The sequence below is a fragment of the Marinobacter sp. W-8 genome, assembly GCF_044342215.1.
Taxonomy (GTDB): Bacteria; Pseudomonadota; Gammaproteobacteria; order Pseudomonadales; family Oleiphilaceae; genus Marinobacter; species Marinobacter nauticus.
This window is the reverse complement of record NZ_CP172297.1, coordinates 2,006,385-2,061,842: the sequence shown is the minus strand read 5'-3', so window position 1 is coordinate 2,061,842 and position 55,458 is coordinate 2,006,385. Positions and strand designations below refer to the sequence as shown.

Below are 55,458 nucleotides of genomic sequence, written 5' to 3'. Positions count from 1 at the left end.
CCGGATTCGCGAGAATTCCGGGGGTTTTGCGTTATAGGGCTCCGGTTTTGTGCCGCATTGCTTAACGCCGGCGAGTGTAAAGACTATAATGCCCGGTCAGCCTGATTTCAGCGGCCGGTTTAGGCGCTGATCTCCGGCGCTCTATAAACAGAAAGAAGGAGTTCGTGCTTTGAGTTCTGTCGATTCCCAGCAAAGAGTGTTGTCCGGCATGCGTCCGACCGGCAAGCTGCACCTCGGCCACTACCATGGTGTGCTGAAAAACTGGGTCAAGCTCCAGCACGAGTATGAGTGCTTCTTCTTTGTGGCGGACTGGCACGCCCTGACCACGCAATACGATGATCCTTCAGGCATTGAGCAAAGCGTATGGGATATGGTCATCGACTGGCTGGCGGCCGGAGTTAATCCGGGCTCGTCCACCATGTTTATCCAGTCCCAGGTACCGGAACACGCCGAGCTGCACCTGTTGTTGTCTATGATCACGCCCCTGGGCTGGCTGGAACGCATTCCCACCTACAAGGATCAGCAGGAAAAGCTGCGGGAAAAGGATCTGGCCACCTACGGTTTTCTCGGTTACCCGTTGCTCCAGACTGCGGATATCCTGATGTATCGTGCCGGCAAGGTGCCGGTTGGTGCTGATCAGGTATCCCACGTTGAGATTACCCGTGAAATCGCCCGCCGGTTTAACCACATCTATGGTCGCGAGCCCGGTTTTGAAGAGCAGGCCGAGGCCGCTATCGTCAAGATGGGCAAAAAGAACGCGAAACTCTATCGCAACCTGAAAAAACGGTATCAGGAAGAAGGCGATTTTGAGGCGCTTGAGACCGCACGGGCCCTGCTGAAAGAACAGCAGAACATTTCGCTGGGTGACCGGGAGCGGTTATACGGTTTTATTGAAGGCGGCGGCAAGGTGATACTGCCGGAGCCGCAGCCGTTGCTGACGCCGGAATCCAAGATGCCGGGGCTGGACGGACAGAAGATGTCCAAGTCCTACAACAATTACATTGGCTTGCGTGAAGATCCGGACAGTGTTGCGCAAAAGATCCGGACCATGCAAACCGATCCGCAGCGGGTGCGACGGACAGACCCGGGCGAGCCGGAGAAGTGCCCGGTCTGGGGTATGCACAAAGTCTACTCGGACGAGCAGACCTGCCAGTGGGTACAGGAAGGCTGCCGCAGCGCCGGTATTGGCTGCCTGGACTGCAAAAAGCCGCTGATCGATGCCATCATCGAGGAACAGAAGCCGTTGCATGAGCGTGCCCGGGAATACGAGAGCAATCCGGATCTGGTGCATTCCATTCTGCAGGAAGGGCGAGAGCATGCGCGCGATGCCGCCCGTGATACCCTGGAAGAAGTCCGCGCAGCGATGGGGCTCAGCTACCGCTGATTCCTGTCCGCCAATAACGTCAAAGGCTGGCAAAAGCATGACCGAGGACACCAGGGAGCCGGAAGAGGCGCAGACAACGACACCGGAACAGATGCCGCTGGCGCTGGTATCCGGCAAACCCCTGGTGGACCTTCCCAAGGACCTTTACATCCCGCCGGATGCGCTCGCGGTTTTTCTGGAGGCCTTCGAGGGGCCGCTGGATTTGCTGCTCTACCTTATTCGCCGCCAGAACATGAATATCCTCGATATTGATGTCAGTGAAATCACACGCCAGTACATGGATTACATTGGTGCGGTGGAAGCGATGCGGTTTGAGCTGGCAGCTGAATATCTGGTGATGGCTGCGACCCTGGCGGAGATTAAATCCCGTATGTTGCTACCCCGCCAGGAGAGTGACGATGAAGAGGATATTGACCCCCGGGCAGAGCTGATTCGCCGGCTGCAGCAGTACGAACGCTTCAAGAAGGCTGCGGAGGATATCGATGAAATCCCGCGCATGGAACGGGATACCTATCCGGCGTCCGCTGCTTTACCCAAGCTTCCGTCATCGCAACCCCATCCGGACGTTGATATGAAGGAGCTGTTATTGGCGTTGCAGGGTGTTTTGCAGAGGGCGGATCTTTTTACCAGCCACCATGTCGAGAAAGAGCGGTTATCGACAAGGGAGCGGATGTCCCACATTCTCTCTGTGCTGCAGGGCGACCGGTTCGTAACATTCGAGAGCCTGTTTACCCTTGAAGAGGGCCGGCTTGGCGTGGTGGTGACCTTTCTTGCCACACTGGAACTGGTGAAAGAACAGCTGATTGAAATCGTTCAGGCGGAAGTGCTCGGCCCCATTCATGTCAGGGCGCGGGCGGCAAGCTGAAGGATCGAGTGACACTATGAACGAAGAACATCTGGCCCGTATTCAGGCTATTGCGGAGGCGGCACTGTTGGCGGCCGGCAAGCCGTTGTCTCTGGAGCAGCTGCGCGAGCTGTTTGGCGAAGATGAGCGCCCGGCCAGGCAGGTGATGGAGCATGCGCTGATGATGCTGGAGCAATCCTGCGAAGGCCGCGGCTTCGAGCTTCGTAAGGTTGCCAGCGGGTACCGATTGCAGGTCAGGGAAGAGTTTGCGCCATGGGTTGGCCGGCTGTATGAAGAAAAGCCCCAGCGTTATTCCCGGGCGCTTCTGGAAACTCTGGCTCTGATTGCCTATCGTCAACCCATCACCCGTGGCGAGATCGAGGATATTCGTGGGGTTACGGTAAGCAGCAATATCATTCGAACACTGCTTGAGCGAGAGTGGGTGCGCGTGGTCGGTCATCGGGATGTCCCTGGAAGGCCTGCCATGTATGCCACCACACGCCAGTTCCTCGATTATTTCAACCTGACCGGGCTGGATGAACTGCCTCCGCTTTCTGAGGTGCGTGACCTTGAGGAAATCGGTCGGGAAATAGAGCAGAACATGCAGGGAGAGATCAAATTCGACTCTCCTGATGGTTCCGGTGCCAGTCCGGACTCTGACTCGGAGTCCCAGGCGCCTGAATCGGATCAGACACTTCACTGAAACCCAGGTTTCAGCCCCGTATATCAAGGATATCTACCCTTATGGCGGCAAAAGGCCCCGAAAACAAAACAGCCCGTAGCGATCAGTCTCTAAGTGCAGGCCCCGAGCGGGTGCAGAAGCTGCTTGCCCGCGCCGGCGTTGGCTCCCGGCGGGAAGTGGAAGGCTGGATAGAGGCCGGTCGACTGCTGGTCAATGGCGTTCCGGTTCAGCCTGGCCAGAAGGCTTCCACTTCTGATCGTTTTGAGCTTGATGGCAAGCTGCTGGACGTGAGTTCAGCTGCCGAAGTTGTGCGTCGGGTGCTGATTTACAACAAGCCAGAGGGCGAAGTAACCAGCCGGAAAGACCCGGAAGGGCGGCCCACGGTGTTTGACCGCCTGCCGCGGCTCAAGGACCAGCGCTGGATCTCCATTGGGCGCCTGGATATCAACACCACCGGTCTGGTGTTGTTTACCACCGACGGTGAGTTGGCGAATCGCTTGATGCATCCCTCGAGTCAGATTGACCGGGAATACGCGGTTCGGGTATTCGGTGAAGTGGATGACGCCATGATTGAGCGCCTGAAGGAAGGTGTGCTGCTTGAAGACGGCATGGCCAAGTTTACCGATATCAGCCCGGCGGGTGGCAAAGGTATGAACCAGTGGTTCCACGTAACCTTGCTGGAAGGTCGCAACCGGGAGGTGCGCCGTCTTTGGGAATCTCAGGGCGTTCGGGTGAGCCGTCTCAAGCGGGTACGGTATGGACCGATCTTCCTGCCCAGCCGGTTGACCATGGGCCGTTGGGAAGAGCTGGATCAGAAGGGTGTTGATGCGCTGAGCCGTGCCGTCGGGCTCGGCAGCGTTGCTGTACCTCAGAAAACTCCGGGAGAGCAGGCTGCCCATGATCGCAAGCGCCGCAAGAGTCCTGGTAAATCACTGCAACGGACGCGTAAAGGTGGAAGCTGGCAAGTCGCCGATGGTGCGCCGCCAAAAGCCCGGTCAGATTCCCGCGGGAAGCCATCTGCAGGCAAGGGCAGAAAGCCAGCACGCTGAGGCCTCTTTCAGGAAATACTTGCGAATACCCGCGTGCAGTTTCTGCCGGCCGCCTTGGCCCGGTAGAGTGCTTCGTCGGCCCGGGCAAGCCATTGCTCGGGCTGTTCATCCGTTAGATGCATCGCCACACCGCAACTCGCGGTAACCGTCAAAGGTGTTTCACCACCGTCCACTCGAATGCTTTCAATGGCACCCCGAATCCGATCTGCTACGTCACGGGCTTCCTGCTCGTTGGTATGAGGCAGGAGAATGGCAAACTCCTCACCACCAAAGCGATAGACCGTGTCGGAATTACGCAGGGCCTGCTCAAGCTTTTCTGCGGTGCGAGCGAGAATGTGGTCGCCAACCACGTGGCCGTGGTTGTCGTTAATCAGTTTGAAGTGATCCAGATCGCACAGGATCAAGCTCCAGGGGGCGCCGTGTCTGTCCGCCATGGCGCTGGCGCGCTGGAGCGCCTCGTCCAGTGCCCGTTTGTTGCCAATGCCAGTCAGGGAATCCGTCAGTGCGGTCTGTTCGATGGCAATGAACTGGCAGGCATTGCGAATATGGCAGATCGCACCGGAGAGCATCATCTCGATACCCGTCAGTTCCTCATCGCTGAATCGCTGGCGACGGTGTAACGTCAGAGTGCCATACTGGTGACCTTCCAGAGAGAGACGGTATTCGCAGCGATGGGGTCCGCCCATGCCAGTGGAAAAAACAAAGTCCTGACGGGCGATGCGGTGCCGGTAATTGAGTGAGTCGAAAGGCACCATGTCTGTCATCTCCTCCGCCAGAATCGACAGTTGCGCCTCGAGGGAGAGAGTGGTGCTCAGGCGTCTGGCCAGCCGGGCCATGACATCGGAGGTGTTGTTCCAGTCCTGGAACGACTGCTTCAAAGCGGCAAGCCGCGCGGGGCGGGAAGTGTTTGGCCGGATCGATGTCAGGTTTTTCACAGTAGGACGCTCTGCTGGTGACAAAGTGATTTGCTGTACCAATAAGCAGAAAAAATGCCATAAGATAAAAAGCCAATAAAAACAACAGAAAAGTGCCTCCTATTAAAGTCGATTCCATAAACTGGCAGATAATATTTGCCTGGTTGTCAAAATTCCGGCAGCGGGTTGCCGGTTCTGAAGACGTGCAATCGAAATGTCGGACAAAGGGGTGGGGCTGCCAAAAGCCTGTGATAAACTCCTGCGCTTGAATGTACCAAGCGAGCTGTCGATTTATGAGATTTCAGGCACCGGAAAGCCTATCCGAACAGATTGCCCAGCATCTGGGGCAGCGCATTGTTGTTCGCGATCTCAAGCCGGGAGAGCGAATTCAGGAGCTCAAGGTCGCCGGCGATCTGAATGTCAGCCGCGGCTCCGTGCGTGAGGCTCTGCTGATTCTGGAGCGGCGTCATCTGGTTGAGATCTATCCCCGGCGCGGGGCGGTGGTGTCGGAGCTGACGATAGACTCGGTGAATGCCCTTTACGATATTTACATCGATCTGTTGTGCATGTTGGCTCGCAAGGTGCTGGAGCGTTGGCCAGGTGAACAGCTCGGCGGCATGATGGGGCAGGTTAATGAAATGCAGGCGGTTATTGATGCCCTGAACTCGAATGCGCCCGATGCCGCAGAGCGGGTCATTGAAGCGGGGTTCGGGGTCATGCAGTATGCCTACCGTCTGGTTGACAATCCCTTTCTTGAGGAAACCCTCGAAAACTTCCGTCCCGCCATCAGCCGGACCTACTATGTGGCGCTGGAACATTTCCGGAGTGAGATCGCAGAAACCGGTACCTTCTTCCGTCGTCTGGCCGATGCTGCCGTTGAGGGTGATTCCGAGCGTCTGCAACGGGTTATTCAGGACTTTGGCGAGCATCAGCGCCACCAGGTTCTGAGTATTCTCACGGAGGAGACCGCCTGATATGCGGCTGAAGTCCATCAAGCTCGCGGGATTCAAATCCTTCGTTGATCCCACTACGGTGCCTTTCCCCTCCAACATGACCGCGGTGGTGGGCCCTAACGGCTGTGGCAAGTCCAATATTATCGATGCCGTTCGCTGGGTAATGGGTGAAAGTTCCGCGAAGTACCTGCGTGGCGAATCGATGACCGACGTTATCTTCAACGGTTCCAGTGCCCGCAAGCCGGTGGGACAGGCGTCGATTGAACTTGTTTTTGACAACAGTGACGGATCGGCGCCCGGCGAGTTTGTGAAGTTCAACGAGATTTCGGTAAAACGCCGGGTATCCCGGGAAGGGCAATCCGAGTATTTCCTGAATGGCTCCAAATGCCGTCGTCGTGACATTACCGATCTGTTCCTTGGCACCGGTCTCGGGCCGCGCAGTTACGCCATTATCGAGCAGGGCATGATTTCCCGGCTGATTGAAGCGAAACCCGAGGAATTGCGGGTATACATCGAGGAAGCTGCGGGCATTTCCAAGTACAAGGAACGGAGGCGGGAAACGGAGAACCGTATTCGCCGCACCCAGGAGAACCTGGAGCGGCTGACAGACCTCCGCGAAGAGCTTGGACGTCAACTGCAGCACCTGGAACGTCAGGCTGCAGCCGCGGAAAAATACAAAGCCTATAAACAGGAAGAGCGCGAAAAGAAAGCCGAGCTAACGGTGTTGCGCTGGAAAGCCCTTGATGACGATCTTCAGACCTGGCGCGGAAAAATCCGCGATACCGAGCTGGAACTTGAGAAGTTCCTGACCGAAAGGGTGAACCTGGAAACTTCGCTGGAATCGCTCCGGGAAGACCACCATGAACGGACCGAGCACTTTAACCGGGCTCAGGCCCGGTACTATGAGGCCGGGGCCGACATTGCCCGTATTGAGCAAAGTCTGGAGCACCAGCGCGAGCGCAGCCGACAGACTGCGGCAGAGCTGGATCAGGCCATGGCCAACGAGCGCGAATTAGGCCGCGAACTGGAACAGGATGAAGAAAAGCTGGCCACGCTACGGGAAGAGCTCGACATGATCGAGCCTGAGCAGGAGGTATTGGCGATACGTTCAGAGGAGTCGGCCGAGAAGCTCCAGCAGGCAGAAGAGGCCATGAGTGACTGGCAGCACCGCTGGGATGAGTTCAGTACCCGTTCATCGGATGCCCGCCGGCAGGCCGAACTGGCGCAATCCCGAATTCGCTCTCTTGAAGACGCCATCGAACAGCTGAAAACCCGACAACAGAAATTGCGCGATGAGCAGGTGCTGCTGGACGGACAATTGGATCGCTCGGAGCTCGAGCAGCTTCTGGAAGAACAGGAAACCCTGGAACTGAAAAGGGAAGAAACCGCGGAGCGTATTCAGCAACTGCAGGATCAGGTGTATTCGAGCCGACAGGCTTTGCGCGAAGCCGAACAGAGTTCATCTGAATATCGCCAGACGGTGCAGAGCCTCAAAGCCACGATGGAGTCCCAGCAGGCACTTCTGGACGAACAAATGGGGGCCGGCGACGATGCCCTGCAATCGTGGCTGGCCGATCAGGGGCTGACCGACGCGCCGCGACTTGCTGCGAAATTGTCGATTGAGGACGGCTGGGAGTTTGCCGTCGAGCAGGTCATCGGCCGCTTCACTCAGGGCCTGACATTGCCGGAATTCGATCAACTGGCTACGGCGCTGGAATCGGCCCCCAAAGGTTTCGCGGCGGTCAGTGACCGTGCCGTTGCCTCCGAAACCCGTGGCCTGGCGGCCAAGGTGAGTGGTGTCGGGGCGATCAGCCAGCTGCTTTCTTCGGTTCAGGCTGCCGATACCCTTTCTGAAGCCATGGCCAACCGATCTGGTCTGGCGCCTGGCGAGAGCATCATCACCCGGGACGGTGTCTGGCTTTCTCGTGACTGGTTGCTGATGCCTGACTCCGATGCCGCTCAGGTGGGTGTGATTGAGCGTCAGAAAAAGGTAACGGAATTGCAGGCAAAGCTGGCGGACGCAGAAACCAGGCTGGAGCAGGCAACCGAGCAGCTTGAGCATCTCCAGGAGAAGGCGGAGCGTGCCGAAACTGAACGGGACGAGGCTCAAGCCCGCCACAGCGACGTTGAGCGGGAGCTTGGGGCTCTGGCTTCCCGTGCCAGTGGTCTGAAAGCCAGGGCAGAGCAGATTGACGCCCGGCTGACGCGGATCAGGGAAGACATTGCGGATGTGGGTCTGGCGTTGGAAGAGCAGCAGGCCAACCTCCAGGAAGCCCGTGAAGAGTGGGATATTGCACTCGCATCCAGCGAGGACAGTGAGGAAGAGAAAGAGCAGTTGCTGGAGCAACGGGATTCCCTGAGGGAAACACTGGACCGCCTGCGCCAGGAAGCCCGGCATGACCGTGATCACGCTCATCAACTGCAACTACAGTTGCAGACCCTCCAGAGCCAGCGCGACGGACTGCAGCAAACCATCGACCGGATGCAGATGCAGAAAGAGCGTCTGGAAGAGCGGCTGGATGTACTCAGGGAATCCCGCGAAAGTGCCGAGGAGCCTATTGAGGATCTCCAGTTGCAACTTGAAGGGTTGCTGGAACGACGACTGGCCGAAGAAGAAAAGCTCAGTGCCGCCCGGGATGCCCTGGAAGAGATTGATCGACAGGTTCGTGATCGCGAACAGGGGCGGAGCCGAACCGAGCATCAGGTTCAGGAAATCCGGGCTCGGCTGGAAAAACTGAAGATGGAATCCCAGGCCCTGGAAATTCGCTCCGGCAACCATATTGAGCAGCTCAAGGAACTCGACGTTAAGCTCCAGGAAGTGCTCGAACAGCTGCCAGAGGATGCTGAAGAAAAGGTCTGGGCCGAAGAGCTGGAGAAAATCGGTAACCGTATCCAGCGTCTGGGAGCAATTAACCTCGCGGCCATTGAAGAGTATCAGGTACAAAGCGAACGAAAGACCTACCTGGACGAGCAGCACAACGACCTGATGGAAGCGCTGGAAACCCTGGACAATGCTATCCGGAAGATTGATCGGGAAACCCGGCAGCGCTTCAAAGAGACGTTTGATCAGGTGAATGGCGGCCTGCAGGCCCTTTTCCCGAAAGTATTCGGTGGTGGCAATGCCTATCTCGAGTTGACCGGGGAAGACTTGCTGGAGACTGGCGTGGCCATCATGGCCAGGCCGCCGGGCAAGAAGAACAGCACCATCCACCTGTTGTCGGGGGGTGAGAAGGCGCTGACAGCCATCGCGCTTGTGTTCTCGATTTTCCAGCTCAATCCCGCTCCGTTCTGTATGCTGGACGAAGTGGACGCGCCGCTGGACGACGCCAACGTGGGTCGCTACGCGAATATGGTTAAGGAGATGTCGAAACAGGTTCAGTTCATCTACATTACCCATAACAAGATCGCCATGGAGATGGCGGATCAGTTAATGGGGGTCACCATGCACGAACCCGGCTGCTCGCGGCTGGTATCTGTTGATGTGGATGAGGCCGCCGCGCTGGCTGAGGCCTGATGCGCGCAAAGGTTGGTGAAATGCTCGCCAACCATGACAATAACGCCATCTGGGCCCGGTGTGCGTTGTATTCATTACGGGCTTTTCTTAGAGTAGCAACGTTCCAAACTGCAAACAGGACAGCAGCATTATGTCACTTAGGGAATGGTTAATTGCCATAGGTACCCTGGTTATTATTGGAATTGTGATTGACGGTGTGCGCCGTATGCGGCGTGCCCGGAAGGAATCCATGGCCATTTCGTCCGGTATGGGGGCTGACGAACTCAAGGATTCCCCGCTGGATGATGACTTCAACCCGGAATTGCCAAACGGTGGTGCTCGCACGGTTTCCCGCTCGACATTGGAAGATCGGGGCTATCTGAAGCGCGATATGTCCGCCCCCGTAAGTGCCGATGAAGAAGACGATGTTACCCCGGAATCCGGCTGGAGCGCCCGAGATGGGGATGAAGATGATGGCATCCTGGGTCCGCCGAGGGTTATGAAACCGGGAATAGAAGAACCCGAGTCCCCGGAGCCCGAGGTGACCAGCACTCCGGAACCAGAAGCGGATAAACCGAAAACCAGGCCCGCCCGGCCTGAAAAGGCCAAAGCCGAACCCAGAGCGGAAGAGCCGCCGGTGGCTACCACCGAAGTTGAGGAAGATACCGCCCGGCGAACGCCTGGGAAACCGCGCAAGAATCAGCCCCTGGCTGGAGCCAATCGCCCGGAGGCCAGGGAAGTGCTGGTGATCAATGTATTGGCTCGCAGCGGTGAGCAGTTCCAGGGCAGCAAGCTCAAGAGCCTTTTTGAGGCCTGCGGCCTGGAGCATGGCGATATGGACATCTACCACCGCCATGAATCCGAGGACACCACCACGCCTGTACAATTCAGCGTGGCCAACGCCGTGGAGCCGGGCACCTTTCGCCCTCAGGACATGGCCGGGCTTAGCACCCCCGGTATCAGTTTCTTCATGAGCCTGCCAGGGCCCACCAATGCCTTGCAGGCCTTCGAGTTCATGCTTGAAACCGCCCAGTGTGTGGTGCGAAACCTCGGTGGTGAACTGAAAGACGAGCGTCGAAGTGTCATGACACCGCAAACCATTGAGCACTGTCGCCAGCGCATTCGTGAGTTTGAACGCAAGCAGCGCTCCCAGCGAGCCTAATAGCCCGTCCGGACCCCAGACCCGATGACTAACGTTCCCGAAACTATCCGGAAGCGCGTGGATTCTCTGCGCGCTACCCTCGAAGACCACAATTACTATTACTACGTTCTGGACGACCCCCGAATTCCCGATGCCGAGTACGATCGGTTGTTTCGGGAATTGCAGAAGCTGGAAGCTGAACACCCGGAACTGGCGACTGAGGATTCACCCACCCGTCGGGTAGGCAGCAGTGCTGAGACCAGTTTCGAGGAAGTCACCCACCGCCTGCCGATGCTGTCGCTGGATAATGCCTTCAGTGAGGATGAACTGCGGGATTTTGATCGTCGGGTTCGAGACCGACTGGGTGAGGACGGCGCCATTGAGTATGTCTGTGAGCCCAAGCTTGATGGTCTTGCCGTCAGTCTGCACTACGAAAACGGCAGCTTAACCCGCGCCGCTACCCGGGGTGACGGCTATACCGGCGAGGATATCACCGCCAATATCCGCACGATTCCGTCGGTACCCCTCAAACTGCGCGGCTCGGGATACCCGGATCTTGTTGAAGTTCGGGGCGAGGTTTACATGCCCCGTGCCGGTTTCGAGAAGCTCAACGAGCGGCTGGCAGAGCAGGGCGAGAAGACCTTTGTGAATCCCCGCAACGCTGCCGCCGGAAGCTTGCGCCAGAAGAAGTCGACCGTAACCGCCAAGCGTCCGTTGGAGCTGTGTGCCTACAGTATGGCGGTGACCGATGAAACTGTACTGCCGGAAACCCATTGGGACAGCCTGCAGCTTGTCCGGGGATGGGGCTTCCGGATTAATCCGGAAATGCGCAAGGCCGAGGGCGTGGAAGCCTGCTTGGATGCCTACAACGAACTAATGGGCAAGCGCGACAGCCTGCCCTACGAAATCGACGGCATTGTGTTCAAGGTAAACCGTCTGGATTTCCAGCAGGAGCTGGGGTTCGTTTCCCGCGCGCCGCGCTGGGCGATCGCCCACAAGTTTCCGGCCCAGGAAGAGCTGACGGTTATTGAAGATGTGGAATTCCAGGTGGGCCGAACCGGAGCGGTAACACCGGTAGCCCGGCTGAAACCGGTGTTTGTCGGCGGCGTCACAGTATCAAATGCGACCCTGCACAACATGGACGAGATCCGGCGCCTGGATGTTCATATCGGCGACACAGTGTTCATTCGCCGGGCCGGAGACGTTATCCCGCAGGTGGTGAAGGTCGTGCCAGAAAAGCGCCCGGCCGAGGCGCCGATGGTTGAAATGCCAGAGCATTGCCCGGTCTGTGGCTCAGATATAGTCCAGATTGAAGGGGAAGCCGTTGCCCGGTGTTCCGGCGGTCTGTACTGCCCGGCTCAGCGCAAGGAAGCAATCCGGCATTATGCCTCCCGGAAGGCCATGGATATTGAGGGCCTTGGGGACCGGCTGATCGAGGTGTTGGTAGACGAGGGCATGGTCAGCACCGTGGCGGATCTTTATCGCCTGACGAAATTCCAGATTGCCAGCCTGGAGCGTATGGGCGACAAATCTGCGGCAAAGCTGATTGCCGCCATCGATCGCTCCCGTGAACCGGTGCTTTGGCGGTTCCTTTATGCACTTGGTATTCGTGAAGTGGGTGAGGCGACCGCCAAGGGGCTGGCAGCTCATTTCGGCACGTTGGAAGCGATTTCCGAAGCGGATGAGGAGACTCTGCAGACGGTACCTGACGTCGGGCCGATTGTGGCCGGTCATATCCGGAGCTTCTTTGATCAGCCCCACAATCAGGAAACACTGGCGGCTCTGAAAGAGGCAGGTGTCACCTGGCAGGAAGAGCAGGTGCTTCCGGCGGATGAACAGCCCCTCAATGGCCAGACCTGGGTATTGACCGGCACTCTCTCAGGCATGACACGGGATCAGGCCAAGGAGAAGCTTGAGCAGCTCGGTGCCAAGGTTGCTGGTAGTGTCTCCAAAAAAACCGCCTGCGTTGTCGCAGGCGAGGCCGCCGGCTCCAAACTGGCCAAGGCTGAGCAGTTGGGGGTGCCGGTGTTGGACGAGGAAGGGCTGGCCAACCTGCTACGGGAGCATGGTCTGGAGGTCTGAGGGCAGCTGGCCAAAGAATCTGAGAACTCGCGCAGATCGCTCCGGATTCAAATTGGCTACCATGGCGTTGATCTGTAACGGTGTGTAAACCGGGTGCCAGGCACCCGGGCACGGCCATAACAATAACGTCATGAAACGGATTTTTGCATGCGCGCCGATTTGTTCTCCCGCTCAACCGCCTCGGGCCGCCTCCTTGGTGTTGCCCTGATTGCCCTGGCAGCGACCGGCTGCAAGACCGAAAAAGATCCTGACCAGCCCACCTTGTTGGGGGCGCCGCCAACCACCGCCTATCTGGGGGTGGAGTATTACTACAACTGGGGCGCCTATGGCGGCGAAAGCATTCTCGATTACTCCCTGACCAATGCACCCTCCTGGCTTGCGCTGGAAGACACCAGCAATAAGGCCCGTCAGGGTATTATCATGCGCGGTGTGCCTGGGCTATCCGGCGGCAACCGGGGTGAAGCTGATCTTGGCCAGACCGAGAATATCGAGATAGTCACCACGGACGGCCGCATGGCGGGTTTTCAGCCGTTTGATATTGAAGTCAAGCGGAACGTAGTTACCCTCGACGGAGCCAACCTGAAAGAAGGTGAAAGTCAGGCGTCTGAAGATGAGTCGGATGAGCGGTGTGCGGTGCCTGAGCTGGATGCCGGCACTTACTCTTATGATCTCCAGAAGTTCGATGATGAAGGCGCGCCGGATGGAACTGAGCCGGTTACCTATCCCACCAAACGTGCCTACGCAAAAATCGCTCTGGATCAACCGTCTGTAACTGAAGTTAAAATCGCCTTTGAGCTCCGTTCGGAGTTTGACCCAACCGCCTGTGACAACCCTGAAAATGATCCTCCCCCTGAACATCAGGATTGCAGATACAGTCGTGCCAACACAGGTACAGTCATCATCGGTGAAGACCTTATTGCGCTGAGTGAGGAACTGAATCATCCGGTTGATAAAGAAGGTAATCCTCTCGAGTACATCGAATACGACATGACTGGTGATACGGTAACCAGTGGTGTTGTGACGCTGAAGCCCGGTATTACCGAGTGCTACATTCCCTTTGAAGTGGTCGACGACCTGATTCCCGAGCCAACAGAAGTCGCGACGATGGTACTGACCGAGGTTCGCCAGGGCATTGCCTCCCTGGGCAACGGCAGTGTTGAGGTCAAGGCCAACATTTCCATCGAGGACAATGAGCCGCTACTCAGCATTGAAACCGTCAATGGCGGCAGCCGCGATACGATCAATACCGAGACGACTCGCGAGTATCGAGCCATTCTTACGGGTGACCGTAAAACCCTATTCAGAGCCAAACTGGCAAGGATTGGTGCACTGACCGGCGTTGCCGAGGACGAAACCTTCGAGATTGTTCAGAAGAATGCACAGGACGACTATGACGAAATAGAAGAGCTGGTATTCCCGCTGGAGCAGGATGAAATCATCTTTGGTGTGCGTGCGCTTGCCTATAACAATCTACAGGATGAATTGGACGACAACGCAGCACCCATCGGCGTAGATGTCAGTTACCAGGCTGGCCGGGCAGGGTATGCCAGGGGCGCTTCTGAAACGCTTATGAGGGTGAACCTGAACCGCCTGATCGCACCGCTGGCCTGGAATGATGGCTTTATGGCAACGGATGTGTCGCTGGGCCATGAGGGCCGGGTGTTTGTTGCTGGTTACCTTCCCGGGAACAATCAGGTCCAGGTCCGCATTTATGACCAGGCGGGTACGGAGCTGCAGATTGTTGAGGTGACAGACCCGGCGATAACGCTGCAACCTTCAGACGTATTCCTGGACGTTGGTGTACGAACGGTCACTGAAAACAATAACCGTGTGAATCGTTATGAAATTGCCGTTGCTTTCAGCTCTGACCAGGCAGAACCGGGTGCTCCCGTTGGCGGGTCTGATGTGGTAACGGCCCTGTTTCATTATGACGGTGCTTCGGGGAACTATCTTCCGAGCTGGATCGGAAACAATATCTTCAGAATTGGCACGCCGGCGGACGATTCGGTGCGATGGGTGGGCATTAACGGCACCACTGGCTATGTGTTGGTGGGCGGCGAAACCCGCGGTGCCTGGAATACCGATGCCTACCAGGGCGGCACCGACAGTTTCCTGGCCCGCATTGATACGGCGGAGAACGCAGGGGCTCTGGAGCCGACCCTGGCCTGGACACGGCAGGTTGGCTCATCAGGTGATGAGACCGTGGTCGGTGGTAGCTCACAAGGCTCGCTGGCTCTGCTGTTCGGGGCGTCGCCAATGACGCTTGATGGCCTCGGAAATGTTGGCCCGTATTTCTTCAATGGCAACACCGGAGAGTCACCGACCGTGTATCAGGTGGGTGAAGACAGCTCTGAATCGCTCGGGGACGGTCTGTATGGTGGTGCCGGGGTGGTGCTGGTCGGCGACGCGCCCTATAGCTACCGATTCCGTGAAGCGCAGCCAGAGGATGCCGGTACCGAAAATGCGGAGGATGAGATTATTCGCACGCGGCTGGATAATCGGGCCGGCTTTGTTTTGGGATTCAATACTTCAGGCGAACCTCTGAGCGCGTACACCGTTGATGATGCGGGTGATCTATCCAACGAATTCCTGACCCGTGGTGTCCGGTTTGACGGTGATATTGTGGTGTCGGGCAACACCAACGGGAGCTTTGTTGAAGGCCAGGCGGCGCCGGTGACGGGCACAGAGAGTATCCTGGCGAGAGTGGATACATCCGAATCTGACATAGCCTTCCGCAACTGGCGTAGGCAACTGGCATTCGAAGGTCTGGACATTCTCGATCTGGAGAATTACCGCGACGATGAAGTGGTGGCGTTGGTGAACCGAAATGGCGAAAGGATGCTGCTTGTTTTCAGCCCGGAAGGTGAGTTACTGACACCGATAACGCCGTAATCCTCCGGGTTGCAGGTCCGGGGTGGGTCAGACCGCCCCTTCCTGTCGGCCCGCATTGGCATAGAGCTTCAGGTAGTCAGTGCTGGTGACCACGCCGGCGGTTTGTCCGGCAGCATTGATGACCAGGGCTGCATTCAACCGGTGAGCAAGCATCAGGCGTGCTAGTTGATGGGCGTCGGTTTCGGGAGATGCAGTCAGAAAAGCCGGTAGTTCAATGTGAATCAGGCTTTGGTTCAAAGCTTCCGAACTGTTCTCGTGAATCCACGAAAGAAGCCATCGCAGGTCGATCAGGCCTGCGACATTGTTATCCGAGAGCACGACCAGATGGTGAACGCCGTGTTCTTCCATGGTCTCCAGCGCCTCTGCGACGGTGGCAGAAGCAGGAACCGAAAACTGCGCTGGCGAGCTGATGTCGGCGACGGGCAGGTAAACCCTTTCCTCCCGACGTTCGCCGGCGGCAGCGGCACCATACTCCTGAAGTGCGCGGAAGCTGCTACCACCGCCGCCGCTGTGCACTGCCTGCTGGAACTCGGCATCGGTAGCCTCGCTATGTTCGGCAGAAATGCCCGCAGACTCCGACAGCTCGGTGACATCGCCCACCCGGCGACTTCGGAACGCTTCGGGTAACCGGGTCCCGATCGGACGTCCGGGTTCACTGACGAAAATGGACATGCTTCCACCTCTCCGGGGGATTTCCCCCTCTACTGCCACCTTATGACGGTTTATCGGCCGCCGGACCGTTCGCTATAGCTCGAGTTTATTACTATACGGTTAGTTGGTTCCGGTAAAGGCGTCCCGTTTCCACACGACGGGCGAGCCGGGTATTCAGGCAGGCCGGTTGCTGGCAGATCCGGTCGGCCAGATATTCCGCCAGCAGCGGAGCCCATACCAGGCCTTTGCTGCCAAAACCGGTGAGCAGATACACGCCGGTCCGGGATATCTCATTGTTGCCGGGGCACGGACCTGCCACCGGCTGATAGTCGTGTGTGGTACAGCGAAATCCCACGCGCCCCTGAAGATGTTCTGCCTGTATGTGCTCTGAGATGTTTAGGGAGGGCAGCAGTTCCCGAAGTTGGTCCAGGTTTTCCTGATGCCCCTTGGGCGTTGGTTCGGGGTTATCGTCGCGAAGATCAAATGTGGCACCGGTTATGGCACTGCCGTCATAAGCGGGGTTCAGGTATTTGGTGCCACAAATGACTACATCTGGAAGCTGGCAGTCGTCTGCGGGTATACGCGTGACCTGTCCGCGAATGGGCTTGAGGCGCAGCGACTGGCCCTCAGGTACAGGCGCGAGGGCAGTGCTTTCATGGCCGGCAGCAACCACAACCTTTGCGGCTCTGAGAGATCTTCCGTCACTGGCCTGAATGACCCAGTGGTTGTCTGCCCAGCTCAGCGTATCGGCCTTGAACCCGAAAATCGTGCGGATGAGCGGGTGTTCAATCAGCGTTTTGCACGCTCGGGCCGGTTGTAGCCACCCGGAACCCGGAAACCATAGCGCTTCGCACTGGACAGGTATGCCGGCAATACGACTAGCTTCTGTGGGTGATACGGCACCCAGCAGGTTTTCGGGGTAGCTGCTGCGTTCCAGAAACCGCTTTTGGCGATCCTGCTCCTGGTCAGTGGCTGCGAGCTGCAGCAACCCGCTTGGGTGCCAGAAGTGGCCCTGCCAGCGTTGGTAGAAGCGTTGACTGAAGGAAAGTGCGGTGGCTGCGAGCTCTGTCTGGTCATTGTACTCGACACCGAGTTTTACATACAAAGCCCCCTGGTCATTGCCGGAGGCGCCCGCGCCGGGGCCATTGGCCTGGTCGATAAGCACTACCGGAACGCCCCGTTCTGCCAGATTGCGGGCTAGAGCGGCACCGGCGATCCCGGCACCAATGATGACGATGGGGTCAGTTCCGACAGTGGGGGCAGAGACCTCTTCCGAGGTTGGCAGTCTGCCGGTCAGCATTTCCCGCTTGCGACCGAAGCCGGGAACTTTCGCCATCTCGAAGCCTTCATCTGCCAGCGCACGACGAACCCTGCCGACCGAGGTGAAGGTGGCCAGGGTGGTGCCTGGTTGGCTGTGAGCCCGAATCTGATGAATGGCTTTTTCGAGCCACATGTCCGGGTTCAGCGACGGCGCAAACCCATCAAGGAACCAGGCGTCGGCCACGAATTCCAGTTCGTTCCAGGCGTCCAGTACATCGCCAAAACAGAGGGTAAGCCTGATAGCGCCGCAGCCAAGTACCAGGCGGTGCGTTCCTTTGATCAGCGGTGGGTAGTTCTCAATCAGCTCCCGAGCCAGGGGCTGCAGCCCCGGCCAGCTCTCCAGGGCCTTTTCCAGATCGGCCAGAGACAGGGGGTAACGTTCCACCGAGATGAAGTGAAGAATTGCGTGGTCTTTATCGTCAGGTCGTTGAGCCAGCCACTCGGCCCAGGTCGCCAGGAAGTTGAGCCCGGTTCCGAAGCCTGCCTCGGCGATCACAAAGTGGCTGTTCCTGTCGAGTTCGGCGAAGCGCCCGGGTAGTCCATTTCTTTCGATGAACACGTAACGGGTTTCGGCCAGACCGTCATCTCTGCTGAAGTAAACGTCGCCAAAGCGCGCTGATTCAGGCACTCCGTCTCGCCATATCAGCTCCGCCGGTTCCATTGCCGGCGGACGAAGGTCGTTGATCATGGGGCTCAGTTGTCTTTTGTGATTTCTTCGGCGGACTCGATGATGACCGGGCTCACGGGAACATCGGCCATTCCGCGATGGTAGCCGGTCTGGACCCCTGCGATACGATCAATCACACCCATGCCATCGGTCACCTTGCCGAAAACCGCATAGCCCGGGCCTCGAACTCCGGCGTTCAGGAAATCATTATTGGCTACATTGATGAAAAACTGGCTGGTGGCAGAATCCGGCGCATTGGTTCGGGCCATGGCGATGGTGCCGCGAAGGTTGGGCAGGGTGCTGGTAGCTTCGTTCACGATGGGAGCTCGGGTCTGTTTACGCCCCAGGTTCTCATCGAATCCGCCGGCCTGAACCATGAAGCCGGGAATCACTCGGTGAAAGATGGTGCCATCGTAAAAACCGCTGTTTACGTAAGCCAGAAAGTTTTCCACGGTTTTGGGCGCAACATCGGGCCGAAGCTGAAGCACGAAAGAGCCCTCCGTCGTGACAAAACGGACCTCAGGAAGTGCCGGTTCCTCGTTCTGGGCCACGGCTGGTGAGGTGGTCAGCAGAGTGGCAACGAAGGCAAACAGGACAGACATCACAATCGGGACGAGTTTTACGGGATTTGTCATTTCAAGGCAGCTCTCTGTTACAGGTGGTGACCAGAATACTGAGATAATCCGGTTATTACGTAGTTTGTGCAGATCTTAACAGATCATTACGCCATTAAGGGTAAATCAGAACAGCACGCTCAGAGGTTGTGGGCTACGCTTCACTTGACTGTTGAATACCGGGCCGGGTTGTACGGTGATCACTGATACTGCAGGAGGAATCTGGTGAGAATCCGTCAGGGTTTTGAAGAGAAATCCCGGCTTGGCCGGCTTTTGATCAATCGTGGCTACCTGTCTGAGGGTCAGCTGGAAGAGGGGCTTCGGGCTCAACGGGAGACCGGGCAGCGCCTCGGTGAGGTGTTAATCGCTGCCGGCTGGATCTCAGAGAGGGAGCTCCACCGCGTACTCAAGCATCAGTCGCGCTACCGGAATGCAGCAGCGCTGGTTACCATGGTCACCTTGCCATTTCAGCCCCTGGTGTCACTGGCGTCCAGCAACACCAACGCAGCGCAGGTAGGCGCCGGAGCGGGCGAACTCTACGAGCGGAGCGGACTCACACCCCTCTCGGAAGAGGAAATGTCAGGGGTGTCTGCACAAAGCGGTATTGGCCTGATGGAGCGCCTGGAGGCCGTGTCTTCCATGCCCGCCAGCGCCCGGGACGATCTCTCAGGAGAATCTCCCGATGTCGATGTGGTGGAAGGGATCAGACTGGCGGCCAATGTATTCGTGCCGGTGCTCAGTTTTCTGGATTCAGACCTTACAATTACGGGTGTGCATTACCGGGACTCAGAGCCTCGCTACTCGCTACAGGAAGACGGAGGCCTGAGGCTGGCATTTCCGGAGCGTATCGAGGAAATCCGGATGGATAATATTCGCGTGATGGGCGGCCAGACTCCACCCATGGGCAATGTCAGCATTCGCGATATCCGCTTTCACCCGGATGCCCAGATGACCATCTATACGCGTTGAAAACCTTGCCCTGAAACGAAAAATGCCCGGAAGATCTCCGGGCATTTCGTTGTCTGTGAGCGATGGGCGTATCAGGCGCTGGCCAGAATATTGGTGCTTGAGACGTTGGTCTGCTGGCCTTTGGCACCATAGAGCTTCTGCTGGGCGGAAGCACCTCGGAAGATGTCGGTAAGGCGTGACAGGCGCTTTTGCAGGTGCCCGAGAATTCGGCCGTTGTTCTGATTCACGGCCTGGCATTCGCGCAAACGAGTGTCGGCTTCTTTCCAGAGTTGGTGGAGCTCATCCATACCAGCGGCGCGAATGAAGCGTGATGGCTCTCCGGCATTGGGCTTGTAGCCCATATTCACCAGCAGGTGAATCTTCTTTTTGGCGCGTTCGCGTATGCCCTCAAGAATCTGGTTTTTCCGGCTGGTCATTTCTTGGAGGGGTTGGATATCCGCAGAGGAGAGCACGGATTTTTCCTGGTGGAGTACTTCCGCCAGCAACTCAAGCTGGCGGATATCTTCCTGAAGAATCGCTTTCAACTGTTCATGTGCAGTCATGCTTTACTCACCCGAAAATGCTTTTATCCATCTCAAGCATTTTCTGGGCCAGTTTCTGGGCATCTACCTTGTAGGTGCCGTTCTCAAGAGCAGAACGAATCTGTTCGATGCGATCATCGTCCATTTCGGGGTAGTCCCCCAGCTTCTGCTCGAGTTGCTTCAGGTTTTTCGCCTGATTGCTCAGGTTCACGTTTTCGCCACGGGCAGCGGGGCTCTGGGCCTTGGCTTGCTCGCCTGTGGGCGCCTGTGACGTTTGATTGCCTGAGGCTTTGTCGGCCGTGGTGCGCGTGGTGTTGACCTGGCCGGGGCCAATTCCATTTAAGTCAACTGACATATCAATACCTGCTTGCCTGGGGCCACACGAAAGTGGCGTATTCGGGTTTATATCTGCTTAACGGCAAATCCGCGCCATACTTTAGTTACAAAACGGAAAACATTTGCCGCTCTTGCTGTTTGCCGCCTTACATCGGAATTTCGACCCGCCCGGGTCCAACGGCACGAGCTTTGACTGTCCGGGACGAGCGGAGATTTTCCACCAGTACCTGTTCTCCAACGCCCGCGCTCGCCAGTGCCTTACCGCGAGATGATACCGAAAATGAGCCTGAGCGCGCGGTGATAATAACATGGTCACCCCGCTCAATCGCGTTGGGAGCTTCAAGGAGATCCGGGGTCATTACCGTGCCGGCGTTCACCGGGCGGCGCATCATCATGCCTGAAACAGATTCCTTCCGGGTGAGTACGCCGCGGCGACTGGCGTTGATCTGAACCGAATTTACGGTTACCAGATCCTGTGTCAAACGCTCCCCGCGCGCCAGGGGTCGAGCCGCTACCAGGGCAGGGCCATGAACCTCAACGCTGGTGGTCACGTACATTTTCCAGGGGCGTTCACCACTACACGATACCAGTACAGACGGGCTGGTGGTTTGCAGCGGATCGCCCGCAAATTCGGTGTTCAGATCCTGATTGCAGGCGGCAAGGGCGATGCGGCTATCAATGGCGCCGACTTCATAGCTGCTTTCATAGCCCTCGGCTGCAAGGGTTTCGGACCACCTGGCCAGAAACATCTGGGCGGCGTTGCGGATGGTTTCAGCAGTGGTACGTTCTGAAGACTGAGTGACCGGGCTCAGTAAAAGGCACAATGCAGCCAAAAAGATGATTCGCATACGCACCGGTTTGTCCTATGCTGTCTTTATCTGTGTGTTTTGTCGAAATTCGTTAAGGATTCGGGTTCTTGGGCCGTTAACCCTTAACAGGTCTTCAGGCGTCAAAGAATTGTCTTGGACAGGCCTGAAACCACCTTACAAAGATTGAAGCAATATTGATGCCGGTATAGGCACGCCAGGAGTAAAGCATCATGGCAGGGGTATTAGACAGCGTTAACCAGCGCACCCAGCTGGTCGGTCAGAACCGGCTCGAACTGTTGCTGTTCCGTTTACGGGGGCAGCAGATGTACGGCATCAACGTATTCAAGGTCAAAGAGGTGCTTCAGTGCCCCAAGCTGTCATCGATTCCCAACAGCCGGAGCGTGGTTCGAGGGGTTTCCCACATCCGCGGTGAAACCATTCCGATTATCGATCTGAGCATGTCGATTGGCTTGCCGGGTATACCGCAGGAGCAGCTGTCCACCAGTTTCGTGATCATCACGGAATACAACCGTAAAACTCAGGGCTTTCTGGTAACGGGCGTAGACCGGATTATGAATATGAACTGGGAAGACATTCTGCCTCCACCGAAGGGTGCCGGAAAGGATGTCTACCTCACGGCGGTTACCAAGATTGACGATAAACTTGTAGAAATCATAGATGTAGAAAAGATTCTTGCAGAAGTTTCTCCGCTCAGGGAAGATGTGACGGAAGAGCTGGTCAGCCGAAGTGCGGAACGGGTTCCCGGCCATTTGCCCGTGCTGGTTGTGGATGATTCTTCCGTGGCTCGCAGGCAGATTGAGCGCTGTTTGACCGCTATCGGAATGGAAGTAGTTACGAAAAACGACGGCAAGCAGGCGTTACAGTATCTCAAGGAGATTACTCAGGACGGGTCGAAAGCGAACGACCACCTGTCTTTGATTATCTCTGATGTTGAGATGCCAGAAATGGACGGCTACACCCTGGTTACCAGAATCAAGGAAGATCCGGCGCTGAAAGAAATGTATGTCATGCTGCATACCTCGCTGAGCGGTGTCTTCAACCGGGCGATGGTGCAGAAGGTGGGCGCAGACGATTTCATGGCGAAATTCAGCCCGGATGAGCTGGCCGAGCGAGTAATGGAGATTATTGATCAGCACTGATGCTCGGCTGACGGTTTCACCCACGAAGAGATCCAATGAAAGCGGACATAACGCCCCAGGAATACGAAGCCTTTAAAAAGTTCCTGCAGGATGCGTGCGGCATTCTGCTGGGTGATAACAAGCAGTACCTTGTGAAGAGCAGGCTTCGGCGGATACTCGAAGAAAACAGCCTGAACTCCCTTGGAGAGCTTCTCGAACGATTGCAGAGGCCTGGTCGGGCGGGTTTGCGCGAAGTGGTCATCGATGCGATGACCACCAACGAGACGCTGTGGTTTCGGGATAATCATCCGTTCCGGATTCTGCAGGAAAAGCTCTTGCCGGAGTTCGCCGAGCGAAATTCACTCCAGCCCCTGAGAATCTGGTCTGCCGCCTGTTCTACTGGCCAGGAGCCGTACTCTGTAGCCATGGTGGTGGACGAATTCCGCCGTACCCGGCCAGGTAAGCTACGGGATGTAAAAATCACCGCAACGGATATCTCCAAAAGCGTGCTGGAAGTTGCCCGCCGTGGCGAATACGAAATGATCGCCATCGGCCGGGGGCTATCCCCGGAGCGCCAGAAACACTTTTTTACCCCCTCGGCCAACGGTGGGTGGCAGATTCGACCGCAAATCAAGTCCATGGTGGAATTCAAGGAATTGAACCTGCTGGATCGATACATGCTTGGCAAGTTCGACATCATCATGTGCCGGAATGTGCTGATCTATTTCTCAGCGGAACTGAAAAAGGACATTCTTACCCGGCTGCATGGGGCTCTGAACCCCGGAGGCTATCTGATTCTTGGTGCTTCTGAGTCTTTGAACGGGCTTCCCAATCTCTACGAAATGGTCCAGTGTCACCCTGGCATCATCTATCGCAAAAAATAGCCCGGAACTGTTCAATGCGGAGTAGGGGGCCGATGTGGAGAATCTGAACCTCCGACATCTCTATTATTTCTGGGTAATCAGTCGCGAAGGCTCTATTGCCCGGGCGAGCGAGGTGCTCGACCTGGCACCCCAGACCCTCAGTGGCCAGCTTGCGACCTTTGAAGGCGCGGTGGGCGGCCGGTTATTCAGCCGCGAGCGTCGGCAATTGGTGCTCACAGAACTCGGCCATATGGTTCGCAGTTATGCCGATGAGATCTTCGAGCTGACCGGTCAGTTGTCTGAAACCCTGAGGGCGGGGCCTGAACATCGGCCGCTTTCCTTGTCTGCGGGCATATCGGCGTCTATCCACAAACTGATCGCCTATTACCTCCTTCACCCGGCGATGAAGCTGAACCGGTCCGTGCAACTGGAATGCCGGACCGGCCGGACGGAAGACCTTCTTCTCAGCCTCAAGCGGAAGGAGCTGGACGTGGTACTGACCGATAGAATGCCCCAGGCAGAATCTCCTGAGCGTTTTGCGGTTCATCCATTATCCCGGTCTACCATCAGCCTGTTTGCTGCACCCGAACTGGCGGAGCAACTCAAGACCGGCTTTCCTCACTCGCTCAATCACCAGCCGTTACTGGCGAACGCTACCGATGCGCCGTATTTCGAGAAACTGATGCACTGGTTCAACCTCAATAATGTGCGAATGAACCTGGTTGCCCGAGTCGATGACAGCGCCCTTATCAAGGTGTTTGGTCGCGAGGGAGTCGGTGTATTCGCAGCCCCTACGATGATTCAGGATGAGGTGTGCCGGCAGTATCAGGTGGCTTTGATTGCTTCGCTCGATGAAGTGACAGACCAGCTGTTTGCAGTCACCCGAAGCCGCAAGCTGGCCCACGAGGGTGTGCGCGCAATCTGTGAGGCTCGTCAGGGGATCTTTGAGCGCTAGGCGCCAAGCTGTTAAATCCTCGAAAAAGCCGATGTTTTTTGCTTAAGAAAACTTATTTTATCGAAGCTTGCGCTGCCCCATTATGGAATCGTATTCCGCAGTATCCAGAGGAGCGCAGCTATGAAAACGATTCACAAGTTCAGACTCGAACCTGGTAAAGAGCCTACCACCCTGACCTTGAGAGAGGGTTATGAAGTGGTACGCTGCGAGTATCTGGTGCCGCATAAGGCGGTTTTCCTTTGGGTACAGCAGCCATTGAATGTAACCACTCCCACGGTGGAACGGCAGTTCCGGGTAGCAATGTCGGGTGAGCCGGTTCCTGATCGGTTCCAATACATCGATACCGCGCTTGATCCCTTCGGTCCTGAGGCCTATCACGTCTTCGCGGTGCCGGCAGGCGAATTACACCTCACTGGTAATGGCCACGAGCGGGCCAGCGATGAAATGCTGGGTGGCGCTGGGTGGCGCTGGGTGGCAAGGGCGTTACGCGTCCTGAATATGATTGCTGGCAAGCAGCGTTGCACGCGCTTTTGGGCCCCATCTGGGGCCCTTTTTACGTTTCAGGGGAGTGGTTTACCGGTAAGTGGCCGGTTTTTACCCAGATGACCGTCTCCTGTTCAACAAACGGATGATGTTCGCTCATATGCGGGCTGCGAATCCAGCTTCCTGCGGGATACCGGCCGTGTTCATCACAGAATTCGCCCGACAGCACAAAGACCTCTTCTCCACCAAAGTGACGATGTGGCTGAAAGGTCTCGTTGGGCGGCCACTTCACCAGGGCAACGTGCTCATGCTCGAATTCGTGCAACGGCATAACCTGTAAACCGCCAATGCCGGGCAGCCAGTGGCCGGCATTGGTATCGATTCGAACCGTCGCGGTATCTCTCGGGTCGAACTGATGGAGTTTGACCAGCAGGGTGCAGCCTTCTTCGCTGAACGGTGCATGACTGCTGCCCGGAGGATTCCGGATGTAGGTGCCGGCCGGATAGTGGCCGTTCTCGTCGGAAAAAACGCCTTCAAGCACCAGAATCTCTTCACCCAGAGGGTGTTCGTGGGTAGAAAAGGAAGAGCCGGGCTTATAGCGTACAACGCTGGTAGCGTGGCCCCGCTCGGCTTCCTCTCGGGCCAGTGGCTTGCGCTCAACGCCTGCGGCGGGGCTGGGGACCCAGCGTTGTCCGTGGGTACGGATAACAACGCGCTGGGAAAAATCCATGTTGAGCATAACGTGTCTACCTTCTGTCATTCACTTTATCAGAGCCTGAATGTCGCGGAAGTGTGGGTGCTTGCAGTGAACCATCCACTCGAAAGCCACCATTTCAGTGGTAACAATGCGAGCGCCGCTCTGGTGCAGTCGATCCAGGGCAACGTCCCGATCGAGTTCGCTACGGGACCCGGTGGCGTCGGCCACCACCCATACCTTGTAGCCGGCATCCAGGAGGCTCAGGGCGGTTTGCAGCATACATACGTGGGTTTCGCAGCCTCCGATGACAATATGTTGCCGGCCTTCTGGTAATTCATCGATGAGCCCGTCCGGGCAGGCGTCGAAATGGGTTTTCGCCAGGGTTGTGGAGCAGAGCTCCTTAACGCCTTCAAGATTCGGCCCAAGCTTTTCAGGTAGCTGCTCGGTTGCAATCGCAGGAACGCCAAGCAGTCCGGCGATGGTTGCCAGCGTAATGCAACGCTCAGCAACCGCATCGCCTTCGCTAATGGCAGGCATCAGCCGTTCCTGGACATCAATGAGCAACAGGGTGGATTGGTCGGCTTTCATCAGCATGGTCATTCTCCTGAACGTGTTGAGCGGGTTTCCTGAAAGGATACGCCATGGACCCCGGGTTTGTTATGCCCGAGGCCGTCGTAAGGTTCTTCTGAAAAAATTTTTGATGAATTCAAAACATGGAGTTGCCAAACGCCGTCAAAACCATTAAAGTTTGCGCCCTCAAATGAGCGACGACATCGCTGATTTGAAACAGTTTATTGGAGAGGTGGCCGAGTGGCTGAAGGCGCACGCCTGGAAAGTGTGTATACGTTAATAGCGTATCGAGGGTTCGAATCCCTCCCTCTCCGCCAATACAAAACCCCAGCAGAAATGCTGGGGTTTTTTATTGGCCGATTGGGTGGGTAGAAGAACCCTCGCGGGTTCGACCGAAGGCTGCGCAGCAGCCGCAGGAACGTCGGAGCAAAGCGACGACGGCCCCGAAGGGGTGAGGGCCGCAGGCCCGAATAATCCCTCCTATTCTTAGGCAACTCCTATCGACTGCAGCACAAACACCCCGGTAGTTACCGTCACACTCGCCAGCAAGGTCGTCAGCGCGATAATGTTTGCTGCCATGCGATCGTTGCCGCCCAGAGCCTTCACCATCACGAAACTGGCCGCTGCCGTTGGGCTGGCGAAGAACAGGAACATGAGCCCGAGTTCGCGCCCTTCAAAGCCGGCCAGCCAGGCTACAAGTGTGCACAGGGCCGGCAAAGACACCATCTTCCAGATGGATGAACCCATGGCCGGGCCACTGTCACTGCGGATGGATTTCAGCGAGACTGTCGCGCCGATACAGAGCAGGGCGAGCGGAAGAGTGAGAGAGGCAAAGTAGTCACCGCTCGTCATTACCCAGCCTGGAAGCTTGATTTCAAAGGCTGCGAACGGGATGGCCAGTACCACCGCGATAATCAGGGGGTTGCGGGTAATGTCTCGAAGGGTGTTGCTCAGGCTCATGGATTTTCCCGGCTGATAAGCCAGCAACACGATCACCGACAACGAGTTGTAGACCACAATCACCAGACCCAGCAGCAGCCCCCCGGCCGAGAGCCCATAGTCGCCATAGAGGTTGGCGGCCAACGCCAGGCCAACGATGCCACAGTTGCCTCGAAACGCCCCCTGGACATAAACGCCGCGATCCTCTTGCCGAACCCGTTTTATTGCCCAGAACCAGACCAGGGCAAAACTGGCCAGGGTCGCCAGGAAGTAGAATGCCAGCATGCTGATGCTGAGGGTGGTATCCAGATCGGCTCTGATGATGCTCAGGAATACCAGGGTGGGGAGTGTGGCCTTGAAAACCAGGGCAGAGGCGGTGGCGATGAACCCCTGATCAATCCAGCCAATGCGGCGAAGACCGATGCCGATAAAGACCATGGCGAATACCGGAAGGGTGGTCTCCAGCGTGTACAGAAAGGTATCAAGAAGACTGCTCAATGTGTGGTCCTGAAGTCAGAAAATTCCTGAGTGGCCGGCAGTTCCTGGGTTGCAACCTGATCGACGACAGCGCGTTCCGGGCCTTTGTGACACCATTCATGCAGTGCCTTGAGCTGAAGTGGATCGCCCTCTGCCATGATTTCGACCCTGCCGTCCGGTAAATTTCGTACCCAGCCTGTCAGGCCCAGTTCCCGGGCTTTCTGTTCGGTGGATGCCCGGTAGTAAACGCCTTGTACTTTGCCGCTTACCAGCAAGTGCCAGCGATTGATGGTCATCGTGTTCCTCCTTGCGTTGATTGCAAGCAAAAAGGCCTCCGCAAGGGAGGCCTGTGATACCGCATTATAACGCCTGTCAGTCGAATGTTCTCGACCTCACTGAGTCTGGCTTCAGGAAAGGCTTGTCTCCGGTGTTGTCGTGGTCACCCAGTAACTTGCCATCGGATTCCCGAACCTGACCATACATGGAATGTTTGTGGAAGGTGGGGCCGAATTTTTCAGCGGTTTCCTTCACATCGCCCGTGTAGCGCGGATCTTGTGGCCGCTCCTGGCTGTCCATGTAGAAGGCGATATCCCAGGCCTCCTGATCGGTCAGGGAGTTGGGCTGCCCCAATGGCATGTTGTTTTTGATAAAGCCAGCTGCGGTATGCAGGCGCACAATTCCGGCACCCCAGTTGTTGGACATATCGCCCCAAGGGGCCGGGAATACTGTGTGGCCGTCGATACGCAGGCCTGTCCCATCTTCAGCGTGGCACACCGCGCAGTTTTCCTGATACAGCTTTTCACCGTTGGTGTAGCTCAGTTCAGCCGGCCGCTCGGGCGCCGGGAAGCCGCGGCCGTAGATGGGCTGTTTGGGGTACATCTCCACACCTGTCGCCAACCACTGATGGTAGGCAGACAGTGCCAGCATATCGTCACTGCCGTACTCCAGCGGCTTGCCGTTCATGGAATAGGTGAAGCAGCCCGCAATCCGTTCCTCCAGATTGTTTACATGGCCGTTCTTGCCGCGATAGCCGGGCAGAGTCACGGCAGCAGGCCAGATAGGCGCGCTGAAAGGCATCCGGCCTTCGCCCAGATGGCAGCTGGAACAGTTCATATTGTTGAACACATTCTTGCCACGCAGTTGCTGGGTGTTGGTGAACAGGTCATAGCCCCTGCGGATAACCTTTTTCAGTTCCGGATGGATGTCGGCTTCTTCCAGGTCTGCCATGGACGGCGGAATGTGTACCAGTTGGTTTTCGTTCGGGGCAGGAAAGCCCATGGCGGTGAGCTGATCGATGTAGGCCTGGGTTCTGTCGTCATTGGCCGCAGCGGTTATCGGAAGTATTACGCAGCCGGAGAGGGCGATGGTTAGCAGTGTGCGCATCATGATCTTTGTCCCTCAGTTGCTGGGGGTGTTCTGGTTGGCAAGCCAGACGGCGACCGCGTGAATGTCGGTATCGCTCATGCGGCGTGCAATGGAGCCCATAAGATCCTGGGGATCGTTCTTGCGGGTCCCTTCCTTCCAGGCTTTCAGTTGTGCCTCGATGTAACCCGCGTGCTGGCCTGCAATGCCGGGAAATATGTCGCCAGCACCCTGGTTCCCGGGGCCGTGGCAGCTCTTGCAGGAAACCACGTATTGGGACCAGTCGCCACGCTGGGCCAGTTGTTCGCCTCTGGTCAGAAGTGCGTCATCGGCTTTCTGGCCGCCTTCACCAGCGGTGGGTTCAAGCTGGCTGTAGTAGGCCGCAACGTCGGCAATCTTCTGATCGTCCAGCATGTTCACGAAAGGCATCATGGTGGGGCTGGTCCGGGAGCCATCTTTGATGTCATGCAACTGTTTGGCCAGATAGGTGGCATTCAGCCCCGCCAGCCTGGGCCAGGATTCTCCACCTTCGATGTGTTTGCCGCTGCCATCGGCCTGGTGGCACGCTACGCAGAGGTTGGCGACCTCCTTGCCGTTTTGTGGGTCGCCAGATAACGCAGCAGATGCAATACCTGCCGTGGTGGCCAGCCCGATTGCGGCCAGTATCACTGGGAGTTTGCTCACGGTCGATTGTCTCTCTCTTGTTCTGAATAAGTACGCTTTAGCACTGATGGTTATGTGCTTATAGCCGTAGTGTGGCCTCAATTCTTGCTTGACGAAGGTCAATAATGCAAGGGAACCCCTCCGAAAGGCGAAGATGGAGATGCACATTTCGGGATTTTCGTTTACTGTCCTATTCAAAGAATGGCATCAAAGAGCCATCCTGCAAACGAATGAACAGGGACAACTATGGCGACCGTCAATCCATCTCAGGAAGAGTTACAGAAGATTCTTGATGAAATCCCCAAAGATCAGCCTGTTGTGATGCTGAATCTGCTTCGGTTCAGGGACAAGGCTGCATACAAGGATGACAGCGAAGACTGTTCCGGAAGGGATGCTTACAAGCGTTATATGACAGAGGCTGCCCGCAGTGTCTCGGAAGTTGGTGCCGAGGTGATCTGGTCTGGCCGTTCCGTCGGTTCGCTGATTGCGCCGCCGGATGAATCCTGGGATCAGGTGCTGCTGGTCCGCTACCCCTCCATTAACGCGTTTCTGGCGATGATTGAAAGCCCGGAATACAAGGGCGTGGTGAAGCACCGCACGGCCGCGCTGGAAGATTCCCGGCTGGTGGCCAATGTTGAGGGCACCCCCTGATTTTCGGGTGCCTTACAGAATGCCTGATTGCTGAATGGCCATGTAGGCTGCAGTGCCGGCCGCGATAGAAAGCAGCGCGTTTCTGCGCCACAGGTGAACGGCAACCACCAGTAATGCGGGTATCAGCGCATCTGCGCCAGGTGCCTGTGCCTGCCAGTCCGCAGACCTCTGCAAAAATACTGTGGCCAGTAATGCCATCACGGCTGCGGGCAGGAAGCGCCCGATGTGTTTGACCAGAGGGTGTTCCGTGTGCTTTTCAAAGAACAGGAAAGGCACCACCCGGGTCGCAAATGTGGCCAGGGCGGAGATGGCAATAAACGCCGCCAGGTAGCTACTTTCACCCACGATTTGCGTCTCCTGCCATGGTGTCTGTTCGATACTTCCGGTAGTGCAGAAGAAGCACTGCAGTAACCAGTACAATGCCTGCTATCAGTTGATGGGTTACCGGCACCAGCATCATGGCAAACGCAGCTGCCGCCGCCCCCGCCCACACCGGAAACGAATCCCCCAATGCTTTCAATTGTTCGATGGTGAGCACAATAAACAGCGCCACGAGTGCAAACTCAATGCCGGTACTGTTGAAGGCGACAGTCTTGCCGAGTACCGCACCCAAGGTGCATCCGACAATCCAGTAGCCCTGGTTCATGGCCGTGATCCGGAAGTCCACATGCTGTTCCTGTTCGCGATTGGCCGAACGGGGGCGGCTGGTGAGCAGGGAATAGGTTTCATCGGTCAAACCGAAAATCAGATACGCCTTACGCCAGCCGGCGCCACGGAATTGCCCCAGCAGCGACAACCCATAGAAGAGATGTCGAGCGTTCAGTACGAACATGGCAACGGCCACCTCAACCAGTCCGGCGTTGGCAGCCAGCAGGGTGACCGCCAGAATCTGGCCGGCACCGGCGTAGATAACAAGGCCCATCAAGGGAGCAATCCACCAGGGATAATCCAGTTGCGTGGTAAACAACACACCAAAGGCCATACCAAGGGGGATGTAGCCAAATAAAATCGGCAGGGTGAGCTTGAAAGCGTGGTGATTCATTAGCATCCGAACGGAAATAAAAGAGCGATGATAGTGATTTAGCAGTTATTTTTGAAGATCGCCAAACGTAGTATCGAAAAAATGACGCAAGCAAATACATAAAAGTGTCATAAAACGGGCATACCCTCCGACCGGGTACACCTGATCGGAGTTTTTATGCTGACCACTGTTCGCGCCAGAATCCTGGCGTTTGCGTTGCTGTCGGTGGCTGCTGTTGCCGGCCTCACGTTCATTGCCTGGATGATCATAGCGAAAGCCGAGCATACCTCGCAGGCACTGGTTGGAGAGAGTCTCGAGCAATCCTGGATGCTGGTTGATCTGGAGCAGGACCATCGACTGCTGCAGGATCTGGCTTACAAGATCAAGGCACAGCTTTTACTGTGGGACGAAATCGATCCTTTGTTCACCGAGTTGGAGCGCTCAATTCCCCGGCACTGGCAGAGGATTCAGCAGAATCCCGGGTTAGGCACCTGGTCACGGGACAATCGCGAGCAATATGACCGGGTCGTGGCGCTGATGGCGGACATGAAACAGGGAATAGGCCAGCGCAGCTACTATGAAGTGGGAAAAATCGTCGATTTTCAACTGTTCCAGGCGTTGGAGCCCATGCTGACGGCGATAACTGAGCGCCAGAGAGCCAGTCGCGATGGCGTTACTGCGAGCGCATCGGAACTGTTGCATTATCTGGCAGACCAGCAGAGGTTCCTGCTTGGTGGCGCCCTGGTCTTTCTTGCGTTGGTCGTGGCGATGACGCTCTGGCTACGGACTTCGGTGATCCTTCGCTTGCAGGCCATGGCCCGGGATGTGTCGGCCATGGAGCAGAACGCTGATCTGACCAAGATCCTGGCGGTAAAAGGTCGTGACGAGGTTGCCGGCGTGGCCGGAGCTATTGAACAACTGGTCCGGCGCTTTGAGGTCTTTGTTGAGGATGTTCGGTCAGCGGCTTCAGGGCTTGATGCACGCTCTGCCAGCCTGGATAACGGAGCGGAAGCACTGCAGCAAACCGCCGAAAGCACTCGCCGCCAGATTTCTGATGTGGCTCAGTCTATGGCTTCCATCGCTGATCAGCCGTCCCAGATCGAACAGGCCACCGAGCACTCTGCAGCAACGGTGATGCATGCTGTCAATGCCAACAGCGAAGTCCGTGAGGGGCTGGCTAACAGTGAGAAAGGCGCTGACCACACGGTTGAGGTGATTGGACGGGTTTCTGAGTCGATCACTGCGTTGATAGACGCAACCGGAAAAATCGAGCAAGTCACCGGCGTGATCGCCGATATTGCCGAGCAGACCAACCTTCTGGCCCTGAACGCGGCCATTGAAGCAGCCAGGGCGGGCGAACACGGCCGGGGATTTGCCGTGGTGGCAGATGAGGTACGCACGCTTTCGCGTCGGACCTCGGAATCCACCGCCAATATTCGCCAGTGGGTGCAGGATCTTGTCGTGGGTGCAAATAACGCAGACTCACTGTTGGAAGATATGGCGGGCGCTGGCGAAATGAATCGCGCTAATCTGTATGCCCTGAGAGCGCACGTGGAAGGTCTGGCGGCTCAGTTCCATGAGCTGCAGCGTCAGAGTGAGAGTGTGCAGGGTGCGGTTTCCTTGCAGCGGGGTGAAATCGCGAGGGTGGGGCGTCGTGCGGAGGCTCTCGGTGAGAGTGCTGAGACCCTGACTCTGAATGTGGAGGATACCCGCCTTGTCAGTGAAGCGCTTAGGCAGGAATCGGTGGGCATGAAGCAGCTCATTGCCCGTTTCCGCACCCGCTCTCCAGAAACGTGATGATGTGTCTTCATCTGCGGGGGTTCTTGTCTGGCTCATAAAACCGTAACATACAGCGACTGACTGGAGGTTCTATGAGTAACGATGCAGTGCAGCCTTCCGATCCGGACCCGCGAGAAGAAAAATTTGTAGTAGACACGGGTTTGCTTACGGCTGATCAGCTCGAGGGCCTGGCCGAGGAATACTGCACCCGTTATCACGGGTTGAATGACACCGAAAGTCCTCTGGCAGAGCGGGAGCGCGTACTTGAAGCTGTGCGTAGGGGAGAACTGGTGGTCTGGTTCGATCCGGTTGAGAACACCGCCGGCCTGGGCTCCCCTTCCGGCAATAGTCTGTGATCAAGGTGCCCATTTTGGCAGTTTTTTTCATGCCGCCTACCGGCTGACGCTGCTAACCGTTACAATCGGCCTGTTTCCTCATACCTGACGGCGAGGTGAGTTTTGATCAGGGTATTGGTTGTTGATGACCACGAGCTCGTACGCTCGGGTATCACTCGCATGCTGGCTGACAATCCCGATATAGACGTCATTGGCCAGGCTTCGTCTGGCGAAGAGGCGATTGACTGTGTGCGTGAAAACCGTCCGGATATTGTCCTGATGGATATTCGCATGCCCGGTATTGGCGGCCTGGAGGCGACCCGGCGCATTCTTCGTATTGATGATTCCATTCGCGTTATCGTGGTTACCGCCTGTGCTGACGACCCCTATCCGGCCCGTGTGATGCAGAGCGGCGCCACCGCGTATGTCACCAAAGGCGCTGACATTCAGGAAATGGTGCGGGCCATTCGTAAAGCCCATTCCGGCCAGCGCTACATCAGCCCCGAAATTGCCCAGAAAATGGCACTGAAACAGCTCGGGGGTGAGCGGGATGAAGACGGCGAGCTGTCGTTGTTCGAGCGCCTGTCTGAGCGCGAAATGCAGATTGCCATGATGGTGGTGGATTGCCAGAAGGTTCAGGATATCTCCGACAAGCTGTGCCTGAGCCCGAAAACCGTAAACAGTTACCGTTACCGGATTTTCGAAAAGCTGGAGATTTCCAGTGATGTGGAACTGGCACTGATGGCAGTAAGGCTTGGATTGCTGGATGCCGACAAGGTCTGACCCCGAGCAATCTCCCGGGAAGTTCGACAGCCAGAATTTCCTGAAACAACTGACAGAACGCCCCGGTGTCTATCGTATGTATGACGATACCGGTGGCATCCTCTACGTGGGTAAAGCCCGCAACCTTCGCAAGCGCGTCAGCAGTTATTTCCGTAAATCAGGCTTGGCCCCTAAAACCGAAGCCCTGGTGGGCAAGATTGCGGCCATTGAAGTCACTATTACCGGCAGTGAAACAGAAGCGTTGCTGCTGGAACAGAATCTGATCAAATCGCTGCGGCCGCCCTACAATATTCTGTTGAGGGACGATAAGTCCTATCCCTATATCTATCTCTCCTCGCATTCGGATTATCCCTCGCTGACCTTTCGGCGGGGCCGCACCAAAAAGGGTGGTGGCACCTGGTTCGGGCCCTTTCCAAGCTCGGGAGCGGTCAAGGAAAGTCTTAATATTCTACAAAAGGTTTTCCGCATAAGGTCCTGTAGTGAAAGCTATTTTAGAAACAGAACCCGGCCATGCCTGCAGTACCAGATCAACCGCTGCACGGCGCCTTGCGTCGGCTTTATCAGCCCTGAGGAATACCAGGAGGATATCCGGCACGCCAGCATGTTTCTGGAGGGCAAGAACCCGGCGATTATTCAGGACCTGATGCAGTCCATGGAGGATGCATCACGGGCGCTGGAGTTTGAGAAAGCCGCGGCGTACAGAGATCAGATCAACAATCTTCGCCATGTTCAGGAACAGCAATCCGTAGACGGTGAGGGAGGGGATGCAGATGTCATCGCCATTGCCCAGGATGCCGGTGTGGTCTGCATCGTTGTGATTATTGTTCGTGGCGGGCGGGTGCTGGGCACCAAGGATTATTTTCCTCGCTATTCCCTGGAACAGACCGAAGGCGAATTGCTGGCCTCGTTTCTGGGCCAGTACTATTTCGGTGGCGACACCCGGCGGGAGATTCCGCGCGACATCCTGGTGCCGGTGGCGGTAGACGGGCAGGAATTGTTATCGCAGGCCCTGTCGGAAGCCGCTCGACGAGAAACCCGCATCCGCGGCAATGTGCGGGGCGAACGCCGGCGTTGGCTGGAGCTGGCGATGACCAATGCCCGGCAAACCCTGCTGACACACCTCGCCAGCAAAGAAACCGTGTATCGTCGATTGCTGGCCCTGCGCGACCTGCTGGAGCTGACGGAAACACCTTCCCGTATGGAATGCTTCGATATCAGCCACAGTCATGGGGAAAATACCGTCGCATCCTGTGTGGTTTTCGACGAGAATGGGCCACTGAAAAGCGATTACCGGTTGTATAACATCCAGGACATAACCGCCGGCGATGACTATGCCGCTATGCGACAGGTACTCACCCGGCGTTACCGGCGGATGGTGAACGGCGAGGGCAAGCGGCCAGATCTGGTGTTTATCGACGGTGGTAAGGGCCAGTTGAATGTTGCTCGTGAAGTGTTTGAAGAGCTTGGAATTTCCGATATCCCTCTGATTGGTGTCGCCAAGGGTGTGACCCGGCGCGCAGGGATGGAGCAGCTGATTGACGCCTTAACTGGGGCCGTATTCCGAGTACCGGCGGATTCTCCGGCACTGCACCTGATACAGCATATTCGGGATGAATCCCACCGCTTTGCCATATCCGGACACCGGGCCGGGCGAGATAAAAAGCGGCGCCAGTCGACCCTGGAAGGTATCGAAGGGGTTGGGCCGAAGCGCCGGCGCGAACTGATTCGCTATTTCGGTGGCATCCAGGAACTCAGAAAAGCCAGTGTTGATGAAATGGCCAAAGTGCAGGGCATCAGCAAATCATTGGCAGAGACCATTTACGCAGCATTGCATGACCAATAGGAACACCATGAATTTACCGAACATACTGACCATGTCCCGTATCGTGATGATTCCGGTATTCGTGGTGATCTTTTACCTGCCCATGCAATGGAGTTACCTGGTCAGCGCCATCATATTTGCTCTGGCAGGCCTGACGGACTGGCTGGACGGGTACCTGGCCCGCAAATTGAACCAGAGCACGCCGTTCGGCGCCTTCCTCGATCCGGTGGCCGATAAACTCATGGTGGCAGTGGCGCTGGCCGTCTTGATCGAAGAGTATTCGGCGGTATTACTGACTATTCCCGCCACCGTGATTATCGGTCGCGAGATCGTGATCTCGGCGTTGCGTGAATGGATGGCCGAAATGGGCAGTCGCGCCAGTGTTGCTGTGTCTTATATCGGCAAGATCAAGACCACCGCTCAGATGGCGGCCATTGTCGGGTTGCTGGCGTTTCCGCCGGGTAATTTCTGGGCTTATGTGGCCATCGGCCTGCTTTACATCGCGGCAGTGCTGACTTTGTGGTCCATGGTGCTTTATCTGAAAGCGGCCTGGGCGGATTTATTTCCTGAGCAGAAAACTGGTCAGCGCTAATTCCATTTCGCGGATCTGCCCGAGCACAGTCGTTCCGGGATAGCTTGCCCAGCCAATAATGGCCTGGTCTGCATTGGTCGACAGCTTTGCGAACGGTGCGATTTTTTCAGTCACTCTGAATGAGCGGTTCAGTGTTCGCTCTATCTGGTACCGTACCACCGGCTCGGGTTCCTGCAAATCAAGAACCCAGGCTCGGGCAATTGTCTGCTGTTTCGTAATGTGTTCGTACTCAATGCCACTGAGTAAACGGCTGCCGTCCCGGGCAAGCTGGAAGCTCGCGTTAAACCTGTAGTCGCCCTGCATCATTTTCCCCAATGACATTACGAACGATGCCGGGTTGTATGGCGCCTCAATCGGGCTTCTGCGCGGAAGGGCAATGTCTTTCCACGGTGTCCATTGCGGTACTTCCTGCGATCGTTTCCAGACTGTGAGGCCGGCCAGTGCGGTCTTCACATTAATGGGGCTGCCAAGGTATGTGTACGTTGTGTTGTCATCCTGGAGATCACGGTAATCACCAATCACCAGTGTGTCCCCATCATCACTGACTTCAACCGACCCGGCGGGTATGGTGCCGCCTGTTGGCCATAACGCGCCGAAGTTGGTGGTCAGGTCGATCTCCGATCCATTAACTGAAAACTCCAGGACATTCGCCTCGTACTCCTGGCCGAAGTTTCGGTGCCGGGATAAGGCGACAAAGAGTTTTGTGCCATCGGGGGTGATGGCCAGATCGGATACGGCCAAATGAGCAACGTCATCGGGATACTCGACCGTGGCGACAGGTTTTTCTGGCGAACCGACTGAATAAATCAGCAATTTTGTCGGCGCTGCGATAATGATACGGCTCTCATCGCGTGTCACTGCAAAGTACCAGGGCGCAATCCCCTTGCGCCTGCCGGAACCATCATTGATCGGCCTTTCTGAAACAGTGATGAGGCTTTCCCTACCGCTACGACTTAGTCGGGCTAACTCGTAGCAGTCCATTTGGAATTGGCATCGGCGCGCATAAAGCGCGGAGCTTGAAGGATGCACAAACCAGTCGTTTAATCTGTAGCTGCGCCCTATCGGGTAATGAATGCCGGTGTCCGAAAATTTGCTGGCTGGTGCACTCAGTTGAACTAGAGAGGCAGGTTTTGCCACGGCCAAATCCGATGTTGGGCCTGACGGGGAGAACGAGAGCATCGGGATACTGTGGTGAGACTCAAACGATCCGATCGCAAAATATGGGACGCTGTGGGGTTCCGGCGGATTTCGTCTACGCTCAGCCGGGCTGAGGAGCGCTTGTGACTTCGGTAAGGTATGTTTGCTCTGATGCACCGAGATTCCCGTTGCACGGGGTCCGAATTCCCTCCATCCATAGGATTTGGGTTCTGGCTTGGGCGCTTTGGGGCTTTCTGGCTTACTTTCGTTTGCCTCGGCCATCCGTTGCTGTTCTTTGATTCGTTCAGCCCGATCAGTATGTTCGCCGTAAAGATGCACCGTGTATCCCACCGCCAGGAATACCGCGAACAGCACGCTGACCACCTTGAAAAATGATGAGTTACCGGCACTCGCCGGCGGGTTATTCTGGGCTTGATAGGCACGTGCAAGGGTCTGGGCCAACTGCTGCTGATAGGGATTGAGTGTTGTTGCCCCTCTCTTGTGGCGCTTCTTCTGTGGCCTTCGCTGAGGTTTCTTTACCTTGATTTCGACGGACTCACGGCGACACAGCGGGCAGTTATCTTTCCAGAAAGCGTGATGGCGATTTTTACGACAGGAACGTAGTGTTTTCTGGGCCTCGTTCAGCGTTTCAACCCAATCTTCCGCCTTGGGGCGATGATTAACAGAGCGGAAACTTTGGTGAAATGCTGTGGCAATGGTTTCCGGAAAGTCTCTGTGCAAGCTCCAGGGCGAAGGCTTGATCTTCCCGGATGACTGGCGCCCATAGGCATAGAGATTCTCGCCGATTCGCCCCTGAATATCGGACGGGATGTGCTGGCGATCGCCCGGTACGCCTTGATAGGGGTGAAGACCCTCGTTAAGCAGCTGAAAGATTATAACGGCAAGCGCAAACCGGTCCTGAGGCTGGCCGAGCTCCTCGGGGCTGGCCCCCCGTTGCCAGGCTTCGGGGGCAATATAGCCAGTGGTGTACTGGTGGCCAGGTATAAACTGCTGGTCCCCCTGGATAGCAAAGCCATCGCAATCCACCACAACCACATCGCCGGTTTGCTTATGCACCAGGAGATTGGCCGGCTTCAGATCGATAATGCAGTGCCCTCGGGCATGGAGCTGAGCTACACGTCTGGCCAGATTAATGGCGGCGGTAATTCTGAGATTTCTGGATTCCGGCAGCCGGGCGAGCTCTCGACCCTTCCGGTTAAGCAGCAGGTCCAGGCTAACGTAGTCACCCATGGGCAGGAGCGGCATAGCGTAGCCGACAAAAGCCCCCTTGCTGTTTGTTAACAAGGCTACAGGCCAGGCAAAGTGGGTCAGACCCTGATCGTCTGGAGGAGACGCGAGCATTTCCTGTATTTTCCCGGGCCGCTCCGGGTCTTTGTCTGGTTCGTGGTAGACCTTTAACGCCAGCGGTTTTCCGGGCATGGCATAGATAAGACCGTCCGCACCGCGGTTCAGAGGTTTTCCACGTAACCGGAAGCGCTCTTTTCTATCATCGGGATAGGTGAGGACCAGTTCAGAGCCGCGTTTTATCATCGATCCATACCAGGGTTTTGTCATCAGCGGTGATGCGGTCGGTGTCCGGCGACTCAAGAGTGCTCATCAGCGCCTGGTTTCTGGCGTGGGTGTCGGGAAGCCCGGTGAGGTAATCGTGAACGGGCTTCATAAAGTTCGGGGTAGGGCGCCAGGGTGATGTCTTGACCGCGAAGCTCGCCGCTCCGTCAGACATCAGGAACCAGGTTCTATAGTGCTTGGGGGCGGTAAAGATCCGCAGGTGATCTTTCCAGCCGGGCAGAGTGAAAAAGTAGGTCGTCTCCGCGAATTCCCCGTTCTCCGGTTCACTGACCACAAAATCATCCCAGTCATCGGAATTGACACCCATGGCAACGCCGTCGCCAAGGTGGAATACCAGGCTCTGTTCTTTATTCATCACCACGCCGCAGAGGGTGGCGTGAAAGTCCGACAGGGGGCCTTCGGTTGATAAGGTTTGGCGCGCCGCTTCGATGGCTTCGACCAGAGCAAGAACACACGTTGGAGAGTGCAGGTGGTCAGCACAGGCAATCACTGCCTGGCAAACGGAAGATGCCAGCAGGTTTGCGCCCCGGGCCGAATGGCTGGCAGATCCGGCGCCATCACAGACGCAGGCGGCAATTGATGTGTCAGTCTCGATGACCTGCCAGGCATCTTCACAGGATGTGCCTTTATCCAGATGGCTGCGCCCTGTGGCAGACGCACCACCGTGCAGAAAGGCCATGTCAGACCTCGATTTCTGCCCAGGAATCCGTGGTTGGCAGGCTCACCCTTTCTCCGGGCACGCTTGCTGAGACGGTCGACATACTGCGGCTCAGCCAGACAAAGAGTTCCCGGAACTGAAGGCCTTTGAGTTTTTTAGGGGTCTTGCTGGAGAAACGACCGAGCGCTTCGAAGTCTGCACCTCGGGTCCCCACGGGAAAAATGATGACCCGCTTGTTTTCTTCCTCAGCACGGGCCTGATCGGCGTAGGACTCCCAGCCGTAATCGTTGGGGCAGCCATCGGACAGCATAATCACCCATGGGCGGGTACTGGAAATGCCATTGGCATCGTAGACCGCCTTCTGGCTGGCAATCTCATCGAGTGCCAGGGCCATGCCTTGACCAAGAGGCGTCAGGCCATTGGCATGGAGATAGGGCGGCTCAAAGTCTACGGCGTCGGTCCAGGGCTGGACGATGCGCACGTCTTCCGGGCCACCAACGGTAATCACCATCACCTGAACCCGTAGCGAGGCAACCGGGTCGGATTTTAGCTCTTCTGCAAAGGCTCGCAGACCCTCGTTCAGCTGGCGAATCGGTTCACCAGACATGGAGGAGGAAATATCCAGAAGCAGTACACAGGGGGTGCGCTGATTGGTGTTATCGACAAACTCAAGGCCGGGGATGGCGGACATGGCACGATCCTTGTGAAGAAGTTGGCGTAAGCGTTCCGTTCCTGGAACCGGGCGAATTCTATCGTTGAAAAACCAATTGAGCAAACAGCTCCATCGTCCTTAGCGACCCACGCCGCAATTATATGCCCATTTCACAGTGGCACCTGCGGCGTCATTGGCGACGGCGCTGAAGGTTTTCATGAGATCATCCAGGGCGGTGCTGGCGGCAACACTGGTCGTTTCGAAATCCCTTACACACAAACTCTGTCGGGTTCGGTTGTCCAACAGTTGCAGGTGCTGCCTGATCACCACCCGGGTGCCATTCTCGCCGTTTTCAGCATGAAATCCAGTCAGCTCGGAGATCAGGGTTAACTCCGACGTGGCCGGGCTGGTGTCAGTCATTACATTCTCGAACGCCCGACTTGCCCGGAAAGTTTCAAGCAGGTGATCGCGAACGACCACGGGAATACTCTCCCGCCATCGGGCGCCTGCGAGTGCCCGGTATTCGTATGCCGACGGTTTGATCAGAATACGAGTGCTGTCCAGTGGGTCAGAAGCCAGTGGCGTATCTACCCGAAGGCTTGCGGGCAGCGCCTGACCAAATGCTGGCAAGTCGCTTGCTGGTGCCAGCTCCATCAAGCGTGGGGATTCGGGTACCGGGAATACCGTGCAGCCAGCCAGAATCAGGCTCAAGGCAAGAGCGAATACTACTTTCATTGTTCGTACTCCTTGATGCCGGCGCCGCCCCACAAGGTTCCGGTCGGGTCCTGTTCCAGTCTGCGCGTAAACGAGTTCAGGTTGCGCAAGGTACTGCGCAGTTCCCGCAGTGCCGGCGTGATTTCTCCCAGACCCTGAAGGCCGGCGTCCAGCGCCAGTTCATTATCGCCGGTCAGGGTGTCCAGCCGGTCCAGGGTAGGTTGCAGGGTGGTTAGCGCTCTGGACATGGCCAGGAGAACCGGTTCTACCCGTTCATCCAGTACCTCTCGGGACCTGTCTGCTGCGGCAGACACCTTGATAGCAGCTTCTTCGGCGCGTATTCCGGCTGCGTCGAATCGGGCCATCAGTGCTTCCAGCTCGTCCCGGCTGGCCAACAGGGATTCACTGGCTTTGCGGGTGTTTTCAAGAATTTCGGCAATGTTGTTCAGGTTGTTCTCGGACATCAGCTGGTTGGCACTCTCCAGCAGCTGTTCTGCCTTACCTAGCATGGCTTCGCCGTTGGTTAGCAGGTTACTGAAGGCGGAAGGTTCGGCGGCAATCAGTGGTGGGTTGTCTTTGTGGCCTTCGAGAATGGGGCTGTCTGTTGTGCCTCCGGTAAACTGTATGCTCATGCTGCCAGTAATGTTCGCCAGTACCAGGCCTGCGCGGGTATTCTCCCGTACCGGAATGTCCTGGTTCACCCGCACCAGTACCCGCACATGGGCAGGGTTGTCCGGCGCCAGGGTGAGATCCAACACGTCGCCCACCGGAACGCCGGTATAGAGCACCGGATTGCCCTTGGCCAGCCCGCCAACCGGGTGATCAAACCCGATCCGGTAATAGGCCCAGTTGGTGTCGGTGGAAGATTTGCCCAGCCATAAGGCAAACAGCAAGGCTGCGCTGACTGCCGCGAGGGTAAAGAATCCGATGATAACGTGATGGGCCTTTGGCTCCATTAACCGGGCTCCTGTTCGGTTAGCCTGTTGTGGGCAGCAATCGCCGCGCGGCCACGGGGGCCGTGGAAGTAATCCTGAATCCAGCGGTCGTCGGTTTGTGCCACCTTTTCCAGGGTATCGGCAACCAGTACCTTGCGTTGAGACAGAACCGCGACACGGTCGCAGGTGGTGTACAGGGTATCCAGATCGTGGGTAACAAGAAACACCGTCAGGCCCAGTGCGTTGCGAAGGGTCACAATCAGTTCGTCAAAGGCGGCCGCACCGATCGGGTCCAGACCGGCGGTTGGCTCGTCCAGAAACAGGATTTCCGGGTCCAGCGCCAGTGCCCTGGCCAATGCCGCCCGCTTGACCATACCGCCGGAGAGTTCGGCCGGGTATTTCGTGGCCGCTTCTGGCGGCAGGCCGGTCAAGGCCAGTTTCATTCGAGCCAGTTCTTCCGCTGCGGCCCGCGACAGCCGGGCATGCTCAATCAGCGGTAGTGCGATGTTCTGCTCAAGGTTCAGCGAGGTGAACAAGGCGCCGCCCTGAAACAGAACCCCGAAACGCTGCTCATAGCGGGAGCGCTCCGTGGCGGATAGTTCCGTAAGATCTTCACCGAACACGGTGATATGTCCGCCGGATGGCGGATTAAGGCCAACAATGCTGCGCAACAGAACTGACTTGCCGGTGCCGGAGCCGCCGACCACCCCAAGGATTTCCCGGGGGTAAAGATCCAGATCGAGTTTCTCATGAACGATGTGGCTGCCGAACCGGTTGTCGAGTGCGCGTACCTGTATGACCGGATGATCTGCCATGCCTTACCAACCCATTTCCATGAAAAACAGCGCTGCCACGGAATCCAGCAGTATCACCATAAAGATAGACTGCACCACGCTTGAGGTGGTGTGTTCACCGACAGACTGTGCGCTGCCCGCCACCTTGAAGCCTTCCAGGCAACCGATGACGGCAATCAGAAACGCGAACACCGGCGCCTTGCCAAGGCCGACCAGGAAGTGCTTCAGGGCAATGTCCCGTTCGACAATGGCAATGAACTGACTGGGTGGAATGTCCAGTGCCAGAGCGCAAACCATGGCCCCGCCAACCATCCCGGAGATCATGCCGATAAAGGTGAGAATGGGAAGGCTGAACATCATCGCCAATACCCGGGGAACCACCAACAGTTCCACCGGATTGAGCCCCAGGGTGCGAATGGCGTCGAGTTCTTCATTGACCTTCATGGCACCAATCTGTGCAGTGAATGCACTGGCGGTTCGGCCGGCCAGCAGGATGGCTGCCAGAAGTACGCCGAACTCCCGAAGGAACGAGAACGCCACCAGATCCACGGTGTAAATAGTCGCGCCAAAGTCCTCAAGAACCGTCGCGCCGAGAAACGCAACCACGGCGCCAACCAGAAAGGTGAGCAAGGCAACAATGGGCAGGGCATTCAGGCCTGTGTCATGCAGTGCCGCTACAAAGGGGGTCATACGCCAGCGATTAGGCCGCGGCAGGATGTAGAACAGGGTGCCCAGCGTCTGGCCAATGAACCCGGCCAACAACCAGATAAGCTGCCCCAGAGAGGTAACCTTTTTTCCTGTTTCTGCCAGGAACGCCACGACCGGGTTAACGGTTGCGACCTCCGCCGACGGCTGGTTCATGGCTTCTGCAACCGCCTGTATCAGGGCACGCTGTTCATCCGGCAATTGGGCTCGTTCCAGAGCGCTGATCAGAGCGTCGCTGCCAAGCAATTTCACCATCAGCGAGGCGCCGGCGGTGTCCAGGCGGCCCAAGCCGGAAAAATCCGGGTTGCAGCCGGCTGCGCGAGCGTTCAGGGCAGTTGTTTGCCGATCCAGGGCTGAATAGTGGGCTAGTATCCAGTCGCCGGAGAACTTCAGCGTATGACCACCGAGTTCGGCATTACCGGGAATGTGGGCGCCAAGTGGCTGAGATAGGCCGGGTTCATTTGCCACGGAGTCACGGAGTCCCTGTTTGAGTTCTCTGAAAGCTTAAAGATTCCAGTGGCTGTCTGCCAGTATTCTGCGCTCTTCTTCATCGTGGCTGGCCAGTAGCATGGTGATGCCTCGGGCTTTCTCTTCCAGCAGCATGGCGTACAGGATCTTCCGGGTCTCGGTGTCCAGGCCAGTCATGGGTTCATCCAGTAGTAGCAATGGTTGGCGCCGCAGGATGGCGCGCAGCAGGGCAACGCGCTGGCGCTGGCCACCGGAAAGCTCGCCGGGCATTCTTGGGCCGAAACCTGCTAACCCGGTGCGTTCCAGCCCGGTTTCAATGGCATGGCGTTGAGATTCATCCAGCTTGAGGCCGGGGTGAATGCCAAGGCCTATATTGGTGAAGATATCCAGGTGTTCGAACAGGTTGTGTTCCTGGAACACGCTCGTGACCGGGCGTTGCCAGGGCTTTAACAACTGAATGGGCCTGTCCATCCAGAGAATCCGGCCGCTGGCTGGCGGGAGAAAACCGGCAACCAGACTGAGCAGGGTTGATTTGCCGGAACCGCTCGGGCCCTGGATGGCCAGACATTCACCAGCAGGCACGGAAAAATCGAATCGCCAGAGATGGCCGTCAGGGCCATACTCGAAGGCCAGATCTTTGATCTCAAGCATGTTCAGGCTCCGGCAGTGGTTGGCTTGCGCCGGAAGTTGTTCTGGACTTAACGCCGGGAACACGGGAGAGCGACACAAAAATCAGTATCAGTAGCCCCAACAGCCAGAGCCCGGTACCCGCGGCTTCCGCTAATCGGTAACTACCCAGTTGCTGGTAAAGCAAAACCGGGAGAGTAGGTTTGCCTGGGCTGCCAAACAGGGCGATAACACCGAAGTCACCCAGAGATAACGCCACACCATACGCCAGGGCCAGAGCAACTGGACGGCGCAGATTCGGCCAATACAGCCATCGCCATCGATACCAACCCAGGATACCGAGCTGGTCTGCCTGTTTGAGTGATCCGGAGTCCAGGCTTGCGAGAGGTCCGCGCAGTATCTGTAGCACAAACGGCACGGCCATCAGCCCGTTGATCAGTGCCACCAGAAACCAGCCCTGCATGGTATTCCCCAATTGCGGCCTTAACAGAATAAAAAGCCCGGTTCCCAGTACCAGAGGCGGAACGATCAAGGGGAGATAGCCGGTGACAGCCGGCACTATGGCCAGCCAGCGCTGACCTGCCCGGTTGGCGGCTGCCAGAGTTAGCAATGCAACGACCACTGAGCCGAGCCCGGCTGGAATAGCGATTAAAAGGCTGCGGGCGGTGGCCGACAATAGCTGCTGGTAAATCGAAGGCGTATCCGCCGTTGGCCATAACGCCGGTAAACCGCGCAGGATAATGGCCAGTAGTGGCGCGACCAGAAAGGCTGTGAAAATCAGCAACAGCAGACCCGCAGAAAACCCTTGCCAGGGCCGTGCAAACAGAGGGACCGGGCGTGATAACCGGCGGTTTGGCAGTACAGCGGTGTCCAGACGCTTCCGGAAAACCAGCCACCAGAGGCTGCCACAGATCAACAGCTGCAGAATGGCAAACAAAGCGGCACGGGCGAAATCAAACTCGAAACGCAGTGCTTGATAGATGGCGACTTCCAGGGTGGTTGTTCCTGGCCCTCCGCCCAGCGTCATGATGATGGCAAAACTGGTGAAGCAGAGCGTGAACACCAGTGCCGCCACGCCGGGCAGTACCGGTTTGATGGCGGGCCAGTGTACCGCACGCCACAGCCACCAGCCGCCGAGCCCAAGCTGAGAGGCGGTCCGCATTCGCGGCGCGGGTATGGAGTCCAGGGCCTGTAGAAGAATTCGGGCCGCCAGTGGTGCATTGAAGAACACGTGGGCGAGCAGGATGCCATTCAGCCCATAAAGATTCCATCCATTTCCAGGAAGCCAGGTGTTAAGTAGGCCGGTGAACCAGCCCTGCCGACCGAACACCGCTATGATGCCGGAGACTGCCACGATGGTGGGCAGTACCAGACTCAGCTCCATCAGCCGCAGAATCAGAGTGCGTCCGGGAAAGCCTGTGTATCGGGCCAGGGCAGTCGCCACCGGGAGCGCCAGGGCCAGGCTCAACACGACGGATAAAAAGGCCTGCCAGAGGGTGAAGCGGACCACACTCTGGAAATAGGAGCTTGCCAGCGTACTCCCCATGTCCAGCTCGCCGGCCTCCTGCAGTATGCTCCCCAGGCCGAGTGCCACCAGCAGCAACAGCCCGGTGCCGAGTAACAGGCCGGGCCAGAGTTGCCAGCCTGGATGGCTGAAGGGGGCGGCTTTCGTGTGTACTGGCATTACATCAGTTGGTCAGTGCGTTGAGCCAATCGTTCACCAACTGTCGACGAATGGAGGCAACCTTGGCCGGGTCCATATACAGGGCCTCGGGTGGTGTGATCAGCTTGTCGAAAACGCTTGGCAATTCATCGCCAAGACCAATCGCTGGATACATCACGTTCTTCAGTGGAATATGACGCTGGAAGTCCGCCGTCAGCATGAAGTCCAGAAACTCTCTGGCCAGGGTCTTGTTGTCGGAGCTTTCCACCAGGGCCGCGACTTCCACCTGCAGGTAATGCCCTTCATTGAAACGGGCGGCCTGATACCGGTCAGTTTTGTCGATGGCCATGTGATAGGCAGGCGAGGTGCTGTACGAGAGGATCATGGGCGCTTCGCCATTCATGAATAGCGAGAAATAACCGTCACTCCAGCTCTGGGTGGTGGCGAGAATCTTGTTGCTGAGCTGCTGCCACTTTGCTGGCGCCTGATCGCCATAGACGGTATGCATCCAGAGCAACAGGCCGAGCCCCGGCGTACTGGTGCGCGGATCCTGAATAATGATCTTGAGATCGTCTGGCGCGTTCACCAGTTCCTCGAGGCTTGAGGGCGGCTCTTGCAGCTGCTCGGTATCGTAGACAAAAGCAAAATATCCCCAGTCGTAGGGCACAAAGGTGTCGTCGTCCCAGTTGACGGGCAGTGCCAGGCGTTCCAGTGATTGACCGTGGCGGCCCAGCAGGCCGGTTTGACGCGCGGTCTCCATGGTGCCGGTATCCAGCCCGAGAACCACATCTGCCGGTGTGGAGCTTCCTTCCAGCCGGAGCCTTTGCAGAATGTCTCCGCCGCTGTCCAGCACGGTGTAATTCAGGGAACAGCCGCATTGTTCTTCAAACGCCTCTTTAACAGCGGGCCCCGGGCCCCACTCGGCGGCAAAGGATGGATGGGTATACACATTCAGGACGGCCGGTTCTTCGGCAGCGGCCATCGCAGGCAGCGATACGGCGAGAAGTGTGGGAATCAAGCGTGAAAACATACAGCGGCACCTTGTTCAGTAGCGGGGGGGCCATGCCGCGAACACCACCAAAGGTGGTGACTCAATCCCTACGCCGGTATTAACCGGGTCAGGTTCCGCGGGTATGGTCTCAGCCCTTCCAGGCACCCCGTTGAGTTACTGCAATGTTATCACGCCGGAGCTACGCCCCGGAATTCGTATGTTTGATTACCGCTTGTTTATTTTTTGTACGGCGATGACGGGTGTCTCATTTTTTATTGGTAGAATGGGGCATTTTTTGTTCTACGGATTAAACAGCTTCGAGTTGAGAGGTAAGGTTGATGCCCAAGCATCACAAACTAAGAAAGATTTCTGCCCTGTTTGCAGGCGTGTTTTTTACACTTGGCTTGTCGGCCGCAGGCCACGCCCAATCCGCTAATGATGATATGTTTGGTCGCCTGGCCTCCGCGGCACCCAAGCTGAGCCCACAGGTTCTCGAAGCCGCATTGAAAGCGACCCGTTGTGCCATCAGCAATGGCACGGCCTTGCCAGAGCGGCTGGCGGTGATCGACTTCTCTTTGCCGTCCTCCAAAGAAAGGCTGTGGTTGTTCGATCTGAACGAAGGCGAGTTGATCCTTCGTGATCTGGTGGCCCACGGTAAAAACTCGGGCAATGCTGAGGCAAGCGCGTTCTCCAATATCGAGGGCAGTCACCAGTCCAGCATAGGCCTGTTCAAGGCTGCCGAATCGTATCGGGGGGCCCACGGCTATTCGTTGCGACTGGACGGACTGGAGCCGGGCTTCAATGACCTGGCTCGCCAGCGGGCAATTGTCATCCATGGTGCCGACTATGTTCAGGACAGCTGGGTCACAAAGTACGGCAGAATCGGCCGCAGTCATGGCTGCCCGGCGGTAGACAACCAGATCATCAAAACCGTGGTAGACGAGCTCAAGGGCGGGCAGCTGGTATTCAAGTACTATCCCGACCAGGAGTGGCTCCAGGCATCCAGTTATCTGAACTGCGATTCCGCCGGGCAGTTGGCGGGTGCGCGTAACGTAACAGCGCAGGCCGGGGATCGATCCTGAGTTATTGCTGGCTAAACTTTGTTCAGATTGTCAGTAAAAACAGAAAGTTGAAAAAAAGGTGTTGACGGCGAAGGCGGAATCCGTAGAATACGCAGCCGTTGACGAGGCAATGCTTCTGAAACATTAGAGCGGGAATAGCTCAGTTGGTAGAGCACAACCTTGCCAAGGTTGGGGTCGCGAGTTCGAATCTCGTTTCCCGCTCCAATTTCTCCAAGTCTCTCAATGCCTCCTGAGAGCAAAAGCCAGAATCCAGGCTTCCCCGGCGCGGTGGCAGAGTGGTTATGCAGCGGACTGCAACTCCGTGTACGCCGGTTCGATTCCGACCCGCGCCTCCATTTTTACCCCCTTATATCAAAGTCTTGTGATCTTGGGCAGTAGTCCTCGGCTGATACTGAAGGCTCATGTCTTCGGGCATATTCATGAGGGCTATGGTGAGTACCTGCAGGGCGAAACCCGTCTCATTAATGCCAGTACCTGCAACGAACGTTATATGCCTGAGAATACTCCGGTGGTGTTAGACCTATCCCTTCAAAGGGGCTGACCTCAAGGACGCCAGGCTAAGTTTGTTGCTCATTAACTGCGCGAAGCCAGGGGCTTCATAAATGCCTCAGCCGCTCTCGCCGGCATCGGTTTGGCGTAAAGAAAGCCCTGCGCGAAATCGCAACCGAGATCCCGTATCAGCTTTGCCTGCTGCTCGGTTTCTACACCTTCCACAAGAATGCTCAACCCAAGGCTCTGGCCGACCGTAACCATGGCTTTCATGATTGCCATGTCGCTTTCATTTTGCATGGCGTAGTGCAGGAAACTTCGATCGATCTTTATGCTGCATACCGGGAGCTTCCGAAGATAAACCAGGGAAGAGTAACCAGTACCGAAGTCATCAATGGATATATGGAGCCCGGCAGCCTTCAGGCGCTCCAGTTGCCTGGTTTGGCCCTCTTCGCTGCCAAACACCTCGTTCTCCGTAAGTTCTACCCCGAGTTGCTCATGCTTCAAACCATAACGTTTAATGGTTTCCAGGATTTGGTCAGCCAGGTGTGGATTGGTCAGTTGGCGACCGGACAGATTGACGTCAATACGCAAGCCCGCGAGCTCAGTTCCCTGCCAGGCTTTGAGCTGTTTGCATGCGGCATCGATGACCCAGTCACCGATACGGTTTATAAGTCCGGATTTTTCAGCGACCGGGATAAATGTCGCCGGGGAGACAAGGTTTGATGCCTTGTCGAAACACCGCAACAGCGCCTCGCAGGAGGTGGTCCCGCCAGTTCTCAGATCTATCTGTGGCTGGTAGTAAAGTTCCAATCCGCCATTCGTCAGGGCTTGTCGGAGCAGGGCGGTAATCTGTTGATATTTGACGAGCCGGTCGTTGATATCAGAGGTGTAGAAGCAGACCGTATTCTTTCCGATCTCCTTTGCCCGGTACATGGCCGCGTCTGCGTTGCCCATAAGTTCCGTTGCGGTGCCGCCATTGTGTGGGTACAGGCTGACGCCAAAGCTTGCCGATACTTGATGGCAATCACCGTGAAGCTGCACCTTGCTTTCGAGTGCCTTGACCAGCCGTTGAAGTAATTCATGAATGCCTTCAGGGCCATGGAAATCGAACAGTAACAGAACGAACTCGTCTCCTCCGAAACGGCAGAGCAGATCGCTGTGTCGCAATTCCTGCTTTAAGGTGTCGGCAACCGATTTGAGGAGGGAGTCGCCCTGATAGTGGCCGAGGGTATCGTTAATCAATTTGAAGTTGTCCAGGTCCATGAAGATCACTGCAACTTCGCGATTGCAGCGATCTGCTTCGACCAGCCGGCTTTCAAGCTCAGATTCCATCAGGCGTCGGTTGGGTAACCCGGTAAGATCATCAAAGCTGGCGCGGCGAACCAGTTCTGCCTTGGCTTGCGTTTGTTCTTCCAGGCTGATGTCGATACAGAACATTTCGCACTCGCCGGTATCCTGTTTGATCATGACATGACTGGAGTAAACGGGAACCAGGTGGCCATCCTTGTGTTTCAGTGCCAGTTCTTCTGCGGGAATGCTGATGTTGTGATCGAGCCAGTTGGTGTGGGCCTCAATGACGGCTTCGCGCATGGCTTCCGGAATAATCAGGTCCTCCAGCCGTTTTCCCTGAGCCTCATTTCTGGAGTACCCGTATAGTCTTGTGCTGGCTTCATTCCAGTAGATGACCCTCCGATTCCGGTCGTAGCCCTGAACGGCAACCATCGGAAGGCTCTCAATCAACTCATGGAACTTTTGTTCACTTTGCTCCGATTGTGACGATGACGACGATCTGTCCTTCTTCTTATCCATGACGGACGAGACTCCTCCCGGTTGGGTGAGAACGCATCTATGCGCTTTCCAGTCGTTCACAACAAGAATAGGAAGCCATTCCTCCGTTTGCGAGCCTGATGGGATATTCCTTGTTAGAATACGCCGGCATTTCCAACGTTTGGACGCTCAGTGAACACCACTCCCTTTGAATCCCTCGCCTGTCCGCTCGACGGCAATCCGCTGCAGCGGGAAGACAAAGTCTGGCGCTGCCCACAGGGCCATAGCTTCGATATTGCCCGCCAGGGCTACGTAAATTTGCTGCCAGTTCAGAAAAAGCGCTCGAAAGAACCCGGTGACAGCAAAGCCATGGTGGCCGCGCGCCAGCGCTTTCTTGAGGCGGGATACTATCGCCCGATTGCGGATGCCGTGTCGGCGGCAATCCTGAACGACGCTGCCACGGGCAGCGAACTCAGTTGCCTGGATGCCGGCTGTGGTGAGGGCTATTATTTGCGTCAGCTAGCGTCCCCGGAGGGTGAAATCTCACTATCGTTGCTCGGATTGGACATTTCCAAGTGGGCGGTGCTGGCGGCTGCGCGCAGGGAAAAGCGCGCATGCTGGGTGGTTGGCAGCAATGCCAATCTGCCGGTGTTACCAGCTTCAGTCGACCGTGTGCTTTGCCTCTTCGGGTTTCCGGTGTATCCGGAGTTTGCGCGGGTTTTAAGGCCAGGCGGGCGACTGGTACAGGTAGACGCCGGCCAGGATCATCTGAGGGAATTGCGGGAGATTGTCTACCCGGAAGTTCGCGCAGACTCCCGTAAAGTGGCTCCGGTACCAGAAGGTTTTCGGCGAATCGGCACCCAGGACATACGCTTTACAGTGCACCTTGACGGCGCCGAGCCCATTGCCGATTTATTGGCAATGACCCCACACCTCTACCGGGCGAGTGCGGAAGGCAGGGCCCGGGCTGCGGCGCTGAAAACGTTATCGGTAACCGTGGATGTCTGCCTGCAAACGTTGGAGCGTTACAATCCGGCTGGCTGATCAGCGCTCTCCATTCCCCAGCGGGTGCCTCTTGCCTTGAGCCGGTAAAATTCCTCGATGATGCCGGCCATGGCCTCAGGGCAGTACTCCCGAAGGCCGCCCAGTACCAGCCGCTTGGCAACCTCGCCAACGGTTTTGCCGGAAGACTGCAGGTTGTATTCAAGCGTTACGTTGCCGCGTTTACCCGCAACTTCCAGGTCCGCGTTGTTCAATTCGAGGTCTGGGTGAGGATTCTCCAGCTGTGTGAGAGCCAGGCTCATGCTCTCATACATCACCATTGGCCGGTCGGGATTGAACATTACCCCGTGTGATTCCATCAAGGGCTTGAGCGTGTGCGGAAAGTTTTTCCCGGACGCCGCAACATAGCACCGACTGAACTCTTCAATCACTTTTTCATCCCGGGTTACCGCGCCTTTACGGGTAACTTCCAGGTAGACCTTACCGGCTTCGTCGACAACGTTGATGGCTTCGCCATTTTCGCTTTCGCGGAACTCAAGCGGAACCTCGGCACCAAGCAGGTTACGGAACTTGAAGGTCATATTTTCTGAGAGCCCGAAACGGGACACCACAATGGTGAACAGCAGGTCGCCGGGCACGCAAAAACGACGGGCGTCCGGATCGTGGATCGGATTGAAGTCCCCGGCGATCTCTTTGGCAAAGTAGCTGGCCTGGGGTGCGGAAATCACAATACGTCCGTCCTGGACGGAATAGAACTGGTCAGAAAACATGGTGGGCCTTTTCTGGTTTGCTGAGCCTCGAGGGCCTGGGGAGTGAATTCACCCGAGCAGGCATTATAGGCCTTAGCGTGGCTCAAGGTGAGCCCGACCATGGTACTAATAAGGATGAATACGGACTAACACGGAAATTCAGGCAACAAAAAAAGGCAGCCGAAGCTGCCTTTTTGATCGTACTGGGCTGTTAATTACAGACCAACTACGTTTTCCGCCTGAGGACCTTTCTGGCCCTGAGTCACGGTGAATTCAACCTGCTGGCCTTCTGCCAGAGTCTTGAAGCCGCCGCCCTGAATGGCGCTGTAGTGAACGAAAACGTCCGGGCCGCCTTCACGAGTGATAAAGCCGAAGCCTTTGGATTCGTTGAAGAACTTAACAGTACCGGTAACAGTAGACATATTTTACTATCCTGAATTCAATCATTTAATGTGCTGCCTGGTCTCGTTGTGAGGGCAGGTCAGCGGTGTGCGGAAACATAAAAACTGGCGTGATCAAAAACAGGACGAACACTACTTATAACAACAGGGATGCGTCTTATTGATGAATGCTTTGCTAAATCTTTCCAACGACGGCCACTTTACTCCTGTCTGGATGGTTTGCATAGCTATTTTTTCTAGGCAGATACCCTGATCACCGGAAACCGCTCAAACCAACTCGCTCGAATCCTGCAGTTTGCGCGTTAACCGAGACATCAACTCCCCACCGTGCCGCCAGAAGTGCCAGTAAAGCGGTACTTCCAGGCCACTGCCCGGGGCGATACTAACCAGTCGATTTGCCTGGATATGCTCCCGGGCCTGAATTTCCGGAATCATTCCATAGCCCATGCCGGCCAGCGCGAGCTTTACGAAGCCTTCGGATGACGGGCACAGGTGGTGCGGAAACTTTCCCTGATAGCCAACCTGGGCCAGAAACCGATGCTGGAGTTGATCGTTGGGGCCAAACACGATGGCGGGCGCGGATTGCAGGCTCCTGTTGTTCAGCCCGTCTGGAAAATAGCGGCGGGTATACTCCGGTGTGGCCAATGGCAGATACGTCATCACTCCCAGCGGTATGCACCGGGCGCCGGCAACCGGCTGAGGGCTGCTGCAAAGGCAGGCGGCTACGTCGCCCTCGCGCATGCGCCGCAGTCCTACGTCCTGGTCTTCTACCACCATGTCCAGAAGTATTCCTTCTTCGGTACAGAAGTCGCCGACGGCAGAGGCCCACCAGGTTGCGAGGCTGTCCGCATTGAGCGCGACGCGAAATCGAGTGGCTGGTTCGGCCAGGGAGGGAATGGAACTGGTCAGGTCGCGTTCCAGCAGGCGCACCTGATGAACATGATTAAGCAATCTCTGGCCGGCGGGCGTTGCTCTTGGGGTCTGGCTTCGCACCAGCACAGGTTGGCCAAGCCTGACTTCAAGTGTACGAATTCGCTGAGAAATGGCGGACTGGCTGATACCCAGCATGTCGCCGGCTTTGTCAAAACCGCCGGCGTCGACCACGGCAGCAAGAGCTTCGAGCAACTTGTAATCAAGCATAAGCAAAACTTATCAGGCATTAACAGGATGAATTTCAAGTATAGCGGTAACGGGGTAGGCTTGCGCCATTAATCATAAGGAGTGCAGCGGTGTTTGAAAGTTATCTGACAGGCCTGGTGGTGTGTGGTGGAATTATCGTGGCTATTGGTGCCCAGAATGCCTACGTTCTCAGTCAGGCCATTCGTCGTGAACACCATTGGTGGTCGGCCGGTTTGTGTATGACCTCGGATATCCTGCTGTTCACTCTGGGCATGTTTGGTGTGAGTGCGGCACTGATGGCCATGCCCGAGGCGCTGGACGTGCTCAGATGGCTGGGCGTTGGGTTTCTCGGTTTGCTGGCAGGACAGGCGTTCTATCGGGTTCTGAAGGGGAGGGCGTCACTGGCGGCAGGGGAAGCTCGGCGCAGCACCGTCAAAGGCGTAATCCTGACAACCTTGGCGGTCACCTTGCTGAACCCCCAGGTTTATCTGGACACGTTACTGCTGATTCCGGCCGTGGGTGCCCAGCAATCGGATCCGGCCACGTTTGTGGCGGGTGCCAGCAGCGCGTCGGTGCTTTGGTTCGGCGCGCTGGCCTGGGCCGGTTCCCGGCTGGCGTCCTGGTTGGCCAGGCCTGCGGCGTGGCGTGTGATTGACGGTGTTATCGGCCTGATGATGGCTGCGATTGCTATTCAGCTCGCTACAGGAGGGCTGTAACCCTATATCCTCTTTGCGCCTGAGATCGTTCGTGTAAAGGTTTCGCAAAACCCTGATCCCCGGCTTCTTTTTCTCGTATCAGTTCTCTATGGTTCGGTCTGATTTGAACTCTTGGAGATATCTGAATGGCCTCTGCTACCCGTGCCGGGCATCGCTGGCTGAAGTGGGTTGGATTTCTGTGTGTGCTGTGCGCGATAGCCTTCGCTGTCGTTTGGTACGCCCGCAATGCTAACGGCGATGAACCGGCTTTGAATACCGTGGCGGTGAACCGAGGCGACATCCAGAACCTGGTTTCGGCCACCGGCGTGCTTGAGCCGAGTAATTATGTGGATGTAGGTGCACAGGTTTCCGGCCAGCTGGAGCTGATTCACGTACGAGTGGGCCAACCCGTTAGCACCGGCGATCTGCTGGCGGAAATCGACCCTACCGTGTATGTGGCGAAAGTGGATGCCACCCGCGCCCAGTTGAAGAACCAGCAGGCCCAGCTAGCCGATCGCAAGGCCCAGCTGCGCCTCGCCGAGATCCAGTTCCAGCGCCAGCAGAACCTGTGGCGTGAAGATGCGACCACACGGGAATCCCTGCAGACTGCCGAAGCATCGTTAGCGTCTGCCCGGGCGCAGTTGGCCATGCTTGAGGCACAGATAGAACAGACCTCCTCCACCCTGAGGGCTGAAGAAGCCAATCTGGGTTATGCGCGAATCTATGCGCCCATGGACGGGACCGTGGTCTCTATTGAGGCCCGCC

At 56.8% G+C, this 55,458-nt stretch carries 53 protein-coding genes, 3 tRNA genes and 1 riboswitch (1 of these 57 cut by a window edge); of the genes, 27 read left to right on the top strand and 29 right to left on the bottom strand.

What is annotated here, in order from left to right; all coding sequences use genetic code 11:
• Window positions 1-169 precede the first annotated feature (169 nt).
• The 4 genes from ACF8YQ_RS09610 to rluB are packed head-to-tail and all read left to right on the top strand — an operon-like array spanning window position 170 to window position 3,959.
• Window positions 170-1,384, top strand: coding sequence for a tryptophan--tRNA ligase (locus tag ACF8YQ_RS09610; protein ID WP_011784667.1), 1,215 nt, complete (start codon window positions 170-172; stop codon window positions 1,382-1,384).
• Between the two features lie 37 nt (window positions 1,385-1,421).
• Window positions 1,422-2,249: a segregation and condensation protein A gene (locus ACF8YQ_RS09605; protein WP_396621249.1), complete on the top strand. Its 828-nt coding sequence runs from the start codon at window positions 1,422-1,424 to the stop codon at window positions 2,247-2,249.
• Between the two features lie 16 nt (window positions 2,250-2,265).
• The gene (scpB, locus tag ACF8YQ_RS09600) at window positions 2,266-2,931 is read left to right on the top strand and encodes an SMC-Scp complex subunit ScpB (protein WP_141067681.1); all 666 of its coding nucleotides are present in this window, start codon (window positions 2,266-2,268) and stop codon (window positions 2,929-2,931) included.
• A 41-nt stretch (window positions 2,932-2,972) separates the two neighbouring features.
• Window positions 2,973-3,959, top strand: coding sequence for a 23S rRNA pseudouridine(2605) synthase RluB (rluB, locus tag ACF8YQ_RS09595; RefSeq protein WP_011784670.1), 987 nt, complete (start codon window positions 2,973-2,975; stop codon window positions 3,957-3,959).
• Window positions 3,960-3,967: 8 nt separating this feature from the next.
• On the opposite strand, the gene ACF8YQ_RS09590 is transcribed toward rluB, so the two are convergent.
• Window positions 3,968-4,894 carry a GGDEF domain-containing protein gene (locus ACF8YQ_RS09590; protein WP_396621248.1) on the bottom strand — a complete coding sequence of 309 codons (927 nt, stop codon included), beginning with the start codon at window positions 4,892-4,894 and terminating at the stop codon, window positions 3,968-3,970.
• 272 nt (window positions 4,895-5,166) lie between these two features.
• Here ACF8YQ_RS09590 and ACF8YQ_RS09585 point away from each other — a divergent pair, with 272 nt between their 5' ends.
• The 5 genes from ACF8YQ_RS09585 to ACF8YQ_RS09565 all read left to right on the top strand — a co-directional run bounded on the left by ACF8YQ_RS09585 (window position 5,167) and on the right by ACF8YQ_RS09565 (window position 15,434).
• Entirely contained in the window at window positions 5,167-5,847 is a 681-nt protein-coding gene (locus ACF8YQ_RS09585) for a GntR family transcriptional regulator (protein WP_023008224.1), read from the top strand.
• 1 nt (window position 5,848) lies between these two features.
• Entirely contained in the window at window positions 5,849-9,340 is a 3,492-nt protein-coding gene (gene smc, locus ACF8YQ_RS09580) for a chromosome segregation protein SMC (protein WP_396621247.1), read from the top strand.
• 130 nt (window positions 9,341-9,470) lie between these two features.
• On the top strand, window positions 9,471-10,481 hold the full coding sequence (zipA, locus tag ACF8YQ_RS09575; protein WP_396621246.1) for a cell division protein ZipA: 1,011 nt from the start codon (window positions 9,471-9,473) through the stop codon (window positions 10,479-10,481).
• A gap of 24 nt (window positions 10,482-10,505) precedes the next feature.
• Entirely contained in the window at window positions 10,506-12,542 is a 2,037-nt protein-coding gene (gene ligA / locus ACF8YQ_RS09570; RefSeq protein WP_396621245.1) for an NAD-dependent DNA ligase LigA, read from the top strand.
• 147 nt (window positions 12,543-12,689) lie between these two features.
• The gene (locus ACF8YQ_RS09565; protein ID WP_396621244.1) at window positions 12,690-15,434 is read left to right on the top strand and encodes a hypothetical protein; all 2,745 of its coding nucleotides are present in this window, start codon (window positions 12,690-12,692) and stop codon (window positions 15,432-15,434) included.
• 27 nt (window positions 15,435-15,461) lie between these two features.
• Here ACF8YQ_RS09565 and ACF8YQ_RS09560 read toward each other — a convergent pair whose 3' ends face one another.
• The 3 genes from ACF8YQ_RS09560 to ACF8YQ_RS09550 all read right to left on the bottom strand — a co-directional run bounded on the left by ACF8YQ_RS09560 (window position 15,462) and on the right by ACF8YQ_RS09550 (window position 18,707).
• Window positions 15,462-16,106 carry a CBS domain-containing protein gene (locus tag ACF8YQ_RS09560; RefSeq protein ID WP_396621243.1) on the bottom strand — a complete coding sequence of 215 codons (645 nt, stop codon included), beginning with the start codon at window positions 16,104-16,106 and terminating at the stop codon, window positions 15,462-15,464.
• A gap of 91 nt (window positions 16,107-16,197) precedes the next feature.
• A complete protein-coding gene (gene mnmC / locus ACF8YQ_RS09555) occupies window positions 16,198-18,093 on the bottom strand; it encodes a bifunctional tRNA (5-methylaminomethyl-2-thiouridine)(34)-methyltransferase MnmD/FAD-dependent 5-carboxymethylaminomethyl-2-thiouridine(34) oxidoreductase MnmC (protein ID WP_396621242.1) in 1,896 nt (631 codons plus the stop codon).
• 5 nt (window positions 18,094-18,098) lie between these two features.
• Entirely contained in the window at window positions 18,099-18,707 is a 609-nt protein-coding gene (locus ACF8YQ_RS09550; RefSeq protein WP_396621241.1) for a peptidylprolyl isomerase, read from the bottom strand.
• Between the two features lie 204 nt (window positions 18,708-18,911).
• Here ACF8YQ_RS09550 and ACF8YQ_RS09545 point away from each other — a divergent pair, with 204 nt between their 5' ends.
• Window positions 18,912-19,655 carry a pilus assembly protein PilB gene (locus tag ACF8YQ_RS09545; RefSeq protein WP_396621240.1) on the top strand — a complete coding sequence of 248 codons (744 nt, stop codon included), beginning with the start codon at window positions 18,912-18,914 and terminating at the stop codon, window positions 19,653-19,655.
• 71 nt (window positions 19,656-19,726) lie between these two features.
• Here the strand turns inward: ACF8YQ_RS09545 and ACF8YQ_RS09540 are convergent, their stop codons facing one another.
• The 3 genes from ACF8YQ_RS09540 to flgA form a co-directional block, all read right to left on the bottom strand.
• Window positions 19,727-20,197 carry a flagella synthesis protein FlgN gene (locus ACF8YQ_RS09540; RefSeq protein ID WP_226597387.1) on the bottom strand — a complete coding sequence of 157 codons (471 nt, stop codon included), beginning with the start codon at window positions 20,195-20,197 and terminating at the stop codon, window positions 19,727-19,729.
• A 7-nt stretch (window positions 20,198-20,204) separates the two neighbouring features.
• A complete protein-coding gene (gene flgM / locus ACF8YQ_RS09535) occupies window positions 20,205-20,531 on the bottom strand; it encodes a flagellar biosynthesis anti-sigma factor FlgM (protein ID WP_011784682.1) in 327 nt (108 codons plus the stop codon).
• A 127-nt stretch (window positions 20,532-20,658) separates the two neighbouring features.
• Window positions 20,659-21,366: a flagellar basal body P-ring formation chaperone FlgA gene (gene flgA, locus ACF8YQ_RS09530; protein WP_288589782.1), complete on the bottom strand. Its 708-nt coding sequence runs from the start codon at window positions 21,364-21,366 to the stop codon at window positions 20,659-20,661.
• 185 nt (window positions 21,367-21,551) lie between these two features.
• Here flgA and ACF8YQ_RS09525 point away from each other — a divergent pair, with 185 nt between their 5' ends.
• The 4 genes from ACF8YQ_RS09525 (at window position 21,552) to ACF8YQ_RS09510 (ending at window position 24,884) form a co-directional block, all read left to right on the top strand.
• Complete coding sequence (locus ACF8YQ_RS09525) at window positions 21,552-22,481, top strand: chemotaxis protein CheV (protein ID WP_224848098.1); 930 nt, start codon at window positions 21,552-21,554, stop codon at window positions 22,479-22,481.
• A 35-nt stretch (window positions 22,482-22,516) separates the two neighbouring features.
• Window positions 22,517-23,344: a CheR family methyltransferase gene (locus ACF8YQ_RS09520; RefSeq protein ID WP_396621239.1), complete on the top strand. Its 828-nt coding sequence runs from the start codon at window positions 22,517-22,519 to the stop codon at window positions 23,342-23,344.
• Between the two features lie 34 nt (window positions 23,345-23,378).
• Window positions 23,379-24,278: a LysR family transcriptional regulator gene (locus ACF8YQ_RS09515; RefSeq protein WP_396621238.1), complete on the top strand. Its 900-nt coding sequence runs from the start codon at window positions 23,379-23,381 to the stop codon at window positions 24,276-24,278.
• A gap of 120 nt (window positions 24,279-24,398) precedes the next feature.
• On the top strand, window positions 24,399-24,884 hold the full coding sequence (locus ACF8YQ_RS09510) for a hypothetical protein (RefSeq protein ID WP_396621237.1): 486 nt from the start codon (window positions 24,399-24,401) through the stop codon (window positions 24,882-24,884).
• Here the strand turns inward: ACF8YQ_RS09510 and ACF8YQ_RS09505 are convergent.
• Entirely contained in the window at window positions 24,832-25,500 is a 669-nt protein-coding gene (locus tag ACF8YQ_RS09505; RefSeq protein WP_396623291.1) for a cupin domain-containing protein, read from the bottom strand. The genes ACF8YQ_RS09510 and ACF8YQ_RS09505 overlap by 53 nt on opposite strands.
• A gap of 21 nt (window positions 25,501-25,521) precedes the next feature.
• Entirely contained in the window at window positions 25,522-26,052 is a 531-nt protein-coding gene (locus tag ACF8YQ_RS09500) for an isochorismatase family protein (RefSeq protein ID WP_153740153.1), read from the bottom strand.
• A 202-nt stretch (window positions 26,053-26,254) separates the two neighbouring features.
• Between ACF8YQ_RS09500 and ACF8YQ_RS09495 the strand changes: the two genes are divergently transcribed.
• Window positions 26,255-26,345: transfer RNA gene (locus ACF8YQ_RS09495), tRNA-Ser, on the top strand.
• Between the two features lie 169 nt (window positions 26,346-26,514).
• Here the strand turns inward: ACF8YQ_RS09495 and ACF8YQ_RS09490 are convergent.
• From ACF8YQ_RS09490 to ACF8YQ_RS09475, 4 genes are all read right to left on the bottom strand, one after another.
• The gene (locus ACF8YQ_RS09490) at window positions 26,515-27,465 is read right to left on the bottom strand and encodes an AEC family transporter (RefSeq protein ID WP_396621236.1); all 951 of its coding nucleotides are present in this window, start codon (window positions 27,463-27,465) and stop codon (window positions 26,515-26,517) included.
• Complete coding sequence (locus ACF8YQ_RS09485) at window positions 27,462-27,740, bottom strand: acylphosphatase (RefSeq protein WP_396621235.1); 279 nt, start codon at window positions 27,738-27,740, stop codon at window positions 27,462-27,464. The genes ACF8YQ_RS09490 and ACF8YQ_RS09485 overlap by 4 nt, the downstream gene beginning before the upstream one ends.
• 76 nt (window positions 27,741-27,816) lie before the next feature.
• Window positions 27,817-28,830 carry a c-type cytochrome gene (locus ACF8YQ_RS09480; protein ID WP_022992765.1) on the bottom strand — a complete coding sequence of 338 codons (1,014 nt, stop codon included), beginning with the start codon at window positions 28,828-28,830 and terminating at the stop codon, window positions 27,817-27,819.
• Window positions 28,831-28,842: 12 nt separating this feature from the next.
• Window positions 28,843-29,490, bottom strand: a complete 648-nt coding sequence (locus tag ACF8YQ_RS09475; protein ID WP_396621234.1) for a c-type cytochrome — start codon at window positions 29,488-29,490, stop codon at window positions 28,843-28,845.
• Window positions 29,491-29,715: 225 nt separating this feature from the next.
• On the opposite strand from ACF8YQ_RS09475, the gene ACF8YQ_RS09470 reads away from it, so the two are divergent.
• Entirely contained in the window at window positions 29,716-30,120 is a 405-nt protein-coding gene (locus ACF8YQ_RS09470; RefSeq protein ID WP_011784694.1) for a DUF1330 domain-containing protein, read from the top strand.
• 12 nt (window positions 30,121-30,132) lie between these two features.
• Here ACF8YQ_RS09470 and ACF8YQ_RS09465 read toward each other — a convergent pair whose 3' ends face one another.
• Together ACF8YQ_RS09465 and ACF8YQ_RS09460 are read right to left on the bottom strand one after the other, a co-directional pair.
• On the bottom strand, window positions 30,133-30,465 hold the full coding sequence (locus ACF8YQ_RS09465) for a branched-chain amino acid transporter permease (protein ID WP_014421679.1): 333 nt from the start codon (window positions 30,463-30,465) through the stop codon (window positions 30,133-30,135).
• Window positions 30,458-31,162, bottom strand: a complete 705-nt coding sequence (locus ACF8YQ_RS09460; protein ID WP_396621233.1) for an AzlC family ABC transporter permease — start codon at window positions 31,160-31,162, stop codon at window positions 30,458-30,460. Before ACF8YQ_RS09460 ends, ACF8YQ_RS09465 begins: the two co-directional genes overlap by 8 nt.
• Window positions 31,163-31,318: 156 nt before the next feature.
• Here ACF8YQ_RS09460 and ACF8YQ_RS09455 point away from each other — a divergent pair, with 156 nt between their 5' ends.
• From ACF8YQ_RS09455 to pgsA, 5 genes are all read left to right on the top strand, one after another.
• The gene (locus ACF8YQ_RS09455) at window positions 31,319-32,938 is read left to right on the top strand and encodes a methyl-accepting chemotaxis protein (RefSeq protein WP_396621232.1); all 1,620 of its coding nucleotides are present in this window, start codon (window positions 31,319-31,321) and stop codon (window positions 32,936-32,938) included.
• A gap of 74 nt (window positions 32,939-33,012) precedes the next feature.
• Window positions 33,013-33,276 carry a hypothetical protein gene (locus ACF8YQ_RS09450; RefSeq protein ID WP_014421676.1) on the top strand — a complete coding sequence of 88 codons (264 nt, stop codon included), beginning with the start codon at window positions 33,013-33,015 and terminating at the stop codon, window positions 33,274-33,276.
• A 102-nt stretch (window positions 33,277-33,378) separates the two neighbouring features.
• Window positions 33,379-34,038 (top strand): UvrY/SirA/GacA family response regulator transcription factor, encoded by a 660-nt coding sequence (uvrY, locus tag ACF8YQ_RS09445; RefSeq protein ID WP_011784699.1) that lies wholly within the window; start codon window positions 33,379-33,381, stop codon window positions 34,036-34,038.
• Complete coding sequence (uvrC, locus tag ACF8YQ_RS09440) at window positions 34,022-35,881, top strand: excinuclease ABC subunit UvrC (protein WP_219193244.1); 1,860 nt, start codon at window positions 34,022-34,024, stop codon at window positions 35,879-35,881. The genes uvrY and uvrC overlap by 17 nt, the downstream gene beginning before the upstream one ends.
• Window positions 35,882-35,888: 7 nt before the next feature.
• Window positions 35,889-36,452, top strand: coding sequence for a CDP-diacylglycerol--glycerol-3-phosphate 3-phosphatidyltransferase (gene pgsA, locus ACF8YQ_RS09435; protein WP_113879744.1), 564 nt, complete (start codon window positions 35,889-35,891; stop codon window positions 36,450-36,452).
• Here the strand turns inward: pgsA and ACF8YQ_RS09430 are convergent.
• The 10 genes from ACF8YQ_RS09430 to thiB all read right to left on the bottom strand — a co-directional run bounded on the left by ACF8YQ_RS09430 (window position 36,420) and on the right by thiB (window position 47,425).
• Window positions 36,420-39,164 carry a hypothetical protein gene (locus ACF8YQ_RS09430; protein WP_396621231.1) on the bottom strand — a complete coding sequence of 915 codons (2,745 nt, stop codon included), beginning with the start codon at window positions 39,162-39,164 and terminating at the stop codon, window positions 36,420-36,422. The two genes, pgsA and ACF8YQ_RS09430, sit on opposite strands and share 33 nt — an antisense overlap.
• Complete coding sequence (locus tag ACF8YQ_RS09425; RefSeq protein WP_396621230.1) at window positions 39,121-39,858, bottom strand: PP2C family serine/threonine-protein phosphatase; 738 nt, start codon at window positions 39,856-39,858, stop codon at window positions 39,121-39,123. Before ACF8YQ_RS09425 ends, ACF8YQ_RS09430 begins: the two co-directional genes overlap by 44 nt.
• A 1-nt stretch (window position 39,859) precedes the next feature.
• The gene (locus tag ACF8YQ_RS09420; RefSeq protein WP_396621229.1) at window positions 39,860-40,528 is read right to left on the bottom strand and encodes a VWA domain-containing protein; all 669 of its coding nucleotides are present in this window, start codon (window positions 40,526-40,528) and stop codon (window positions 39,860-39,862) included.
• A 99-nt stretch (window positions 40,529-40,627) separates the two neighbouring features.
• Complete coding sequence (locus tag ACF8YQ_RS09415; protein WP_396621228.1) at window positions 40,628-41,224, bottom strand: ABC-type transport auxiliary lipoprotein family protein; 597 nt, start codon at window positions 41,222-41,224, stop codon at window positions 40,628-40,630.
• Window positions 41,221-42,159, bottom strand: a complete 939-nt coding sequence (locus tag ACF8YQ_RS09410; RefSeq protein ID WP_396621227.1) for an MlaD family protein — start codon at window positions 42,157-42,159, stop codon at window positions 41,221-41,223. The genes ACF8YQ_RS09415 and ACF8YQ_RS09410 overlap by 4 nt, the downstream gene beginning before the upstream one ends.
• Window positions 42,159-42,953: an ABC transporter ATP-binding protein gene (locus ACF8YQ_RS09405; protein ID WP_396621226.1), complete on the bottom strand. Its 795-nt coding sequence runs from the start codon at window positions 42,951-42,953 to the stop codon at window positions 42,159-42,161. Before ACF8YQ_RS09405 ends, ACF8YQ_RS09410 begins: the two co-directional genes overlap by 1 nt.
• A gap of 3 nt (window positions 42,954-42,956) precedes the next feature.
• On the bottom strand, window positions 42,957-44,063 hold the full coding sequence (locus ACF8YQ_RS09400) for an MlaE family ABC transporter permease (RefSeq protein WP_396623290.1): 1,107 nt from the start codon (window positions 44,061-44,063) through the stop codon (window positions 42,957-42,959).
• Window positions 44,064-44,141: 78 nt separating this feature from the next.
• Window positions 44,142-44,756, bottom strand: a complete 615-nt coding sequence (locus tag ACF8YQ_RS09395; RefSeq protein WP_396621225.1) for an ATP-binding cassette domain-containing protein — start codon at window positions 44,754-44,756, stop codon at window positions 44,142-44,144.
• A complete protein-coding gene (gene thiP / locus ACF8YQ_RS09390; protein ID WP_396621224.1) occupies window positions 44,749-46,416 on the bottom strand; it encodes a thiamine/thiamine pyrophosphate ABC transporter permease in 1,668 nt (555 codons plus the stop codon). Before thiP ends, ACF8YQ_RS09395 begins: the two co-directional genes overlap by 8 nt.
• 4 nt (window positions 46,417-46,420) lie before the next feature.
• Entirely contained in the window at window positions 46,421-47,425 is a 1,005-nt protein-coding gene (gene thiB, locus ACF8YQ_RS09385; RefSeq protein ID WP_396621223.1) for a thiamine ABC transporter substrate binding subunit, read from the bottom strand.
• 48 nt (window positions 47,426-47,473) lie between these two features.
• Window positions 47,474-47,565: riboswitch (TPP riboswitch) on the bottom strand.
• A gap of 159 nt (window positions 47,566-47,724) precedes the next feature.
• Between thiB and ACF8YQ_RS09380 the strand changes: the two genes are divergently transcribed.
• From ACF8YQ_RS09380 to ACF8YQ_RS09370, 3 genes are all read left to right on the top strand, one after another.
• The gene (locus tag ACF8YQ_RS09380) at window positions 47,725-48,468 is read left to right on the top strand and encodes a murein L,D-transpeptidase catalytic domain family protein (RefSeq protein ID WP_396621222.1); all 744 of its coding nucleotides are present in this window, start codon (window positions 47,725-47,727) and stop codon (window positions 48,466-48,468) included.
• A gap of 128 nt (window positions 48,469-48,596) precedes the next feature.
• Window positions 48,597-48,672: transfer RNA gene (locus ACF8YQ_RS09375), tRNA-Gly, on the top strand.
• Window positions 48,673-48,729: 57 nt separating this feature from the next.
• A tRNA-Cys gene (locus tag ACF8YQ_RS09370) sits at window positions 48,730-48,803 on the top strand.
• 238 nt (window positions 48,804-49,041) lie between these two features.
• Here the strand turns inward: ACF8YQ_RS09370 and ACF8YQ_RS09365 are convergent.
• The gene (locus ACF8YQ_RS09365) at window positions 49,042-50,769 is read right to left on the bottom strand and encodes a putative bifunctional diguanylate cyclase/phosphodiesterase (RefSeq protein WP_396621221.1); all 1,728 of its coding nucleotides are present in this window, start codon (window positions 50,767-50,769) and stop codon (window positions 49,042-49,044) included.
• 150 nt (window positions 50,770-50,919) lie between these two features.
• Between ACF8YQ_RS09365 and ACF8YQ_RS09360 the strand changes: the two genes are divergently transcribed.
• Window positions 50,920-51,771: a putative RNA methyltransferase gene (locus ACF8YQ_RS09360; RefSeq protein ID WP_206852161.1), complete on the top strand. Its 852-nt coding sequence runs from the start codon at window positions 50,920-50,922 to the stop codon at window positions 51,769-51,771.
• Here the strand turns inward: ACF8YQ_RS09360 and ACF8YQ_RS09355 are convergent.
• The 3 genes from ACF8YQ_RS09355 to ACF8YQ_RS09345 form a co-directional block, all read right to left on the bottom strand.
• Window positions 51,753-52,499: a DUF3581 family protein gene (locus tag ACF8YQ_RS09355; RefSeq protein WP_153740135.1), complete on the bottom strand. Its 747-nt coding sequence runs from the start codon at window positions 52,497-52,499 to the stop codon at window positions 51,753-51,755. The genes ACF8YQ_RS09360 and ACF8YQ_RS09355 overlap by 19 nt on opposite strands.
• Before the next feature lie 194 nt (window positions 52,500-52,693).
• A complete protein-coding gene (locus ACF8YQ_RS09350) occupies window positions 52,694-52,900 on the bottom strand; it encodes a cold-shock protein (protein WP_011784828.1) in 207 nt (68 codons plus the stop codon).
• A gap of 246 nt (window positions 52,901-53,146) precedes the next feature.
• Window positions 53,147-54,019, bottom strand: a complete 873-nt coding sequence (locus ACF8YQ_RS09345) for a LysR family transcriptional regulator ArgP (protein WP_396621220.1) — start codon at window positions 54,017-54,019, stop codon at window positions 53,147-53,149.
• 89 nt (window positions 54,020-54,108) lie between these two features.
• Between ACF8YQ_RS09345 and ACF8YQ_RS09340 the strand changes: the two genes are divergently transcribed.
• The gene (locus tag ACF8YQ_RS09340) at window positions 54,109-54,714 is read left to right on the top strand and encodes a LysE/ArgO family amino acid transporter (RefSeq protein WP_396621219.1); all 606 of its coding nucleotides are present in this window, start codon (window positions 54,109-54,111) and stop codon (window positions 54,712-54,714) included.
• 125 nt (window positions 54,715-54,839) lie between these two features.
• On the top strand, window positions 54,840-55,458 hold the 5' portion of the coding sequence (locus ACF8YQ_RS09335) for an efflux RND transporter periplasmic adaptor subunit (protein WP_396621218.1). Its footprint extends 536 nt past the window's final position; only the first 619 of its 1,155 coding nucleotides appear in the window; the start codon lies at window positions 54,840-54,842; the stop codon falls past the right edge of the window.

What these genes read in the sequence shown, in the direction of transcription:
- flgM (WP_011784682.1), bottom strand. Translation starts at nt 20,531, where the DNA reads ATGTCAGTTGACTTAAATGGAATTGGCCCCGGCCAGGTCAACACCACG.
- uvrC (WP_219193244.1), top strand. Translation starts at nt 34,022, where the DNA reads ATGCCGACAAGGTCTGACCCCGAGCAATCTCCCGGGAAGTTCGACAGC.
- ACF8YQ_RS09410 (WP_396621227.1), bottom strand. Translation starts at nt 42,159, where the DNA reads ATGGAGCCAAAGGCCCATCACGTTATCATCGGATTCTTTACCCTCGCG.
- ligA (WP_396621245.1), top strand. Translation starts at nt 10,506, where the DNA reads ATGACTAACGTTCCCGAAACTATCCGGAAGCGCGTGGATTCTCTGCGC.
- ACF8YQ_RS09510 (WP_396621237.1), top strand. Translation starts at nt 24,399, where the DNA reads ATGAAAACGATTCACAAGTTCAGACTCGAACCTGGTAAAGAGCCTACC.
- ACF8YQ_RS09560 (WP_396621243.1), bottom strand. Translation starts at nt 16,106, where the DNA reads ATGTCCATTTTCGTCAGTGAACCCGGACGTCCGATCGGGACCCGGTTA.
- ACF8YQ_RS09425 (WP_396621230.1), bottom strand. Translation starts at nt 39,858, where the DNA reads ATGGCCTTTCTGCACGGTGGTGCGTCTGCCACAGGGCGCAGCCATCTG.
- ACF8YQ_RS09450 (WP_014421676.1), top strand. Translation starts at nt 33,013, where the DNA reads ATGAGTAACGATGCAGTGCAGCCTTCCGATCCGGACCCGCGAGAAGAA.
- ACF8YQ_RS09520 (WP_396621239.1), top strand. Translation starts at nt 22,517, where the DNA reads ATGAAAGCGGACATAACGCCCCAGGAATACGAAGCCTTTAAAAAGTTC.
- ACF8YQ_RS09355 (WP_153740135.1), bottom strand. Translation starts at nt 52,499, where the DNA reads ATGTTTTCTGACCAGTTCTATTCCGTCCAGGACGGACGTATTGTGATT.
- ACF8YQ_RS09505 (WP_396623291.1), bottom strand. Translation starts at nt 25,500, where the DNA reads ATGCTCAACATGGATTTTTCCCAGCGCGTTGTTATCCGTACCCACGGA.
- thiB (WP_396621223.1), bottom strand. Translation starts at nt 47,425, where the DNA reads ATGTTTTCACGCTTGATTCCCACACTTCTCGCCGTATCGCTGCCTGCG.
- ACF8YQ_RS09405 (WP_396621226.1), bottom strand. Translation starts at nt 42,953, where the DNA reads ATGGCAGATCATCCGGTCATACAGGTACGCGCACTCGACAACCGGTTC.
- ACF8YQ_RS09420 (WP_396621229.1), bottom strand. Translation starts at nt 40,528, where the DNA reads ATGTCCGCCATCCCCGGCCTTGAGTTTGTCGATAACACCAATCAGCGC.
- ACF8YQ_RS09350 (WP_011784828.1), bottom strand. Translation starts at nt 52,900, where the DNA reads ATGTCTACTGTTACCGGTACTGTTAAGTTCTTCAACGAATCCAAAGGC.
- ACF8YQ_RS09460 (WP_396621233.1), bottom strand. Translation starts at nt 31,162, where the DNA reads ATGAATCACCACGCTTTCAAGCTCACCCTGCCGATTTTATTTGGCTAC.
- thiP (WP_396621224.1), bottom strand. Translation starts at nt 46,416, where the DNA reads ATGCCAGTACACACGAAAGCCGCCCCCTTCAGCCATCCAGGCTGGCAA.
- ACF8YQ_RS09500 (WP_153740153.1), bottom strand. Translation starts at nt 26,052, where the DNA reads ATGCTGATGAAAGCCGACCAATCCACCCTGTTGCTCATTGATGTCCAG.
- ACF8YQ_RS09455 (WP_396621232.1), top strand. Translation starts at nt 31,319, where the DNA reads ATGCTGACCACTGTTCGCGCCAGAATCCTGGCGTTTGCGTTGCTGTCG.
- zipA (WP_396621246.1), top strand. Translation starts at nt 9,471, where the DNA reads ATGTCACTTAGGGAATGGTTAATTGCCATAGGTACCCTGGTTATTATT.
- ACF8YQ_RS09470 (WP_011784694.1), top strand. Translation starts at nt 29,716, where the DNA reads ATGGCGACCGTCAATCCATCTCAGGAAGAGTTACAGAAGATTCTTGAT.
- ACF8YQ_RS09365 (WP_396621221.1), bottom strand. Translation starts at nt 50,769, where the DNA reads ATGGATAAGAAGAAGGACAGATCGTCGTCATCGTCACAATCGGAGCAA.
- ACF8YQ_RS09415 (WP_396621228.1), bottom strand. Translation starts at nt 41,224, where the DNA reads ATGAAAGTAGTATTCGCTCTTGCCTTGAGCCTGATTCTGGCTGGCTGC.
- ACF8YQ_RS09585 (WP_023008224.1), top strand. Translation starts at nt 5,167, where the DNA reads ATGAGATTTCAGGCACCGGAAAGCCTATCCGAACAGATTGCCCAGCAT.
- ACF8YQ_RS09550 (WP_396621241.1), bottom strand. Translation starts at nt 18,707, where the DNA reads ATGACAAATCCCGTAAAACTCGTCCCGATTGTGATGTCTGTCCTGTTT.
- rluB (WP_011784670.1), top strand. Translation starts at nt 2,973, where the DNA reads ATGGCGGCAAAAGGCCCCGAAAACAAAACAGCCCGTAGCGATCAGTCT.
- ACF8YQ_RS09430 (WP_396621231.1), bottom strand. Translation starts at nt 39,164, where the DNA reads ATGACAAAACCCTGGTATGGATCGATGATAAAACGCGGCTCTGAACTG.
- ACF8YQ_RS09395 (WP_396621225.1), bottom strand. Translation starts at nt 44,756, where the DNA reads ATGCTTGAGATCAAAGATCTGGCCTTCGAGTATGGCCCTGACGGCCAT.
- smc (WP_396621247.1), top strand. Translation starts at nt 5,849, where the DNA reads ATGCGGCTGAAGTCCATCAAGCTCGCGGGATTCAAATCCTTCGTTGAT.
- ACF8YQ_RS09480 (WP_022992765.1), bottom strand. Translation starts at nt 28,830, where the DNA reads ATGATGCGCACACTGCTAACCATCGCCCTCTCCGGCTGCGTAATACTT.
- ACF8YQ_RS09485 (WP_396621235.1), bottom strand. Translation starts at nt 27,740, where the DNA reads ATGACCATCAATCGCTGGCACTTGCTGGTAAGCGGCAAAGTACAAGGC.
- ACF8YQ_RS09605 (WP_396621249.1), top strand. Translation starts at nt 1,422, where the DNA reads ATGACCGAGGACACCAGGGAGCCGGAAGAGGCGCAGACAACGACACCG.
- mnmC (WP_396621242.1), bottom strand. Translation starts at nt 18,093, where the DNA reads ATGATCAACGACCTTCGTCCGCCGGCAATGGAACCGGCGGAGCTGATA.
- scpB (WP_141067681.1), top strand. Translation starts at nt 2,266, where the DNA reads ATGAACGAAGAACATCTGGCCCGTATTCAGGCTATTGCGGAGGCGGCA.
- ACF8YQ_RS09540 (WP_226597387.1), bottom strand. Translation starts at nt 20,197, where the DNA reads ATGACTGCACATGAACAGTTGAAAGCGATTCTTCAGGAAGATATCCGC.
- ACF8YQ_RS09345 (WP_396621220.1), bottom strand. Translation starts at nt 54,019, where the DNA reads ATGCTTGATTACAAGTTGCTCGAAGCTCTTGCTGCCGTGGTCGACGCC.
- ACF8YQ_RS09525 (WP_224848098.1), top strand. Translation starts at nt 21,552, where the DNA reads ATGGCAGGGGTATTAGACAGCGTTAACCAGCGCACCCAGCTGGTCGGT.
- ACF8YQ_RS09565 (WP_396621244.1), top strand. Translation starts at nt 12,690, where the DNA reads ATGCGCGCCGATTTGTTCTCCCGCTCAACCGCCTCGGGCCGCCTCCTT.
- pgsA (WP_113879744.1), top strand. Translation starts at nt 35,889, where the DNA reads ATGAATTTACCGAACATACTGACCATGTCCCGTATCGTGATGATTCCG.
- ACF8YQ_RS09380 (WP_396621222.1), top strand. Translation starts at nt 47,725, where the DNA reads ATGCCCAAGCATCACAAACTAAGAAAGATTTCTGCCCTGTTTGCAGGC.